Source organism: Cetobacterium sp. 2G large, assembly GCF_014250655.1.
Lineage (GTDB): Bacteria > Fusobacteriota > Fusobacteriia > Fusobacteriales > Fusobacteriaceae > Cetobacterium_A > Cetobacterium_A somerae.
This window is the reverse complement of the sequence record NZ_JACHTH010000003.1, coordinates 173014-217500: the sequence shown is the minus strand read 5'-3', so window position 1 is coordinate 217500 and position 44487 is coordinate 173014. Positions and strand designations below refer to the sequence as shown.

The following is a 44487-nucleotide window of genomic DNA, read 5'->3' as shown; positions in this document are numbered from 1 at the left end:
GTAACGGGGCTAAGTTATAAACCGAAGCTGTGGAGTTGCGTAAGCGACTGGTAGGAGAGCGTTCTGTAGGCCGTTGAAGGAGAATCGATAAGAGACTCTGGAGGTATCAGAAGTGAGAATGCAGGAATAAGTAGCGAGAATGGGGGCGAGAATCCCCCACGCCGGAAGACCAAGGGTTCCAGGGTAAAGTTTGTCTCCCCTGGGTAAGCCGGGTCCTAAGCCGAGGCTAGATTGCGTAGGCGAATGGAAAACAGATTAATATTTCTGTGCCACTGATATCAAGTGATGGAGGGACGCAGGAGGTTATGCACGCTGGCGAACGGAAGTGCCAGTTCAAGCATGTAGCGTGGTCTAGTAGGAAAATCCGCTAGACTAAACGTGAGGTGTGATGAGGAGTCGTAAGATGGAAGGTGCAAATACCACACTGCCGAGAAAAGCTTCTAAGCGTTATAAAGATATTAGTGCCCGTACCCCAAACCGACACAGGTGGTCAGGATGAGAAATCTAAGGCGGACAGGCTAACTCTCGTTAAGGAACTCTGCAAAATAGCCCCGTAACTTCGGGAGAAGGGGTGCCTTTTATGGTGAGCGTACACGCGACGCAAAGCTATGAGAGGCCGCAGTGAAGAGTCTCAGGCGACTGTTTAACAAAAACACAGGTCTATGCTAAGCTGTAAGGCGACGTATATGGGCTGACACCTGCCCAGTGCCGGAAGGTTAAGAGGAGGAGTGAGAGCTCCGAATTGAAGCCCCGGTGAACGGCGGCCGTAACTATAACGGTCCTAAGGTAGCGAAATTCCTTGTCGGGTAAGTTCCGACCTGCACGAATGGTGTAACGATCTGAGAGCTGTCTTGACGGGAGGCCTGGTGAAATTGTATTACCGGTGAAGATACCGGTTACCTGCAGTAGGACGGAAAGACCCCATGGAGCTTTACTGTAGCTTGGTATTGGGTTTTGGCATCGTATGTATAGGATAGTTGGGAGACTATGATGCGTGGTCGCTAGATTACGCGGAGTCACTGGTGGAATACCAACCATACTATGTCGGAATTCTAATTTGAGGTTTGTACCCTCGAAGACAGTGCTAGGTGGGCAGTTTGACTGGGGCGGTCGCCTCCGAAAGAGTAACGGAGGCGTTCAAAGGTTCTCTCAGGTTGGATGGAAATCAACCGCAGAGTGCAATGGCATAAGAGAGCTTAACTGCGAGACTGACGGGTCGAGCAGGTGCGAAAGCAGGACATAGTGATCCGGCGATTCCGAATGGAAGGGTCGTCGCTCAACGGATAAAAGCTACCCTGGGGATAACAGGCTGATTCTACCCGAGAGTCCATATCGACGGTAGAGTTTGGCACCTCGATGTCGGCTCATCGCATCCTGGGGCTGGAGAAGGTCCCAAGGGTTGGGCTGTTCGCCCATTAAAGCGGTACGTGAGCTGGGTTCAGAACGTCGTGAGACAGTTCGGTCCCTATCCACTGTAGGCGTTAGAGTATTGAGAAGATCTGTCCTTAGTACGAGAGGACCGGGATGGACAAACCTCTGATGTACCAGTTGTCACGCCAGTGGCACAGCTGGGTAGTCACGTTTGGAACAGATAACCGCTGAAAGCATCTAAGCGGGAAACTGACTTCAAGATAAGTACTCTTTAAGATACCTTCGAGACTAGGAGGTTGATAGGTTGGGGGTGTAAGAGTTGTGAGACTTTTAGCTGACCAATACTAATATATCGAAGTTTTAACCTTAATATACTACTATATAGTTTCAAGTGTTCAAGAACACAAATAAATATTGATTGGCAACGATAGCTATGGAGGTACACCCAGTAACATTTCGAACCTGGAAGTTAAGCCCATAAACGCTGAAAGTACTTGGGGGGCAGCCCCCTGGGAGGATAGGAAGTTGCCAATCTTTTTTATTTTTTGTAAAATTTACTAAAAAAAATGCTTATAGCAGCATTTTTATTGCAACTATAAGCCCTAATAAAACAACAACAGTATTGAATATTTTTTGATTCATTATTTTCAATAGCTTTTTTGCTAGAAATACACCTAAAAATATAGTAGGAATAGCTACTGATCCTCTAGTTATAGTAAAGATATTAATATTTTTAAAAATAAATATATACATAAAAAGCTTTATTATGTTTATAACAGTAAAAAATACAGCTCTTGTACCTATAAAATCTTCTTCTTTTTGTTTATAACTAAGTAAATATACGTTAAAAATAGGTCCTGAAACATTTGCTAAATATGATGAAGCACCACCAAAGACTCCAAATAACCAGGAAAGTTTTGTTAATTTATGTTCATATTTTTTTAAGAAGAATAAAATGCTAGAAAAAATAATGATAGTTGCAATAATTTTTCTAAAAATATCTTCTGAAATAGAGTTTGCAAAAATAGATGCGATAACCATTCCAATAACTGAAAAAGGTATAAGTTTTAAAACAATTTTTTTATCATAATTATTTCGATATAAATAGGAAACATATAAATCTGCTATTAAAAATGGAACAAACATTATTCCATTCCCTAATTTTGAACCATATATTGAAACTAATATTGGTGAAAAAAGAATAGCAGTTGACATTCCCATTAAACTAAAACCCATTCCAACTCCAACAATAAGCATAAATAAAATTTCTGAAATATCCATGTTGCCTCCTAAAGTGATATGTGAATAATAATAAATATAAATATGATGCCACCTAAAATTTTATGACTTTTAAGTACATTTTTTTTATATTTTATTGGAACTTTTTTTACAATAAAAGGAAGTGTTCCTAAAATCCAAAATAAGCTTAAAAGAAAAATACCACTAATACCAGTATATTTTTTTAAAACTGAAGGATATGCAAAAGCCATACCTAAACCATGTATAGTTCCTAAGATTATTGTTGTTATACCCAAAATTTTATGCAACTGAAGATGGCTTAATTTTCCTTTAAGAATTTTATTTAAAAATTCTTTATATTTATAATTAAGAATGAATACAGTTACTGTTAAAATTGCTGAAGTAAAAGCTAAAGAACCTATAAACTGAATAATATCTTTTAAATCCATAAAAATCCCTCCCAACTCTTTAATATAAATTATATTCTGAATAAACTAAAAAATCCTTTATAAGAGTGATATAATATATAAAAAAGAAAAGGAGAGACTATGAAAAAAGTTATATTTTTAGATAGAGATGGAACAATAAATGTAGAAAAATCATATCTTCATAAATGGGAAGATTTTGAATTTGAAAAAAATGCAATAGAGGGATTAAAAGAATTAAAAAATTTAGGTTATGAATTTATAGTTGTCACAAACCAATCAGGTATTGGAAGAGGTTATTATACTGAAGAGGATTTAGTAACACTAAATAATCAAATGACTGAAAAACTAAAAGAGTTTGGAATAGAGATTTTAGAGTGTTTTTATTGTCCTCACCATCCAGAAAAAGGTATTGGAAAATACAAAGTTGATTGTAATTGTAGAAAACCCAATCCAGGAATGTTATTAGAAGGAATAAATAAATATAATGTAGATATAGAAAATTCTTTTATGATTGGAGATAAAAAAGGAGATTTAGAGGCTGGAAAAAAAGCAGGTTTAAAATCAGTTTTAGTTTTAACTGGTTATGGAAAAAAAATAGAAGAAGATGTAAAAAATCAATATTTAATTGCAAAAGATTTATTAGATGTTGCAGCTATATTAAAAAAATAAAAACTGGATTATATCCAGTTTTTATTTATATAAAAATCTTTATTAAAATAATTGCTATAATAATTTGACTTAATCCAACTAATAGTCCATAAAGAGATGCTTTAGGACCTTGCTTTATTAGCTCACTAATATTTACTCTCATACCAATACCAGCAAGAGCAACTATTTCGAATTTAGATGAAATCATTTTAAAGGTTTTAGATACTTCACCAGGAATTAATCCAAAACTAAATAATATACAAAGAATAAAAAATCCTATAATGTACCAAGGTACAGATATTTTATTTTTCTTTTTACTATATGCTTCCTCTTCTAAAGCAAACTCAGTATCCATTTCTAACTCTTTATTATTAAATTCTCTTGATAACCATAGAACAACAATAACTAAAAATACAATTCTTACAATTTTAAAAATAGTCGCCATTTCAAGAACATTATGATTAACCATACTTCCTGCTGCGATAACTTGTCCAACTGATTGCAAAATACCACCAAGAAGAGCTGAAGTTTGTAAAGTTTCAAAATTATAAAAATAACCAGCTATAGGAATTAAAGCAAACATAAGCATAGTTCCTGTTAAATTAACAATTGTAATAGATATCCCTTTATCATTGTCTTCAGCATTAATTACTGGTGAACTAGCTCCAATTGCTGAAGACCCACAAACGGCATTTCCACTTGCCATAAGAGCTCTGAAATGTTTTGAAAATCCAAGTTTTTTACCGATGAACATAGTTAAAGCAATTGTTAAAGTCATTTGTAAAAGAATAAAAGCGATACCAGAAACACCAAGTTGTAAAATAGTGTTAATACTTAAAGTACCTCCTAATAAAACAATTGAATATGAAAGTAAATCACTTTCCGAAAATTTAGAACCAGGAGCAAAAATAGTTGATTTAGCAAAAGTGTTTCCAGCTATAAGTCCTAAGAAAATAGCAAGGGGAGCTCCACCGATGCTTGGGACAAATTTCCCAAGAAAAACTCCAAGCTGTGCAATCAAAATACAAAGTAGTAGGCCAGGAATTATCTTCTTAGCAGAATTGAATATACTCAAAATAAAAAACCTCCTAAAATATATTGTTACTTTAATTACAATATAACATAAATTTGTATAAATTAATAGCTTTTTTTGAATCACGGGTCAAATTTTCTAGATGTGGGCTATAAATTGACTAATAAATCTAATTATGGTAATATATTGAGTAACAAATAAGCACAATAAAGCTAGGAAGGACGTAAGGATGTTTGGAGATTTATTAAAGAAGATTTTCGGTACAAGAAATGACAGAGAGATTAAAAGAATCAAGAAATTAGTAACAATGATAAACTCGTTAGAACCTGAAATAGAGAAACTTTCAGATGATGAGTTAAAGGGGAAAACTTACGAATTTAGACAAAGATTAGAGAAAGGTGAAACATTAGATGATGTTTTAGTTGAAGCTTTTGCAGTTGTAAGAGAAGCATCAAAAAGAGTTCATGGAATGAGACACTATGATGTACAATTAATTGGTGGAATTGTACTTCACGAAGGAAAAATAACAGAGATGAAAACAGGAGAAGGAAAAACATTAGTTGCAACAGCTCCGGTTTATTTAAATGCTTTAAGTGGAAAAGGAGTTCACGTTATAACTGTTAATGACTATCTAGCTCAAAGAGATAGAGAGTTAATGGGAAGAGTTTATGAATTTTTAGGATTAACTTCAGGGGTAATTGTAAATGGAATGGAAAATGCAGCAAGAAAAGCTGCTTATGAAGCTGATATTACATATGGTACAAACTCTGAATTTGGATTTGACTATTTAAGAGATAATATGGTTAACAAAGTTGAAGATAAGGTTCAAAGACCTTTAAATTTCTGTATAGTGGATGAGGTTGACTCGATACTAATCGATGAGGCTAGAACGCCGTTAATCATATCAGGAGCAGCTTCAGAAACAACAAAGTGGTACTCTATATTCTGTCAGGTAGCTTTCAGATTAGATAGAAGTTTTGAAACAGAAAAAATAAAAGATGCTAAAACAAAAAAAGAGATGAATATTCCTGACGAGCAATGGGGAGACTATGAAGTAGATGAAAAAGCTAGAAACATAGTTTTAACAGATAAGGGAATTAAAAAAGTTGAACAATTATTAAATATAGACAACTTATACTCACCAGAGCATGTTGAGTTAACTCACTATTTAAATCAAGCCTTAAAAGCAAAGGAACTATTTATAAAAGATAGAGACTATTTAATTAGAGAGGGAGAAGTAGTTATAATTGATGAATTTACTGGAAGAGCTATGGAAGGTAGAAGATACTCTGATGGTCTTCATCAAGCTATTGAAGCAAAAGAAGGAGTAAATGTTGCTGGAGAAAATCAAACACTTGCATCAATAACACTTCAAAACTATTTTAGAATGTATGATAAATTAGCTGGTATGACAGGAACAGCTGAAACAGAAGCAGCAGAATTTATGCATACTTATGGTTTAGAGGTAATTGTAATACCAACAAATAAACCTGTACAAAGAGTTGATTTTCCTGATTTAGTTTATAAAACAAAAAAAGAGAAAACAGATGCTATTATAAGAAGAATAGAAGAACTTTATGCAAAGGGACAACCAGTTTTAGTTGGTACTGTATCAATAAAAAGTTCAGAAGAACTTTCAGAGTTATTAAAAGAAAAAGGTATACCTCACAATGTTCTTAATGCTAAATTACATGCTAAAGAGGCTGAGATTGTAGCTCAAGCTGGAAGATATCAGGCTGTAACAATAGCTACTAATATGGCAGGTAGAGGAACTGACATCATGCTAGGAGGAAATCCAGAGTTCAGAGCTATTGCAGAGATTGGAAGTAGAGACGCTGGAAATTATCCAGTAATTTTAGATAAATATAAAGTTGAATGTGAAGAGGAGAAGCAAAAAGTAATTTCAGCTGGTGGATTATTTATTTTAGGTACAGAGAGACATGAGTCTAGAAGAATAGATAATCAGCTAAGAGGTAGAGCAGGAAGACAGGGAGACCCAGGAGCATCTGAATTCTATCTATGTTTAGAGGACGACCTTATGAGATTGTTTGGATCTGAAAGAATTCAAGGAGTTATGGAAAAGCTTGGACTACCTGAAGGAGAATCAATTCAACATAGAATGATAAATAAAGCTATCGAAAATGCTCAGAAGAAAGTTGAATCAAGAAACTTCGGAATTAGAAAAAATCTTCTTGAATTTGATGATGTAATGAATAAGCAAAGAGAAGCTATCTATGCAAGTAGAAATGAAGCTTTAGAGAAAGAAGACTTAAAAGAAACAATTTTAGGAATGTTAAAATCAAGTATTTCTGATATAGTTGTAGAAAGATTTGTAGGAGAATTTAAAGATGAGTGGGATATTGTTGGAGTTAAAGATGCTCTTCTTGAGAAGTACGGATATGAAATAACAGATATGGAAGAATATAAAGCTTTAACAGTTGAAGAGTATGCTGATAAAATATATAGAAATATAGAGAAAGATTATGAGAAAAAAGAGGAAGAAATAACTCCTGAAATCATGAGAAAAGTAGAGAAATATGTTTTATTTGAAGTTGTAGATGCTAGATGGAGAGAACACTTAAAAGCTTTAGATGCTTTAAGAGAGGGAATCTATTTAAGATCTTATGGACAAAAAGATCCATTAGTAGAATATAAAATTATATCTGGAGATATGTACTCTAGAATGTTATCAACAATAAAAACAGAGGCAACATCATATATGTTTAAAGTTGTTGTTAAAAATCCTGAAGAGGAAGTTGTAGAGCCAGGGGTAGAAGAGGAATTAGATTTTGATTCAGCTTGTAAGTGTGGAAGTGGAAAAATATACGGAAAATGTTGTGGAAGAGTGTAGGGAGGAAAAATGAAAAAAACTATAGTTCTAGTTGCAATGTTAGCTGCATTAACAGCATGTAGCTCACTAAATAAAAACAATGTTAATTTACAAGAAAAGTATAAGGTTGATACAGTGGCTATGAAAAACTGGGAAGAAACATTCAGTACAGTAATAATAGGAGAATCTGAATTAGAAGATTGGTATGGAGCAGATCAACCAATAAGTTATTTAGCAAGAAATCAAAAACTAGATCAAAAACAAGTAAAGTTTTTAGATTCTTTAAAGACAAAGGGAGAGATAACAGAAGCAGATCAAGAGCAATTTAACTCTATATTAGAAAAAACTGTAAAAAAACTTCCAAGAGAATACTATTTAAAAGATGAAAACTTTAAAGACCCTGCAGGATTAGCTAAATATATGGTAACTCAATCATATGTTAGAATGGCAAACCCATCTAATCATATAGCTAATGAAGTTGCTACAAAAGAGGAATGGGCTGAAATAGTTGAATTCTCTAAAAAGAGCGACTTATCAGAAAAAGAGATCAAAAGATTTAGAAAACTTCTAAATAAATTTATAAAAAGAGGAGAATTCTTTGATTCAAAATCATGGTATTTTGTAGAAGTATCTCCTAGAGTTGTACAAGTAAATGATATTTACAAGAAAAAAGAGAAGACAAAGTTAGAGAAGAATAATATAAATGCAAAGGCTTTATACCTTGCTTATTCAGAGTATTTTTCAAAATTAGAAAAGTGGGATGACTAAAAAACTGTGGCGCCTTTAGAGATAAAGGTGCCATTTTTACTTAAGGGAGGAGTCTTATGAAGGATTTAAGTGAAAGGTATGATTTACATACTCATACAACATATTCAGATGGAACATTTACTGTGGAAGAGCTTTTAAAAAGAGCTAAATATATTGGTTTAAAAGGAATAGCAATAACAGACCATGATACAATGGAAGGTATTTCTGAGGGGAAAGAGATAGCCCATGAACTAGATTTAAAATTTATACCTGGAATAGAGTTTTCATGCTCTTATCAAGGATATGAAATTCATATTTTAGGATATTTTTTAAACGACAAATCAGAAAAATTAGCGTCAAAACTAATAGAACTAAAAAAAGCCAGAAAAGAAAGAAATGAAAAAATTATTAAAAAACTAAATAATTTAGGCCTTAAAATAACAATGGAAGAGATAGAAAAAGAAGCTACAGGAACTATCGTGAGCAGAGCTCATATATGTAATGTTATGATGAACAAAGGATTTGTTTATTCAAAAGGTGAAGCTTTCAAGCAGTACTTAGGAAGAAATGGTGTAGCTTATGTAGAGAAAGGTAGCTCAGATCCTATTGAGATTATAAAACTTATAAAGGAATGCAAGGGAATCTCAGCTCTAGCTCATCCTAGTTTAATTTGTGATTCAAGAGAAAGAACAGAAAAGATAATAGATATTCTTTTAGAGGCTGGATTAGATGGATTAGAGGTAGAGTATAGTTCATATACACCTAAAGAGATTAAATATTATAGAAAGTTGGCCACAGAAAAAGGTTTGTTGAAAGTTGGAGGATCAGATTTTCATGGTGGAAATAGAGTGGGAGTAGATATTGCTCATGCTTCTATTACTGAAGAGGATATAAAAGATTTATTAGAAAGAGAAAGCAAGGAGGAAGTAAAATGATTATAGTAACAGGAGCAGCTGGATTTATAGGAAGTGCTTATATTTGGAAATTAAATGAGATGGGAATAAATGATATATTAGCTGTTGATAAATTAAGAACTGAGGAAAAATGGTTAAATTTAAGAAAGAGAGATTATGCTGACTGGTGTGATAGAGATGAGCTTTTTGCATGGCTTGAAAATGAAGAAAATGCAAGTAAAGTAACAGCAGTTTTACACATGGGAGCTATATCAGCAACAACTGAGAAAGATGGAGATCTTTTAATGAAGAATAACTATGAGTATTCAAAAAAATTATGGGATTTCTGTGCTGATAGAAATATTGTGTATGTATATGCCTCTTCAGCAGCAACTTATGGAGGAGGAGAGCAAGGATATAGTGATGAGGGGACTCCAGAAGAATTAAAAAAATTAATGCCATTAAACAAATATGGATATTCTAAAAAATTCTTTGATGATTGGGCATTTAAGCAGGAAAAAGCTCCAAAACAATGGATAGGAGCTAAATTCTTTAATGTTTATGGACCACAAGAGTATCATAAAGGAAGAATGGCTTCAATGGTATTCCACACATTTAACCAATTTAACGAAAATGGTGGAGTAAAACTATTTAAATCTCATAAAGAGGGATACAGAGATGGAGAGCAATTAAGAGACTTTATCTATATTAAAGATGTTGTTGATATGTTATATTTCTGTATGTTTAATGAAGTTCCATCAGGGGTTTATAATATAGGAACAGGAGAAGCAAGAAGCTTCCATGACTTATCAATGGAAACTATGAAAAATGCTAGTGAAAACTTTGAATTAAAAACAGAAGAAGTAATAGAGTTTGTTCCAATGCCAGAGGATTTAAGAGGAAGATATCAATACTTTACACAAGCTTCTATGAGAAAATTAAGAGAAGCAGGTTATACTAAAGAGTTCTGTTCTTTAGAGGACGGAGTAGCTGACTATGTAAAATATCTTAAAAAAGAGGATAGCTACCTATAGGAGGAGATGAAATGAATCCATTTTTACTAGTTATTATACTGGGAATTGTAGAAGGGATGACAGAGTTTGTTCCTGTAAGTAGTACGGGTCATATGATATTAGTGGAGAGATTTATAAACTCTCCTCTTGTGTCTAAAAGTTTTATGGATAACTTTTTAGTAATCATTCAGTTTGGAGCTATTTTATCAGTTGTAGCTTACTTTTGGAAAGATTTAACTCCTTTTGTAAAAACAAAAGAGGAGTTTAAAGAGAAGTTTTCTTTGTGGACAAAGATAATTGTAGGGGTTTTACCTGCAGGAGTTATTGGGTTATTAGCAGATGATTATATATCTGAATTCTTTATGGATAACACAACAGTAGTTGCAAGTATGCTTATACTTTATGGTATTATTTTTATTTTAGTTGAAAGAAAAAACTTAAAGGGTAAAGTAACTTCAATAAAGCAGATGTCATATAGATTGGCTTTTACAATTGGATTTTTCCAATGTTTAGCTATGATTCCAGGAACATCGCGTTCAGGAGCAACAATAGTAGGATCTTTACTTTTAGGTGTGTCTAGAGCAGCAGCAGCAGAGTATTCATTTTTCTTAGCTATTCCAACAATGGCAGGGGCAACTCTACTGAAGCTCCTAAAAAATGGACTTAATTTTACAACGTTAGAATGGCAGCTTTTAATAGTAGGATCTGTAGTTTCTTTTGTTGTAGCATATGTTGTTATTAATTGGTTTATGGGATATATAAAAAAGAGAACTTTTGTGGCTTTTGGAGTATATAGAATCATAATTGGAATTTTAGTTTTATTATTAATGAAATAGGAAGTGGTGTATTTAAGTGTCAATAGTTACTAACTTTCCTTTAAGTGAAAAAAGTTTAGAGGAGTTTGTAAGAATTATGTTACCTAAAGAAGTAGGTAAAGATATAAAAGGTGAAGTAAGTTATAAAGGGAATAAGATAATTGTAAAAGCTGAAATAGATGGAAAAGAAGCTATAATGGAAGAGGAGAATTTAGAGCATATAATTGAAGATCAAAATTTAATAATGTTAAAAGGTGGTTTATTAAAAGCTCTTAATAAAAATTATCCATGGGGAAGTTTAATTGGTGTAAGACCTACTAAAATGACTAGAAGACTTATGCAAATGGGATTTTCAAAAGAAAGAGTTAAGAATCTTTTAAATAATATGTACCTTGCTAATTTTGATAAAATAGATCTTTTAATGAGAGTAATTGAAACAGAGGAAAGATTATTAAATAAAGATGCAATGAATATGTATATAGGAATTCCTTTTTGTCCATCAAAATGTAGATACTGCTCTTTTGCATCTTACGAAATAAATAGCAGTTTAGGGCGTTTTTATCCAAAATTTGTAGAAACACTTTTAGAAGAGATTGAGCTTGTAGGAGAACTTTCAAAAGATAAAGGTTATAAATATGAATCATTGTATATAGGTGGTGGAACACCAAGTATTTTAACAGAAGAGGATACTGAAAAAGTTTTAAAAGCAGTTCATAAAAATATAGATCTTTCAAACTTAAAAGAGTTTACTTTTGAAGCTGGAAGAGAGGATGCTATAACAAAAAGAAAATTAGAAATTCTTAAAGAATACGGAGTAGATAGAGTAAGTTTAAATCCTCAAACATTTAAAGAGCAAACTTTAAAAGATTTAAATAGAACTTTTAATAGACAACATTTTGATGAAGTCTATAGAGATATAAAAGAGATTGGATTTATCTTGAATATGGATTTAATATTAGGGTTACCTGGTGAAAGTGTTGAAGATATATTGAGTACTTTAAATGAGCTTGAGAAATATGACATAGAAAACTTAACAGTTCACGCTCTAGCTAAAAAGAAAGGTTCACCTCTATATCATGAAGATTTTGAGGAGTCTGAAGTTGAAAGAATGTTAGTTGAAAATGCAATAGGTGAACTTGTAAAAAGAAAAGGAATGGAACCTTACTATATGTATCGTCAAAAAAATAGTTTAGATTGGGGAGAAAATGTAGGATACTCTATTCCTGGAGCTGAATCTAGATTTAATATAGAGATGATAGAAGAAAATCAACAAACTATGGGTCTTGGTGGTGGAGCTATAAGTAAAGCCATTCATAAAGAAACAGAATATATTGATCAAATAGAAAGATTAGTTAATCCTAAAGATCCAGCATTATATATTGCAGAGATGAGGATGAGACACAATAAGAAAATAGAACTTTTTTCTAAGGAGATATAGTATGAAAAAGTTAATTTTTTCAATTTTAATTTTATTAATATCAACTTTCTCTTATGGAATAATAGAAAGTGAGTTTAAAGTTATTGAGAGTAAAAATACACTAGATGCTCAAAATTTACTTTTAGATATTAATAAAGCAAGCAAAAGTGATATGTTAAAAAATGGAATATCTCAAAGTTATGTTGATAAGATAATAGAGTATAGAGATATAACTGGTGGATATAAAAAATTAAACGAAATGACTAGAATATCTGGAATTGGAAAAAAGACTTATGAAAAGCTAAAAGTAAAGTTTAAAGAGCCACAAAATATTAAACTAAATAGATTTAATATCAATAAGGCAGATGATAAAACTTTAATATATTATGGATTTAGTAAAAAAGAGATACAAAGTATTAGAAAATACCATGAAAATAGTATTATTAGGAATAATTTAGAATTAAAAAAAATTATTTCCAGTAAAAAATATGAAGATTTAAAAGATTATATTGATTATTAGAGGTGAAAAAAATGAGTAGATTAATTAGAGGTGTAAGTAAAAATGCAAGATTTGTTCTTGTAGATACAAAAGATATTGTACAGGAAGCTTTAGATATTCATAAGTGTAGTCCAACTGCTATATCAGCTTTTGGAAGACTTCTTTCAGCAGGAGTAATGATGGGAGCAACCTTAAAAGGAAATGATATACTAACACTTAGAACAATGACAGATGGACCTTTATCAAGTATGGTAGTAACAGTTGATAAGGATGGTGTAAAAGGTTATGTTTCAAATCCAGAAGCAGATCTCCCAGCAAAAGAAAATGGACAACCAGATGTACAAGCTTTAGTAGGAAGAGGAACTTTAAATGTTATTAAAGATTTAGGATTAAAGGATCCTTATGTTGGAGTATCAACAATAGAAAGTGGAGAGATTGCATATGATATTGCATATTATTATGTAACTTCAGAACAAACGCCTACAGTAATTGCTTTAGGTGTAGATTTAGAAAATGAAACAACAGTTAGATCAGCTGGTGGATACATGATTCAGCTTTTACCAGATGCAGAAGAAGGTTTTATAGTAGAGTTAGAGAAGAAAATAGGAGCTATTAGAAGCGTAACAGAACTATTTAAAGGTGGAATGGATATTGAAAGAATTTTACACCTTTTATATGAAGATATGAATGATGAAACTCATGAAAAATTAGTAGAGCCATATGAAATTTTAGACTCAAAAGAGATAAAATATAATTGTAATTGTGATAAAGAGAAATTCTATAAAGGAATTATAACTTTAGGAAAAGAGCAGTTAGAAGAGATATTAGCTGAAAGAGGAGAGGTAGAAGCTGAGTGTCATTTCTGTGGAAAAAGATACTCGTTTAAAAGAGAGGATTTAGGTGAGATACTGTGATTAAATTAATAGGGGTATTAATTATTCTAATTGGATTTATAATCAAATTAGATACTATAGCTGTTGTTTTAATAGCTGGAATAGCAACAGGACTTGTTGCAGGAATTGACTTTGTTGAGGTTTTAAATATTTTAGGAACAGCTTTTGTTCAAACTAGATATATGACACTTTTATTATTAACGCTTTCTGTAGTTGGAATACTAGAAAGAAATGGTTTGAGAGAAAGAGCATCAATTTGTATATCAAAGTTGAAAGGTGCAACAGCTGGAAAAGTTTTATCAATATATGTAACTGTAAGAATGTTAGCAGCAGTTTTATCTATGAGATTGGGTGGACATGTTCAGTTTATTAGACCATTAATTTATCCTATGGCAAAAGGTGCTATTGAGAAGGATGGAGTAGTATCAGAAGAGTTAGATGAAGATTTAAAAGGAATAACTAATGCTTCAGAAAACTACGCTAACTTCTTTGGACAAAATGTTTTCGTAGCATCTTCTGGAGTTCTTTTAATTGTTGGAACTTTACAAGAGTTAGGTGTAAAGGTAGAAGCATATGATGTAGCTAAAGCTTCTATACCAGTGGCATTAATAACTTTAGTATTAGCATATTTCCAATACTATCGTTTAGATAGAAAAATTAAAAAGTTAAGAGCAAAGTAGGAGGCAAAATTAATGGATGTAAAGATGTTATTAGAATTTATGTATATACTTTGCGGAATTATTTTATTGATAAGCGGTGTATATTCATTTTTAGATAAGAAGAATCCTAAGAGAATAGGATCAGCAGCATTTTGGATTATATTTGGATTCTTATTTATAGGTGGACCTCATGTAAATCCATCAATAGTAGGAGGATTACTTTTAGTAATGGGAGTTTTAAGTGCTACAAAATCTGTTTCACTTGCTTCATTTACAACAAGTACAGAGGAGTTTAGAGAGAAACAAGCTCATAAAATTGGAAATATGTTATTTGTTCCAGCTGGATTAATAGGAGTTGTAGCATTTTCAATAGCTCAATTTACAAAATTAGGTGGATTAATAGGACTAGGAATTGGGGCAATAGTTGCACTAGTTGTTACTATGATAGTAACAAAAGAAAAGTTTGATAAAATTCCTTATGATTCAAGTAGAATTTTACAACAAATGGGTCCAACAGTTATTTTACCACAACTTTTAGGATCTTTAGGTTCTGTATTTGCTAAAGCTGGAGTTGGAACTGTAATTGCCGGAATAATGGGAAGTGTAGTTCCAGAAGGAAATATTTTAGCTGGAGTAACTGTTTATTGCTTAGCAATGGCTATATTCACGATGATTATGGGAAATGGATTTGCAGCTTTTGCAGTTATAACAGCAGGTATAGGATATCCATTTGTTATAGCTCAAGGTGGTAATCCAGCAGTAGTTGGAGCTCTTGGATTAACAGCAGGATTCTGTGGAACGTTATTAACACCAATGGGAGCTAACTTTAATATAGTTCCAGCATCTATATTAGAGATGAAAAACAAAAATGGTGTAATATTAAAGCAAGTAGGTGTAGCAGTACCTCTTCTTGCAATACATGTTGTATTAATGTATTTCTTAGCATTTTAATTTTTAGGAGGTAGTGTAATGAAAGTTTTAATTACAGGTTTTGACCCATTTGGAGGAGAAAGTATAAATCCAGCATGGGAAGCAGTAAAAGCGATGAAAGACAATGTAGATGGTATAGAAGTAATAAAATTACAGATACCAACAGTTTTTAAAAAATCAGCTGAGAAACTATTTGCAGGAATAGATGAGCACAAACCAGATGTTGTTATATGTATTGGACAAGCTGGAGGAAGATATGATATGTCAGTTGAAAGAGTAGCTATTAATATGGACGATGGAAGAATTCCAGATAATGAAGGATATCAACCAATAGATACTCCAGTTTATGAAGATGGAGAAAATGCTTATTTTGCAACACTTCCTATTAAAGGTATTGTTGAAGAGATTAAATCAGCAAAAATACCAGCTTCAGTTTCAAACACGGCTGGAACATATGTATGTAATCATATAATGTACTCATTACTTTATTATATTTCAAAGAATAACTTAGATATAAAAGGTGGATTTATCCATGTTCCTTATATAACAGAGCAAGTTGTTGATAAGAAAAATATGCCTTATATGGAAGTTGCAACTATAACAAAAGCTTTAGAGTGTGCAGTTCAAGCATTAAATAAATATGAAGTAGATGTTAAAGTTTCAGGTGGTAAAGAGTTTTAATAGAAAAAGCCCGTCATAAAGATGGGCTTTTCTTTTACTCCTCAATAATACCGAAAATCTCTTCTAAATTTAATAAAATTTGTTCTTTAGAAGAATCATTAATTTTAACTCCAGATTTTTTAGAAAAAATAACTTTATCATTAATACTAAATAAAGAGTTTACTTCAGAATCAGAACTTAAAGAGATTATTTCTCCAATTCTATAATTTTTTTCATCGTTATTTTGGATTAATATAATTCCAGTAGAGGTTTTTTCTTCTAAATTTATAGTTTTAACAAGAACTCTTTTACCAATGGGTTTAATTTTCATTTTTACCTCCTAAAATATTTTAAGATAATAAAATTGTAACAAAAAAAAATAAAAAAGCAATAAAAATAAAAGAAGAGATGACGGGAACATCTCTTCTTAAAACGGGTTTCTAACCAATCAACTGGAGGGTTGCTGGCTATTTATATAATAAGTTTAGCACCTTATTATTGATTTATGATATAATTAAATAAAGATATACTATTTTTATTTAATTTGGTAAAAAAAATATCTCTAAAAAACGACGTGTGTTTTACAAGGTAAAATATACATTAAAAAAAAGGGTTTGTCAATAAAAAAATAAAGGAGTCGGGGATGGATTTTAAAAGTCAAAATAAAAACATTACAAATTTATTAAAATTTATTAATCAATGTGGTGGGTCTAATAAGTTAGAGATTGCTGAAAATATAATGGTTTCACCAGCTGCTTTAACAAAAATTTCTAAAAAATTACTTGGGGATAATATACTTGTTGAAAAAAAATATATAGATGAAAATAATAGAAAAAAAAATCTATTAGTTATAAATTATGAAAGATTCTACTCTATGGGTGTACTAATAGAAGAGAACTTAACAAAAGTTATATTAACAAATTTAAAAAATGATATTTTAGGAGAGTTGAAATTTAAAAATAACTATAATGGTGATTTTGATGAATATTTAAAAGCTTTACTTGAATTTATTGAAAAACTTGCAAAAGAAAATAAAGTTTTACCTGAGAAAATATTAGGTGTTGGTGTTGTAGTAACTAATGAGTTTATTGTAAAAAAATCACTAGATTTATTTAAAGAGGATAGATTTTTAACATTAAAAAAATCTATTATGGATAAATTTTCAGGATATGTATTTGTAGAGACTGAAATTAGAGCAGAAGCTTTATATGAAGCTTTTTTAGCTCCAGAATATAAAGATTTTTTCTTAGTAAAATATGGAGAAAAAAGAGGAAGTGCTATTATAATAGATAATAAGCTTGTAAATCCAGCTATTTCTCACTATAGATCAATGGGAACTAGACATTTTATAGTAGAACCTAACTCAGATGTATATTGTGAAATTTGTAAGAAAAAAGGGTGTTTTGATACCATGGTTTCTCCTAAAAATATATTTGAAGAAATTTTGAAGGAAAATAATTATTCAACTCGTATAGTAGAGATGTATAAAAATATGAGTTTTGAAGAATTTATAAAAAGAGCAGAAAGTGGAGAGATAACAGAGTGTAAAGCACTGAGAAAAGTAGCAAGATATATTGCAATTCTTATGATTAATCATAATAATTTATTACCTTTAGATACTTTTTTACTTTCTGGAAGAGTATTTAAAAGTTCACTTTTTTTAAGTTATCTAAAGATGTATTTACAAGAGTTTCAACTAGGAGAAGTTCATGAAAAACTTATAGTTTTAGATAAACATGTCTTTAGAGAAGAGTTAGTAGCTTCATTTTTACCGATAAATTATATTTTTTATAATTATCACTTTCAAGATAATTTAGAAGAGTAAATTTTAAGAGATAGAAATCTATCTCTTTTTTTAATGGATAAATTTCATATAGTAAAATAAAAATAAAAATATAAAAGTGAACTATTCTTTTAAAAATAAGGGGTTATAGCTAAAAAGTAAACAAAAAAATAATTTACTTAGAAAAATTATATTTACAAATTTAAAAAAATATTGTATAAAGAATACAGTGGAAAAGAAATATTTTTTTACTATAAAAAATTATTTCTCAAAATAACACAATTAAAAATCGGAGGGGATTTTATGAAAAAATTAGCACTTTTTTTAGGATCTTTACTTGTTGTAGGAACTGCAGTTCAAGCTAAAGAGGTTGTTGTAGCTCCAGTTGAAGTATCGAAAGAGATTATAGTTGTAGCTGAGCCTGTAGTTGAAGAGGTTGTAGCACCTGTATTTAAACCAACAGGATATGTAGGAGTACAATATAGAGCTTATGGTGAAACAGAAGGTCATGGAGATGACATAAGATGGAATACAGCTACAAATGCTGCAGATGATAACCAAGATACATGGAATAGAGGAGCTAATAAATACTCTAGACTTGAAACAACTTTTGGTGTTCAAGCAACTGAAAACTTCAAATTAGAGGGAAGAATTAGAGATTATAATAATTTAGAAAGCAATGGAGATAGAAGCAAAAACTCTAAAAGCGGGACAGAGACAAGATTAAGAGCTTACTATCAACACAATGATTGGTTTACTTCAAGAGTTCAATATAGAGATGAAGAGGATGATTCTCAAAACTTAGAATACCAAGCAAGATTTACAGTATATAAAAATGAAGGAGCATTATTAAGTAAGTTATTACTTGCTCCAAAAGTTTACCATTCATTCCCAGAAGATGGTGGATCTAACTACATGAATACTATCGGTATGGATATCGAGTATGCAGGTAACTTACCATTAGGATTTACTTGGGATGGTACAATCTATTTAAATCAAAACTTCTATGGACAAGACTTCCATACAAATGCTGATTTAACAGATAACAAAGACAAAGATTTCGTAGCAGAGTGGGAAATCTACTTATACAGAACTGTTGCATTATATTCAACAGATAATTATGCAATTGATTTCAACTTTGAAGGTGGATATGATCCATATAAGTTTGGACAATATGATAAATATACTAAAAATGAAACTACAGGAAAAGTTTCTAAATCAGCTAAAACAACTTATAGCTTATACACACTATTAACATTAGATGCAGAGTATAAAGTAACTGAAAACTTTGCAGTAAACGCTGGAGTTGGAGCAGAGTACAGAAACTGGGATATAACAGCTCAGGATGCTGCTTCTCACTGGAGATGGCAACCACTTGCATACGTAGGAATGAAAGCTACATTCTAATAGATATGCAATTAAAAACCCTTGGATTAATCCAAGGGTTTTCTTTTTTATAATAAAATTTTTTTAATATCCACCATAATTATCAGCAGCTAAAATAGCAGCTAAAACTTTTTCAGGAGTAACTTTAAAAGGCATATTATGAATTGTTTCTCCTGGTGCACAAGCAAGCTTAGCTACTTCTAAAAGTTTTTCTCTTTCAATAGAGTTAACTCCTAAATCTTCTAGAGATGTTGGTAGTCCAATATTTTTACAGAAGAATAAAACTTCATCAATCTCTTCCATTGGTGCATTTTCAAGGAACAATTGAACTAAAGTTCCGAAAGCCACTTTCTCTCCATGATATAAATCATGACACTCTTCAAGAGCTGTTAATCCATTATGAATAGCATGAGCAGCAGCAAGTCCACCACTTTCAAAACCAATACCACTCAAATATGTATTAGCTTCAATTATATTTTCAACTGCTTTTGTACAAACACATTTTTGTGCAGCAAACATAGCTTTTTCTCCATCTGCGATAAGTGTGTCAAAACATAGCTTAGCAAGAGCCATAGCAGCTTTAGTAGGAAGTCCACCACCCATATTTAAAGCTCCTGATTGTTCACAAGCTCTAGCTTCAAAATATGTAGCTAAGGCATCACCCATTCCACTAGCTAAAAGTCTAGCAGGAGCTTTAGCAATAATCTCTGTATCTATTAAAACTATATTTGGATTACTTGGTAAAATAAGATATTCATCAAAAACACCTTCATCTGTATAAAGAACTGATAAAGCACTACAAGGAGCATCTGTTGATGCAATAGTAGGAACTATTATAACAGGAAGATTTGAGTAGTAGGCAAGGGCTTTAGCTGTATCTAAAGTTTTACCGCCACCAACTCCAATTACAATTTCAGATTTTTTTTCTTTTAAAATCTCTTTTAATCTATTAACCTCATTTTTTGAGCACTCTCCATTAAAAAGTTCAAAAGTAGCAGTTAAATTTTCTTTTTTAAAACTTTCTCTTATAATATCTTCAGTTATACTCATAACAAAGTTATCAGCAATAATAAAAGCGTTTTTTTTAGCATATTTAGCAAGATTGCTTAAAGAGTTAGCTCCCTGAATATACTTACTTGGTGATAAAATGATGTTTTCCATTTAATACCTCCATAACCTTTAATAAAAAAGAACTTTGATATCTATTTATTACCACTAAACTCTTAATTTGTAAATAGAAAAGTGGTATAATTTAATAAAAAAGGATGGTGGACTATGCTAAAACTTTTTGATTTAGTTAAAGAGAGTGAACCGAAAAAAAGAATAGATGAATTAAGAAAAGAGATAGAGCGATATAATTATTATTATTATACTAAAAATGAATCTATAATCTCAGATTTTGAATTTGATAAACTTTTAAAAGAGTTAGAAAAATTAGAAAAAGATTATCCAGAGTTCAAAGAAGAAGTATCTCCAACAAAACATGTAGGAGCAATTGATTTAAAAGAATCAAAGTTTAAAAAAGTTATTCATAAAAAGCCTATGTTGAGCTTAAGTAACTCATATAATATTGAGGATGTAGTTGCTTTTACAGAGAGAATAGAAAAAAATCTTGAGTATAAGCATGAAAAATTAGAGTATGTTCTTGAATTAAAGTTAGATGGAGCTAGTATAAGTATAACTTATGAAAAAGGTCAACTTGTAAGAGCAGTAACAAGAGGAGATGGAATAGAGGGAGAGGATGTTACAGAAAATATTTTAGCTATTAATACAATTCCTAATTATTTAAAAGAGGATGTTGATTTAGAGGTTAGAGGAGAGATTGTGCTTCCTTTAAGCCAATTTGAAAAATTAAATGAGGAAAGATTAAAAAATGGTGAAGAGATATTTGCCAATCCAAGAAATGCAGCTAGTGGTACTTTAAGACAGTTAGATTCAGAAATAGTTAAAGAAAGAGGATTAGATGCTTACTTTTACTATGTAGTAGAACCTTTAAAATATGGTTTTAAAACGCATAGAGAGAGTTTAGACTATTTAGATAAAGTAGGAATAAAAACAACTGGAGTAGCTGAAGTAATAGATGATTTAGTTGTTATGGAAAAAAGAATAGCTTATTGGGAGATTGAAAGAGAAAAATTAGACTTTGAAACAGATGGATTAGTAATAAAATTGGATAATATTGATCTTTGGGATGAAGTGGGATATACAACAAAAAGTCCAAGATGGGCAATAGCTTATAAATTTCCAGCAAAACAAGTTACAACTAAACTCTTAGATATAACTTGGCAAGTTGGAAGAACTGGAAAAGTTACTCCTGTAGCAGAATTGGAAGAGGTTGAACTATCTGGAAGTAAAGTTAAAAGAGCTAGTTTACACAATATGGATGAAATTCTAAGAAAAGATATTAGAATTGGAGATAGAGTATTTATAGAAAAAGCAGCAGAGATTATTCCTCAAGTTGTAAGTTCTATAAAAGAGGTTAGATCAGGAGAGGAAAAAGAAGTTATTTCTCCAACAAACTGCCCAGTGTGTGGATCACTTTTAGAAAAAGAGGATGGATTAGTTGATTTAAAATGTGTAAATCCTAACTGCCCAGCAATTATTCGAGGAGGGATAGAATATTTTGTATCTCGTGATGGAATGAATATAAGTGGATTTGGAAGTAAAATTGTAGAAAGAATGCTAGAGCTTAATTATATAAAAGATATTACTGATATATATAATTTGGGTGAACATAAAGAAGAACTTATGCAATTAGATAAGATGGGAGAAAAAAGTGTAGAAAAACTTTTAACTTCAATAGAAAAAAGTAAAGAGAGACCATACTCTAAAACATTGTATGCTTTGGGAATACCTTTTGTTGGAAAATTCTTAGGAAATGTTTTAGCAAAAAAAAGTAAAAACATAGACAGATTATCTCAAATGTCTAAAGAAGAACTTTTAGAAATAGATGGTGTTGGTGATAAAGTTGCTGAATCAGTTTATAACTTCTTTAGGGATGAAAAGTCAATGACAATAGTTAAAAAACTAAAAGATTATGGAGTAAACTTTGGAAAATCAGATGAAGAGGTTGAAGAGAAGATAGTTGAAAATGGTAAGTTTTCAGGAAAAACATTCCTTTTTACAGGAAAATTACAGAGATTTAAAAGAGAGGAAATAAAGGATTTAATAGAATCTTTAGGTGGAACAAATCTATCATCGGTAAGTAAAAAGCTTAATTATTTAATTGTTGGAGAGGATGCTGGAAGTAAGTTAACAAAGGCAAAAGAGATTGGAACAATAGATATTTTAACAGAGGATGAGTTTATAGAATTAACGAAATAATAAAAAGCTCCCTAGGAATAATCCTAGGGAGCTTTTTATATATTATATTAGCACTTTATTTAAAGATTATTTATTAAGCAGCTTCAGTTTCGTTTAAAGACTTCTCATATACTCTTAAGAAAGGAATATATAGGAAGAATGAAACAGCAACTAATCCACAACTTAGGATAAATGCAGTAATACTGAAGTTAGTAGCAAGTAACGCTCCGATTGGTCCTGGAGTTGTCCAAGGAACAAGAGTTATAATCTTTCCTACTAAGTCAAACTTTGTAGCAAACCATGCTATACAAGCATTTAATACTGGGATTCCAACGAATGGAATGAATAGTAGTGGGTTCATTACAATAGGTGCTCCAAACATTATTGGTTCATTGATATTGAATACTGCTGGAATAACTGAAAGTTTTCCAATTGATTTAATATGTGCATTTTTACTTACAGACATAGCAAGTGCAAGTCCTAAAGTAGCTCCAGCTCCTCCGATATAAACATAAGCATCAAGGAATCCTCCTGCAAATATCTTAGGTAAAGCTTCACCAGCTTGAAGAGCAGCTTGGTTAGCAGCAAGGTTAGATAGTGTTATAGAGTTAATAATAGCTATAACAATGTTTGTTCCGTGTAATCCAGCAAACCATAAAAGGTGAGTGATTATGATAATAAAGATTACAGAAATTAGTGAATCAGACATATTTAATAATGGTGCAAAAGCTTTTAAGATAATCTCAGGAACCATGATGTTTAAGCTCTTCATTGCAAATATATTCATTGCATGGAAGATGATTGTAACAAATACGATTGGGATTAATAACTCAAATGATTTAGCAATTGCAGGCGGTACAGAATCAGGAAGTTTAATAACGAACTTCTTTTGTACTAATAATCTGAATATTTCAATAGCTATTATTGCTCCTAGGATAGCTGTAAATAGTCCTTTAGCATCAAGGTATCTAGCGTCCATAATTGGCATCCATCCACCATCAGGGATAAGGAATAAAGCTCCAGCTCCCTCAGCTTGACCAACAGGTAACCAATCTAGTTTCGCTGAAACTAGTAAAAATGCATACATTGATAAGAATCCACCAGTTGTACCATTAAGACCATAACTATTAGATAAAGACATTCCAATTCCATAAGAAACGAATAAAGACATAATTCCCATACTTACATAGAAAGGTTGTACTAAATCTCCTTTAAAAGCCCCCATTAAATTAGCGTACCACTCCATGTAAAGTACGTTATTAGGATCAGTAAATGGTAGGTTTACCATTAAAAGGATAAATGAACCAATAATTAAGAACGGCATTGTATAAACGAAACCGTCTTTGATTGCATTTAAATATCTGTTTTGTCCAACTTTGGCAGCAACAGGCATAAGTTTTTCTTCAATAAGATTCATAAAGTTACTCATAAATTTTTCCTCCGTTTTTTAGTTTTATTATATCAAATTTTATAGAAAGGGGTGGAGGAAAAAACTTCCCCTCCCCATAATTTTTATAATACTTTTATATAGTTGATATTAGTTAAACTTGTAGTTTAAACCAATATATGTCCACCACATATCAAGATCTTTTTTACCATCTCCACTAGGTGATTTGAAAACATCTGAATTTTTGTAATCTCTAGTATTATCATCATATGCAACTCCTAAGAAAGTTGAGAATTGCTCATTGATTACATAGTTAGCCATTAATTCATATCTAACTCTTGATCCAGCTTTATTCTCATAATCTCTAACATAGTCACCATTAACTTTACCATCTTGAGTTCTCTCTAAAGTGAATCTGATTCTAGGCATGATAGTTAATTTTTCAGTAGCTTGATATGGCATCATAACTCTTAATTGAGTTTCAACCATTTCATAAGAGTCGTACATCTCTCCAGTTGTATAGATAGTAGGGTTTAATGATAACTTTTCAGTTAGCTTAAATGAAGGTCCAAAATCTCCTTCCCAGTACCATCCGTTATCTCTAGAAGAAGTACCATCTTCATTACTTGACTTATCTTTATCATATCCAGCAACTAACCATCCAGCTAATAAACCATTGAAGTGATTGAAGTCAGTTCCTAACTCATATCTATCTCTAGTCCAGTTAGATTGATAAGCGTTTCTAGAATAATCTCTAGTTCTCTCTTCATTTCTATATTTTAAATGGAATCCTTGGTTAGCAAATAATTGATATCTAACTTTCCAATCTACTCTTGTAGCTTCCCACTCAGCATCAGGTCTGTTGAATCCTAAATCTCCACCAAATCTCTTTTCAACATTTAAATCTAAAGTTAACTTTCCTTTTGAAGCAGATACTCCAGTTCCCCAGAAAGTTCCATCCTCATCGTCACCAATGTTTTCTCCAGGTCCTTGCCATCTTAAAGATGAACCATTATCAAAATCCTCTGTCTCTAAGTACATTCTACCAGCAAAAGTCCATTTATCCTCTGGAACTTCAACCATAGACATAACTTGAGTCTCGTCATTTACATTCTCTTCTCTAATTTCCCCAGCAACAGGTGCAACTGTTTCAGTAGTAGTTGTAGGTCCAGCTACAACCTCTTTAGCAAAAACGTTTGTACCTAATAATGATAAAGCAGCTAATAAATAAAGTGATTTTTTCATTTGTTACCCTCCCGTTTTTTAAATAAAAGTGTTATTATTATTTTATTTTTATATTTAATTATTTAGCTAAGCTTAAAGCAAAGTCTAAAATTTTCTTACCATTTAAAGTTCCGTATGCCATAGTATCAATTACATCTAAAGGTTTTCCAGCTTCAGCAGCGATAGCAGCTAATTCCGCTTTCTTAAATCTAACTTGTGGACCTAAAAGGAATACATCATATTTAGGTAATAACTCATGGAATTGCTCTAAACCTACAGCATCAATTTTAACTTCTATATTTTCAGCAGCAGCAGCAGCTTCCATTTTTTTAACAACCATACTTGTTGACATTCCTGCAGAACAAAGTAATAATATTTTTTTCATAATTATTTCTCCTTTTAATTTACATATTTGAATTTTTAATTTAAAATTTTTAATTTGTATTGAGTGAACCTTTCACCTGACACTAGAATTATAAAATATGTTTTAAAAAAAGTCAAATTTCACAAAAATCAGACTTTTTTCGTCAAATAACAATATGTATAATAAAAAAAAACTTGAAAATAAGAGAGAAATATTGTATTCTTTAATAGGAACGAAAAAAAAAATAAAAAAAATCGTCTAATTTTGATGGGAAAGTGTTAAAAAAAAACAAAAAAATTTAAAAAAAATTAATAATTAAACAAAAAAGGTGGTGGAAGTATGAGAAAAATGGCTTTTGATTTTTCTAAAAATGATATTTTTATAGATACAGATAAGAAGTTAAACAAAAAAGAAAGAGATTTTTTAGAGGTAATCAGAGAAAGATACAAAGGAAAAAATGAAAAATATATAGTTTTTACAGAGAAAGAGTTAAAATCAATTGTAAAAGATAGAGGGTTAATAGAAGATTTTTTAGATAAATTTTCTAAAAGAAGGATTCATTTGAAGTTAATTGAAAAAGATGAAGAGATATTTTTCTCGTCATTTCCAATATTTGATTTTTATATGAGAAATAGAGAGGAATATAGACTTTATATATCAAGATCATTAAAATCACTAAAAGAGAGTGGAATTTTTGATGATATAGATTTACTTTTAATTCTTTTATTTAAAGATAAAAAAAGTTTTCAACTGTATTTGGCTATGATAAAAAATAGAAATCAAGGTGGATTCTTAATAAGTAGAGATCAATTAAAGGAACTTTTAGGAGTAGGACAAGAAAACTATGAAAGATTTTATGATTTCGAAAAAACAATTTTGAAACCAGCCTTAGAAGATATAAACCAATTGACAAAATATAATATAGATTATAAAAAAATAAAAAATAGTGATGGTTTTACAAGTAAAATAATGGAGATAGAGTTTGTGTTTAGTCATAAATTATCTCTAATATTAGCTGAAGAGATTGATAGACTTTTACTTCCACTTAGAGATAGAGTAGATTCTATATCAACAGTAAGTAAAGTAATAGAGGAAGCACTATTAAAAGAAGGTGTAGAATTTGTTAGAAATAATCTTTATCACTTAGACAAAGGTATCTCTGGTTCTCTAGATGAAGCTATATGTTTAGCTTTAAAGGAAAATCAAAATATGGATCATCAAGAGAAATATATTTTAGTTAGTAAAACAGTGGATATATTTTCAAATAGATTTATCTTTGAATCAAGACTTTATAAAGAACTTTTAAAATGTAAGTTTTACTATAACTATAATTTTTTAAAAGCTTTAAGAAATATGAAAGTTGGAGAAACTTTAGAGTATAAAGATGAGAGACATAAAATAAATATTCTTTACTTAGATAAAGGTAGAGAGAGCACTATAGAGATTTATAAAACAGTAGAAGACGCTACTGGAGAAAAAAAATAAATTTACCCGTTAATATGTGAAAAAAAGTGAAAAGTAGTTGAAATTGTTGTAGATATTAGACGAAAAAAAAGAGTATATTTTTCTTGAAGTTTTAACTCTTGACTTATGTAAAAAAATCTAGTAAAACCTAAGTAAAATAAAGGTTTTCAGGAGGGAGTAGAGAATGAAACAATTAGGAATATCTATATATCCATTTCATGCTACATTGGAAGAAAATAAAAAATATATTGAGTTAGCAGCAAAATATGGATATAAAAGAGTTTTCACTTGCTTATTATCAGTTGATGGGGATAAAGAGGTTATACTAAAAGAGTTTAAAGATACAATAGAGCACGCAAATAGCTTTGGAATGGAAGTTATGGTAGATGTGGCTCCATCTATATTTAGTAAATTAAATATAAGTTACGAAGATCTTTCTTTCTTTAAAGAGATTGGGGCTTGTGGAGTAAGACTGGATTTAGGTTTTTCTGGAAACGAAGAGAGTATAATGACATTTAATGAGCACGGATTATTAGTTGAGATAAATATGAGTCAGGATACAAACTATGTAAATACAATAATGGATTTTATGCCAAATAAAGAGAAATTAGTTGGATGTCATAATTTCTATCCACATAGATATACAGGGCTTTCAAGAGAGCATTTTAGAAGTTGTAATAAGAGATTTAAAGGTTTTGCTTTAACAACAGCAGCATTTGTAACATCACAAACAGGAACTTTTGGACCATGGCCAGTAAATGATGGACTTTGTACATTAGAAGAGCATAGAGATTTACCAATTGAAGTTCAAGGTAGAGAGTTATTTAATGAAGGAATAGATGTTGTAATTATATCAAACTGTTTTCCAACAGAAGAGGAACTTAAGAGACTAGCAGATGTAAATAAAGAGATGCTAGAGCTTGAGTGTGAAGTTTATGATGGTGTAGGGTCAGTTGAAAAAGATATAATTGAAAAAGAACTACATTACCAAAGAGGGGATGTAGGAGAGTATGTTGTTAGATCGACACAGTCAAGAGTAAAATATAAAGGAACTCATTTTGAGTTATTTAACCCAGTTGATATTAAAAAAGGAGATGTATTAATCGAATCATCACTTTATGGTCAATATGCTGGAGAGTTACATATTGCAAGAAAAGATATGAAAAATTCAGGAAAAACAAGTGTAGTTGGGAAAATAGATCCAAACTACATGGGATTATTAGATAGTATTAAACCTTGGCAAAAATTCAAGATTAAAATAAAAAAGTAATAAAAATCGGTTTAGGAGGATATAAAATGGTAGATTTTACAGAAGAGGAATTAGAAGAGATAATATTTTCAATAGTAGCATATGCAGGAGAAGCTAAAGGATGTGCACATCAAGCACTAGCATTTGCTGAAGAGGGGAAATTTGAAGAAGCTGAAGAGTGTATGAAAGAGTGTGACGCAGCAGTTTTAAAAGCTCACCACGTACAAACAGATATGATTCAAAAAGAAGCGGGAGGACAAAAAATACCTTTATCAATAGTTTTCGTTCACGCTCAAGATCACTTAATGACAGCTTTATCAGAGAGAGAGTTAATTAAGAAAATGATTAAATTAAACAAAAGATTATTTGCTTTAGAAAGTAAGTAATAAAAAGTGAAACAAAAAACCCCTTGAAATTTCAAGGGGTTTTAATTTTATACTTATGCTAACCAAGCACCAAACATCCAGATATGTTTTTGATATAAAGCAGCTATATCAGTAACTAGAGTAAGAGTTTCTTGATCATCCTCTTTTTCAGCGATTCCCATAATAATGTTAGCTTCAGCTAAAAGAAGTTTGAAATCTTCTAACATTAATTTAACAGCTTCTTTAGCTGGATATGCTTTAGTTTCAGCTTCAGCTAAAACAGTATGTTTTAAATAGATTTCTAAAGATCCAAAAGGTCTGTGTCCGATCATTAAAATTCTCTCAGCAACAGAATCGATTTGTGCATCAATTTCACCCATTATACCATCAAGCATAGGATGTATAACGAAGAAGTGCTCTCCAGTTAAATTCCAGTGGAAGTTATGTACTTTAGTTTTAAATACATGTAAGTCTCCTACAAATTTGTTCATTTGAAATACTAGATCTTTATTTTCCATAAAAAATCCTCCTCTTGTTTAAAAAACCTTTAGTTTTTATTTTCTGACTTCACTTTCATTATTCGAGGATTTTATAAATTTCCTTTTAAGAAAATAAAAAAAAATTAAAAAGACATATTAATAAGAGTTGTACTTATCTTTTCAGAGATATCTTTCATAGCGATTATGATTTCATTTATATGAGATTCATTAGTATTGTTGCTAAAAAAAGGACAACTTAAAGCAGCTATAATTTTATTATTTTTATCATAAATAGGAATGGCTACGGCACTAATTGTATTTGAATGCTCCATGTTGTCAAATGCAATTTTTTTTATATTAACTTTAAAAAGTTCTTTTTTTAGAATATCTCTACTAGTTATTGTATTTTCAGTATATTTTGGCAAAGTTTCAGGAAGTAAAGAGTTCAATTTTTTTTCTGTTAGTTGACAGATTAAAATTTTACTTGCTGCACCTGCATGTAGAGGAAAGATTGCATTTTCTGGAACTGTAATTTTATAATAATCATTACTTTCAACAGAAGCAATGACTCTAATTTTGTTTTTATCAAAAACACTAACTTTAAATGTTTCCTTAAATTTTAAAGATAGTTCTTCTAAATATGGATATGAAACATTTTTTATTAAGTTATAATTTTTATTTTTATTTGAAAAGTAATCAAACTTATTTCCTAAAGTATAATCTTTTCCATTTTGATAGATATATCCCATTGTGACTAAAGTATAGATTAATCTATTTGTAGTAGCTTTAGGTATATTTAAATCTTTAGAGATTTCAGCTTGAGAAGCTTTCTCTTTTAAATAAAGATAGTTGAAAATTTTATCAATTTTTTCCATAGCTGGAACTAATTTTTTCATATTCTAATTCACCATTGTTGTAGTTTTTTGTACTTTTCCAAATCCTTTTTGATAAGTAGTTCTTTCTGTTGTTCCACTAGGATATCTTTTTTCTACAGTAACTTCAGGTCCAGATTCAGCATCTATAAATTCAACTATTTCATATATATTTTCGCCAGATTTCCAAGTTTTTCCAACTGTAAATGGTGCCTTTAAAACAACTTCACCTTTAGTTAAATTTAGATCATCTATATTTACATGAGTATCCTCACCAACATAGATTAGAGAGATTGAATCTCTATTAACTAGGTATACTCTTTCAACTCTTGTAGCTGTATCAGTAGTTTCCTCAATAATAAATCTTAAGCCATTTTTTCGAACTGTTTTACTAGTAGTTTTCGAACCAGCATTTTCAAATCCACCTTTATAAGTAAAATCTCCTGCTACAAAAAAATCAGAGACAACATATTCTTCTGTGTTGCTACATCCCATTAAAAAAAGTAAAAAACCAAAAACAAATAGATATTTTTTCATAAAATCTCCTCCTATAAAAAGAATATTTTCATTAGTATAAACTGATTATACCTTAAATATAAAAAATCTACTAGAAAAAAAGTTGAGTCTGTAACATATGTTACAGAAAAAAAATAACTATACTGATATAATCCACTTATGAATTAAAAAAGAGGGAGAGATATTAATGGAAAAAATACCGATGTTTTGTTTTCAATGTCAAGAAACAGCAGGAAATAAAGGCTGCTCAGTAGTGGGAGTTTGTGGAAAGAAACCAACTACATCAAATCTTCAAGATTTACTTATTTATACAGCAAAAGGTATATCTATTTTGAGAGAGAATTTATCTTTAGAAAGTAGATTAGAAAATAAAGAGTTGAATTCAGAGATTGACTATTATATAACAAACTCTTTATTTATAACGATAACAAATGCAAATTTTGATGATGAAATGATATCTAAGGAGATTTTAAAAGGATTAGAAATTAGAGATAAAGTAAAAACTCAATTGGATAATTTTGGATTAGATATAAAAAGATTAAAAAATCATGATGCAACAACATTTACAGTAAAAACAATAGAGGATATGAATAAAAAAGCTTTAACTATTGGGGTACTTTCAACTGAAAATGAAGATGTAAGATCTTTAAGAGAGGTTATAACTTATGGTTTAAAAGGTATGGCAGCATATTATGAGCACTCTGTAAATTTAGGATATGAGAAATCAGAAATAGTTATGTTTATAGAAAAAGCTTTAGTTTCAACTTTAGATGATTCAATCGAGTTAGGAGATTTAGTAGGATTAACTTTAGAAACAGGAAAATTTGGAGTAGATGTAATGGCGTTGCTAGATTCTGCTAATACAGGAAAATTTGGAAATCCAGAGATAACAGAGGTAAATATTGGAGTTAGAAATAATCCTGGAATTTTAATATCAGGTCATGACTTGAATGATATAGTTCAACTTTTAGAGCAAACAGAAGGAACAGGAGTAGATGTATATACTCACTCAGAGATGTTACCAGCTCACTATTATCCAGAGTTAAAAAAATATAAACATTTAGCTGGAAACTATGGAAATGCATGGTGGAAACAAAAAGAGGAGTTTGAAACATTTAATGGTCCTGTTGTATTTACAACAAACTGTATAGTACCTCCAAAAGCTGGGGCTTCATATGAAGGAAAAGTATTTACAACAAATGCAACTGGATTCCCAGGATGGAAAAGAGTTGAAGAAAAAGATGGAAAAAAAGATTTCTCAGAAGTTATAGCATTAGCTAAAACATGTAAAGCACCAACAGAGATTGAAACAGGAAAAATTATAGGTGGTTTTGCACATAATCAAGTATTTGCACTAGCTGATAAAGTTGTAGATGCAGTAAAATCAGGAGCTATTAGAAGATTCTATGTAATGGCAGGATGCGACGGAAGAATGAAATCAAGAGATTATTATACAGAGTTTGCAGCTAATTTACCAAAAGATACAGTTATTTTAACAGCAGGTTGTGCAAAATATAAATACAATAAATTAAATTTAGGGGATATTGGTGGAATTCCAAGAGTTTTAGATGCAGGACAATGTAATGATTCATACTCATTAGCATTAATAGCTTTAAAATTGAAAGAGGTATTCCAGTTAAATGATATAAATGAGTTACCAATTGCTTATAATATAGCTTGGTATGAGCAAAAAGCTGTAATAGTTTTACTAGCATTATTACACTTAGGAGTTAAAAATATCCATTTAGGACCAACAATTCCAGCATTTTTATCAGGAAATGTTTTAAAAGTTTTAATAGATAACTTTAATATTGGAACTATTTCAACAGTAGAAGAGGATTTAAAGAATTTCTAAAAAATGAAAATAAAAATGGTAAGAGATGAGTTTCTTACCATTTTTTTATATATTATCTTGAAACAGTTGAAATACCATTATTGATGATGTTATAAATTTCATCTTTTGAAACTAAGTTTGCATCACCTCTTACAGTGTGCTTATAAACAGATGCTGCAGTTGCAAAATCTACAATATCTTTAGGTGAATGGTTATTATAGATTCCAAAAAGAGCTCCAGCAGCGAAAGCATCTCCTCCACCAACTCTATCAACAATTTGGAAAGTATATCTAGGTGAAGCTATAAGTTCCCCCTCTTTAAAGATGAAACCAGTTAAAGAGTTTTCATTAACTGAGTGAGTTTCACGTTTTGTAGAAAGTAGATATTTTATATTTGGATATTTTTTTGTAATCTCTTTATAATATTCATTTAAATCAGAATGATCTCCTAACTTCATAATGTTTTTAGCATCTAGAATACCAGCAAAACAGATATCTATATATGGAAGATAACTTGTTAAAACAGGAGAAGCTTCATCTAAAGTCCAAAGTTTTCCTCTGTAGTTAAAATCAAAACTAATTAAAACTCCCATCTCTTTGGCTTTTTCCATAATTTTAATAGTAAGCTCTTTACAATTTTCAGAAAGAGCAGGTGTAATTCCAGAAAGGTGTAGTATTTTACAATCTTTTAGAATAGATTCTATTTGTAATTCGTTATAGTTTAAAGTAGAAAATGATGAGTATTTTCTATCATAAATAACTGATGATGCTCTAACACTTGTTCCAACTTCTAGGTAGTAAGTTCCAAGTCTTTCTCCACCAAGAACTATATTTTTTGTTTCAACTCCGTTAGCTTTTAAGTATCTAAAGATAGAATCGGAAAGTGGATTGTTAGGTAGTTTAGTAACATATTCAGATCCTATTCCAAAGTTTGCAAGAGAAACAGCTACGTTAGCTTCTCCACCACCATAGTCAGCTCTAAATGTATTACTTTGAATAAATCTATTATTATTTTCAGTGGAAAGACGTAACATAATCTCTCCAAGAGTTACGATTTTACTCATAATTAGATCTCCTCTCTAACCTTTTTAACTTTAGCTATGAAAGCTTTTGCAGTAGCAGTAATCTCTTCGCTAGGTCCAGTAGCTAACTTTCCACCAACACCGACAGCTACAACTCCGTTTTTAATCCATTGATCAACATTTTCTAAAGAAACTCCACCTGTAGGCATGATGTTAGCTTGAGGTAAAGGTGCTTTAACAGCTTTAATAAAGTCAGGTCCAAAAGCGCTTCCTGGGAAAAGTTTAATGATGTCACAACCTAATTCCATAGCTTTAATCATTTCAGTAATAGTCATACATCCTGGCATATATGGAATAGCATATCTGTTACAAAGTTTAGCAGTTTCAGCATCAAATCCAGGAGAAACGATATATTTTGCTCCAGCTAAAATAGCAAGTCTAGCAGTTTCTGTATCTAAAACAGTTCCTGCACCAATTATAAAATCATCTCCAGGGAACTCCTTAGAAAGTTCTCTAATAACCTCAGTTGCTCCAGGTACAGTATAAGTTACTTCAATTGCATTAACTCCACCAGCGATACAAGCATTAGAAACACGCTTAGCTTCCTCTAAATTCTCAGCTCTAACAACTGCAACAACACCAGTATTTATAATTCTATCTATAATTTCATGTTTTTTTAACATTTGTAAACCCCCTATATTTCTTTTATTAGTTGACTTAATTTTATAAAAATAGTGGTTTATAAACAATGTCAATTTCATAAAAAAATTCCATATATGAAACTAAAGGAAATAAGCCACTAAAAAGGTAGAAATATTTTGTGAAATATAGTAAAATGTAGGTAATACTCTATATAGGTTTTAAGGAGGAGAAATGCAAAATTATAATGAATTATTAGAAGCAAATTTAGAATGGGTTGAAAAAAGATTGGATTTAGACAAAGATTATTTTAAAAATCTTTCGAAGGGACAAAATCCACCATTTCTATATATAGGATGCTCAGATAGTAGAATGCCTATTGACACATTTACTCAAAGTGAACCTGGAAGTTTTTTTATTCATAGAAATATAGCTAATCAAGTATTTTCTAATGATATGAATTTTTTAGCAACTTTGGAGTATGCAGTTGAACAGTTAGAAGTGGAGCATATAATAGTTTCTGGTCACTACGAGTGCGGAGGAATTAAAACAGCTCATGATAAGTGCAGACACTCTTCAATAATATCAAGTTGGTTAATGCCAATAAAAAAGATAGAGGTAGAGCATAAAGAGGAGTTAGAAAATCTAGCAACTGAACAGGAGAGGTTAGATAGATTAACAGAGTTAAACGTATTAGAGCAACTTAAACATATATTTGAATTATCAGTTATAAGAAATAGAATTGAAAATGGAAAATATCCAAGAGTTCATGGATGGGTTTTAGATATTAGAAGTGGAAAGATAGTTGAAATAGAGATTCCAATAGAAGATTGGAAATCAAAAGGAATAATACCTAAAGAGTATCAAGTTTAATAAATAATCCTTTGTCTTTTAAAAATTTAAAAGATAGAGGATTTTATTATGTAGTAATAAATAAAATTTGTTTCATCTGTAGAATTTATTTAGTTTAAAAAATTTAAAAGATATAATATTTAGGAGGAAAAAAGTGGAAGTTAAGTCACAAAGTTTTGTGGAAGAAGTTTTAAATCACTTAGTTGACAAAAATATTTTTGTCAATTTTACAGTGGAGTTTTTATTTTTTATAATAAAGTTGATTATTTGTGTGACACTGTATTCTTTTGCTTTAAAATTGGTAAAAAAAATAGTTCCAATTTTTAAGAATAGTAAAAAAGAGAATGCAATAGATCAATCTCTTAGAAGTTTTATTAGATCAATTTTATATGTGGGATTACACGCTACGTTAATAACGATTTGCCTTTTGATTATGGGAGTAAAAGAGAGTAGTTTACTTGCATTCTTTGGAACATTGGGAATAGGTGTTGGTTTAGCATTAAAGGATAACCTATCAAACTTTGCAGGTGGAATAATTGTTTTGATATTTAAAACATATAAAGTTGGAGATGAAGTAAATATAGCTGGAGAGATGGGATATGTATACGATATTGATATTTTCTCTACTACAGTTAGAACTCATAATAATGATTTAGTAATAGTTCCAAATGGTTCTATTGTCTCAAATAAAGTAATAAACTATACAAAAACACCAATTAGAAGATTAAAATTTATAATAGGAGTATCTTACGATGCAGATTTAGATGTAGCTAGAGAGGCTTTAGAAAAACTTTTAAGAAGTAATCCTTTAGTTTTAACAGATCCTCCTGTATATAGCCATGTAGATGCCTATGCAGACAGTTCTATAAATATAGCTTTAAAAGGTTGGACGACAAATGAGCACTACTGGACAGTTTATAAGGAAACATTAAACGGAATTAAAGGTGCTTTAGATAGAGAGAATATAAGTATACCATTCCCACAAATGGATGTTCATTTAAATAATGTTGATAAATAAAAAAAGCTGAAGAGATTCAGCTTTTTTTTAAAATCTATATCCTAAAGAGAGAGTTACACTCTTTCTCTTTCCAAAACCAACTTCAGTTGTAAATTCAACTGATTTATTTATTTCACTTCTAAAACCAATAACATTGTTCCAAGGAGATGAAGTACTCTCTTTTACTTCAAATTTTCCATTTTTAACATTGATTCCAGGTGGAAGAATTCCAAGTGTATTGATATCTCCTTTTAAAGTTTGGGTAATATTTTGATACATAGTTCCAATCCAAATAGAGTTTTTAGTGTTATAAAAGTCAAAGTTATAACCAACTTTTGGAGAAACAACAAAAGCCGAGATATCTCCCTCAATAATATTTAAAGTAGTGTTAGTATAGTTGAAATCAACAAGAGAGAAGAAATTTTTATACCCTCCAGCTAAAACAGTTCCAACTCCATAAGTAGTTCCTTCATATCTTAAAGTAAAATCAACATCTTTAATAGGTATAGGAATAGGTTTTCCAGTTGGAAAGATAGATGGTAAAAAGAAAGTTCCATTAACATTAGCTGTAGAATGTCCTTTTGTTTTTCCTAAAATTCCATAAACATTTAAAAAAGGGAAAACCCAAATGTCAGCTTTAACCAGTTTATTTGTATTAACTGTTTTAGCTTTATCTGCATTAAGATTTAAACTTTTTCCAATATCTAATTTTCCAATGGTTCCTGTTAAGTTAATCTCTTTAATATCAACATCTTGTTTCATATCTACATATATAACATTTATTCCATAAGGATTTGGAAGTTCATACCCCATTTTACGAGCTTCGTCTCCAAGTAAAGGAAACATAGATTTATTATGTAAAGAATTATCAGAAGAGATAAGTAAAATACTATTAAAAATAAAAGTGATTAGCAATACTAAAGTTTTTTTCAAAAGAACCTCCTAAAATATATTTTAACGGAAAATTATATCATAAAAAGATAGATAAAGCTATTAGAAAAATAATAGAAAAGAAAAGCGTAAAGTATTTCTAATATTACTATATGTAACTATAAGTTATAATATTAAGTTATTAAAAATAAAAGGAGTTTGTGAAAATGAGAATTATAATACTTTTTATGATTGTAGGAAATATGTTATTTGCTAATTCAATTTTAGGATATTGGATGACTCAAGAGGGAAAAAATGGAAAGGAAGCCATTGTTTTAATAGAAAAGGAAAAAAATACATATATAGGAAAAATAAAGTATATAGCGACAGTTGATAAAAATTTTAATATAATAAGTTATACAAATAAAGATGAGATAATAGATTTTGAGTTAGTAAAAGATTTTCAAAAAGTTGATGATGTAACATACAAAAAGGGGCGAATAATAGATCCAAAAAGTTCAAGAGAATATTATGCCTCTGTAAAACTTGAAGGTAATAAATTTATATTAAAAGGTTCACTTGATCCTCATGGAATATTGGGAGCTAAGAGAGTTTGGAAAAAAATAGATAAAGAGTACATAAAAAAATATGGTGATGAAAAATTATGATGAATAAAAGAAAGTTATCTCCTAATGAGAGAATGTATCTAGCATTTGAAAAAAACTATAACTCTTTTGTAATAAATAGGATTGTAGAGGGAAGAGGGGATATAAAAATAGATGTTTTTCAAAAAGCAGTTAATAAAGTTAGTGAGATATATCCTGAAAGTAGATTTAAATTAAAAAATGGATTTTGGGTAGATTCAAAACTCTGTCCAAAAGTTATCAAGATTCAAAGAAAAGATGTGGGAAAAGATTTTAAAGAGTTAATGAAAAGAAAGATCGATTTAACTAAAGATGTAGCCTGTGAAATATACTATCTTAATGAATTTGATAAAATAACAATTATATTTCGAACTCACCATGGAGTGATGGATGGAAAAGGACAAGGAATTTGGATTGAAGCAATTTTTAAAGAGCTTAATAATTTAGAGGTTGAAAAGTTTTCTTCTAAAGTGAGAGACATAGATTTACTAAAAGATAGTGGAATTAAGAAAAATAGCGACATAGTAACAGTTGGAAAATATTCACCACTAAAAGATAGAGTATCTTATAAAATTACAGATCCAATCTCTAAAAAAATTGAGCTTGATGAAAAAATAAATAGTATAACAGCTAAATTAATAGGTGGTATTCAGAGTTTAAGTGAAGATTCTAAAAGTAGATTTATAATAACAAGAGATATAAGAGAAAAGTTTCCAGAAGAAAAATTAAATACTGGAAATCTATCACTACCCATGTATTTAGAAACTACAAGTGAAAATTGGCAAGAGATAAATAAAGATTTAATAAATACAATATTAAAAAATGAAGATATAGAATATTCACCAAAGGAGTATTTTATATTTGAGAATATTCCAATGGATATTTTAAGATTGGGATTAAAATATACAATTTTTAATTATAATAGGCAAGAAAAAACTGCAACAACAGCGGTAATATCAAATTTAGGTAGAATTGATTTACAAAATTATAAAACAAAATATTTTATACCAGAAAAAGTTTATGCACTACCAGTAATAACACCACTAGTTCCATTATCTTTTGTAATAACTGAGTTAGAGAATAAAACTATAATAACAGTTGGGTATTATGAAGATAACTATGAAGAGGAGAAATTAGAGGAGTATTTAGAAAAGTTAAAAGATACTCTTTTAAATAGAGTGAAAGTTGAGATTAAAGGTAATAAAGAGGTAAAAAAAGTTGATGTATTTAAAGATATTTTTAAAAAATCTGATCAAGAAGATATTTTAACTTTAGAGAATAATAAAGAAATAAGTTATAGAGATATATTTATTGGTGCTTCAAAAGTAGCTAATTATTTGAAAAAAATAGGAGTTAACAAGGGAGACAGAGTTTCTATATCAACAAAAAGAGACTCAAGTTATTTAATCTCTATATTAGCATGTATAAAAGTAGGAGCTGTATTTATACCAATAGATCCAGAGTACCCAAAAGAAAGAGTAGATTATATAAAGGAGAGCTCAGCAAGTAAGATATTGTTAGAATCTTTAGAGTTTATTTTAGAAGAAGATACTCTAAATAATCTAAATTTTAAAGAGTTTACAGAATATAAAAATGAAGATGTTATTTATACTATTTACACTTCAGGAAGCACAGGAAAGCCTAAAGGTGTAGAAATAACATATGGTACACTTTGTAACTATATATCTAACTGCATTGAAAAATATGGGATAACAGAGAAAAGTATATTTGGTTTTTTCACATCAATATCCTTTGATTTATCTATAACAGCGATTTTTACAACATTACTAGCAGGTGGGAAAATAGAGTTTTTCAATGAGAAAATTACACCAATAACTTTAAAAAATATTTTTGAAAATAGTAAAATGAATAGTGTAAAAATGACACCAACTCACTTGGAAATTATTTCAAAATATAATATAAAAAAAGATAGGTTTAAGTTAGTAATTGTAGGTGGAGAACAGTTAAAGGTAAGTACAGCTAAAAAAGCTCAAGATATTTTAGGTGATAGCTGTAAAATAGTTAATGAATATGGACCAACAGAAGCTACAGTGGGGTGTATATACCATATTTTTGATAAAAATAAAACTTATATAGGAGAGGGATTGCCAATAGGAAAACCTTTAGATAATATTGATCTGTATTTAGAGATTGATACCAATGAAAATATGGGAGAACTATTTATAGGTGGAGACTGTTTAGCAAAAGGATATTATAATAACTTAAAAGAGACTACAGATAAATTTATATACTTAGAAAATAAAAGATTTTATAAATCAGGAGATCTATGTAGAATAAATAAAGATAATGATTTGGAGTTTTTAGAAAGAAAAGATTTCCAAGTTAAAATTAGAGGTTATCGTATAGAGTTAGAAGAGATTGAAAAAAAGATAGAGGAATATCCATCAGTAGTAGGGTGTAGAGTTGTTCCTAACTCATCTAAAAATGCTTTGTTAGCATATTATATTGGAAAAATAGATCAAAAAGAACTTTTAAAAAATCTTAAAGAAAAGTTACCAGAATATATGATACCATATGCTTTCTTTGAAATTGATGAGTTTCCACTAAATTCTAATGGGAAATTAGATTTAAAAAAACTTAAAGAGTTAGGACAAAAAGATTTTAAAGATAATATAGATGAGGTGTCATTATCAAGTTTTGAAAAAAAGATTATCAAAATTTGGGAAGAGATATTAGAGATAAAAATAGATAAAAATAAAGTGAATTGGAATTTTTATGAATTAGGTGCAGACTCTTTGAGTATAGTTAGATTTATAAATGAGATAGAACCTTTTATAAATAAAGAGGGAGTAGAAAAAATTCTATTAAATCCAAACTTAGAAACAATAAGTAAGTATAAAAAATAAAATCCCCCTAGCTAGGGGGATTTTTATATGTATTTACATATATTTTTTCAAAAGAGCTTCATAAGTTCCATCTTTTTTCAATTCATCTAAAGCTGTGTTGATTTTATTTAAAAGCTCACTATTTTTTTTAGAGATAGCAATAGCATATTCTTCAGGTTCTCCAGATGTTTCTGCTAATTTTAAACCTTTGTTATTTTTCACATAGTTTAAAGCAGTTTCAGAATCTAAAACAACAGCATCGATTTTATTGTTTTGCAGTTCCATGATAGCAGCGTAAGAAGCATTATATTTTTTTGACTTAACATCCTTCATCTCACTAACTACAACATCCCCAGTAAATCCTAGCATAACTCCAACAAGTTTTCCTTTTAAATCATCGAATGTTTTAATATCACTATTATTATCATTTAAAATTATAACTTGGTTAGCTGTGTAATATGGATTTGAAAAATTAACAGCCATTTTTCTCTCATCACTAGCTGTCATTCCAGCTATAACAATATCTATTTTATTAGTTTCAAGAGCTGGAATTAGCCCATCAAAAGCCATATCTTTAATAACTATTTCCATACCTAATTTTTCCCCAATAGCTTTAACTAAATCTATATCAAATCCAACTACCTCCCCTTTATCAAGGTATTCGAAAGGTGGAAATTCAGCATTAGTACCAACATAAAGTTTTCCTTTTGCAAAAGTTAAAGTACTCATAATTAACATTAAAAATAAAACCAAATTTTTAAAAATCTTTTTCATAATATCCTCCTCAATGTTTTTAAAATATTTTATATTAATGATTTAAAACCTTTTCAATGAAATCTTTTGCTCTAGAGTGGTTAGACCCGTCAAAAAGTTCGTCAGGTGTTGTATCTTCTAAAATAGATCCTTGATCCATAAATAAAACTCTATCTGCAACTTTTCTAGCAAATCCCATTTCATGTGTAACTACAACCATAGTCATTCCCTCTTTAGCAAGATCTCTCATAACATCTAAAACTTCACGTATCATTTCAGGGTCTAGAGCAGATGTAGGTTCATCAAAGAGTATAACTTCAGGGTCCATACAAAGAGCTCTAGCAATAGCTATTCTTTGTTTTTGACCTCCAGATAGTTGATCTGGATACGCTAAAGCTTTATCTTTTAAACCAACTTTTTTTAATAAAATAAGAGCTTTTTCTTCAACATCCTCCTTTTTCATACTTTTAACTTTCATAGGAGCTAAAGTAAGATTTTCAAGAACTGTTTTATGGGGAAAAAGGTTGAAGTGTTGAAAAACCATTCCAACTTTAGCTCTCATATGATTTATATCTGTTTTAGGACTCATAATATCTTCTCCACTGATATAGATATGCCCAAGAGTAGGTTCTTCTAAACGATTTATACATCTTAAAAATGTGGATTTTCCACTTCCAGAAGGTCCAATTACTGCAACAACTTCTCCTTTCATTATATGAGTAGAAACCCCTTTTAAAACTTCAAGTTCCCCATAATTTTTAAATAAATTATCAACTTTTATCATTTATTACTCAACCCCTTTTCAACGCCTCTCATGATTTTTGTAAAGATTCCAACTAAAACTAGGTATATTAAACCAACTAAAAGTAGTGGCTCAACTCCTCTATAAGTTTGAGATGTAATTATGTTTGCAGATCTTAAAAGGTCTACTCCACCGATAAATCCAACTATAGATGTCTCTTTTAAAAGAGTAATAAATTCACTAACTAATGCTGGAAGTATTTTTCTAATAGCTTGTGGAATTATAACCTCTTTCATAGCCATTGGATAACTCATTCCAAGAGCTCTAGAAGCTTCCATTTGTCCTTTATCTAACCCTTCAATACCAGCTCTGATAATCTCAGCAACATAAGCACTAGAGTTTATTCCAAAGGCAATACCAGCAACTAAAAATATAGGCATGTCACGGAATCCAGCAAAAATAATATTAGCTAGAACTAGAAGTTGAACAACTGCTGGAGTCCCTCTAATAAGATCAATATAGCAAATAGCTATCCATTTGAATCTAGGTGAAAGTCTTAAAAGTGCGATAAAAATACCAAAAATAACACCAAAGATAGCTGAAAAAGCTGTAACACCAACTGAAAAAGCTAAACCTTGAAGAACGTATTGATATCTGTAACCATCAATAAAAATTGTTTTTAGTGTACTTAAGTAATCTCCCATAAAAATCTCCTTTATATTAGTATTTGGTATAAAAAAAGAAGGTCTAAGAGTATAGACTTATACTCTTAGACCTTCCAAAATTAAAAGGGTAAATAATTTTGCGAAAGTAATCCATAGTTATAAAAATAAAAATGGATGGCCAGCATCAAAAATTACTAAGAATATAATAGAATATAGAGTTTTTATTATTTTGTACCCTATTCCTATCATTTCTAAATAACATGACCTGACCTCCTTTAAAAAATTCTTAAACTACTAAAGTTTGATTGATTATAAACTATGAAAATAAAATTGTCAAATACTTTTTTATAAAAATTTTTTTCCTAAAAGTGCTTATGAGAAAACACTCACAAGTACCCTTAGGAAAAAAGCTGAGCAGGGGGGAGTGCTCAGCTTTTCTTAGACACTTTTACTACTAAATAAAAGGGTCTTTAGTGGGGGGATTTTTATTGGGAAATTAGTAGATGAATCTATTGGAATGATTAGGGGGTCATTCCAACGATATATGTCAGTCGCTATATTATTACTAAATTGCCCTAGAAATTCCTTCAAATTAATTTTAAAAATTTTTGATTTATTTGGATTTCTATTTGTAAGAACTCCTATAAAGTCTCTCTCATTGGGGAAGAATCTAATGTAAGTAAACACGTCAGGATGTGGTGAAAAAAATTTAATTTCACCTTTTTTTAACACTTTAGAACTAGATCTTAAAAAAGAAATTTTTTTATACCAACTTAAAAGATCTTGGTCCTCTTTTCCCCAAGGATATGTTCTTCGGTTATCTGGATCTTTGCCTCCCTCTACTCCTACTTCATCTCCATAATAGATAACAGGAACTCCAGGAAGAGTAAATTGAATTAAACTCAAAGATTTTAGAATTCTAGTTGTAGCAGGCTCTAAATATTGAGGTTCAAGATTATAATCTTTTACGATATCTTTAACAGAGGTTTTTATTCTCTTTACATCATGACTTCCTAAAAGATTAAAGGATGCAAAATAATTTTCTTTAGGATAGTTTTCTTTTAAAGAGTTCATATATTTACAAAGAGTTTCACTATCGATAGAACCATTGTAGAAGTTTAAAAGATATGTTCTAAGAGGGTAGTTCATAGCCGAATCTAATTGCTTACCATTAAAATACTCTCTTCTTTGACCATAGCTTATCTTATTGCTAGCATCTTCCCAAACTTCTCCAATAATAACTGATTCAGAGTCAATATTTTTACATTTATATTTTAAGCTCTCAATAAAGAAGCTTGGAAGTTCATCAGCTACATCAAGTCTCCAACCTTTAATACCAGTTTTCATCCAATGATTAATAACACTATTTTCCCCTTCAACAATATATTTAAAAAAGCTAGGTTCTAGTTCATTTACACAAGGTAAATCTTTAATTCCCCACCAACAATCGTAGTCATAGGGATAGTTTTGGAATCTATACCATGGATAAAATGGTGAGGATGTAGATGTAGATGCTTCTTTAAAATATATACTGTCTTTTCCTGTATGATTAAAAACACCATCTAAAATTGTATATATTCCTCTTTTTTTACACTCTTTAACCATATCTTTAAAATCTTTATATGTTCCTAAAACAGGATCAATATTATGATAGTTATTAGTATCATAACGATGGTTACTAGTCGCTTCAAAAATAGGATTTAAATATAGGGTTCCAACATTTAAACCTTTAAGATAGTTGATTTTTTCAGTAATCCCTTTTAAGTTACCTCCAAAAAAATCCCAACGAGCTATTTCATTTTTATTATTTTTTATATACATTGGAATATCAGACCATCTTCCATATAAAAAACTATTAGCTTTAGGTTCATTAACCTTACCATCTTTATTTCCATTTTTAAATCTATCTGGAAAGATTTGATAGGCAATACTCTCTTTAAACCAGTTAGGAGTAGGATTATTTTTGTAGTATAGGGTAATTTGATAGTCAATTGGAAAATTTTCATAGATATCTCCTCTCCCACCAAGAGCTAGAGAGTTATTTCCATAGTAAAAAATAGTATTTTCATTTCCAATGGATATTTTAAAGTGATAAAAAATAGTTTTAGCTAAAGATGGAGTTGTAAAATTAAGAGACCAGACAATATAGTCATGGTC

The 44487-nt window shown here is 30.2% G+C and carries 40 protein-coding genes, 2 rRNA genes and 1 pseudogene (2 of these 43 cut by a window edge); 25 read left to right on the top strand and 18 right to left on the bottom strand.

Annotated features, from left to right (window positions below; all coding sequences use genetic code 11):
- Together H5J23_RS02240 and rrf are read left to right on the top strand one after the other, a co-directional pair.
- Window positions 1-1739 (top strand): 23S ribosomal RNA (locus H5J23_RS02240); it begins 1178 nt to the left of the window's first position.
- A 49-nt stretch (window positions 1740-1788) separates the two neighbouring features.
- A 5S ribosomal RNA gene (gene rrf, locus H5J23_RS02235) occupies window positions 1789-1905 on the top strand.
- Window positions 1906-1941: 36 nt separating this feature from the next.
- Here rrf and H5J23_RS02230 read toward each other — a convergent pair.
- Window positions 1942-2652, bottom strand: coding sequence for a sulfite exporter TauE/SafE family protein (locus tag H5J23_RS02230; protein ID WP_185890832.1), 711 nt, complete (start codon window positions 2650-2652; stop codon window positions 1942-1944).
- A gap of 8 nt (window positions 2653-2660) precedes the next feature.
- Window positions 2661-3059, bottom strand: coding sequence for a hypothetical protein (locus H5J23_RS02225; protein ID WP_023052137.1), 399 nt, complete (start codon window positions 3057-3059; stop codon window positions 2661-2663).
- Between the two features lie 99 nt (window positions 3060-3158).
- Between H5J23_RS02225 and gmhB the strand changes: the two are divergent.
- Window positions 3159-3704: pseudogene (gene gmhB / locus H5J23_RS02220) on the top strand (D-glycero-beta-D-manno-heptose 1,7-bisphosphate 7-phosphatase); the annotation flags it as partial.
- Window positions 3705-3732: 28 nt separating this feature from the next.
- Here gmhB and H5J23_RS02215 read toward each other — a convergent pair.
- Window positions 3733-4761 (bottom strand): YeiH family protein, encoded by a 1029-nt coding sequence (locus H5J23_RS02215; RefSeq protein ID WP_211231161.1) that lies wholly within the window; start codon window positions 4759-4761, stop codon window positions 3733-3735.
- A gap of 187 nt (window positions 4762-4948) precedes the next feature.
- Between H5J23_RS02215 and secA the strand changes: the two genes are divergently transcribed.
- From secA to pcp, 11 genes are read left to right on the top strand one after another with little or no spacing between them, the layout of a single operon-like run.
- Window positions 4949-7570 carry a preprotein translocase subunit SecA gene (secA, locus tag H5J23_RS02210; protein WP_185890829.1) on the top strand — a complete coding sequence of 874 codons (2622 nt, stop codon included), beginning with the start codon at window positions 4949-4951 and terminating at the stop codon, window positions 7568-7570.
- A 9-nt stretch (window positions 7571-7579) separates the two neighbouring features.
- Complete coding sequence (locus H5J23_RS02205) at window positions 7580-8317, top strand: hypothetical protein (RefSeq protein WP_023052132.1); 738 nt, start codon at window positions 7580-7582, stop codon at window positions 8315-8317.
- A 56-nt stretch (window positions 8318-8373) separates the two neighbouring features.
- Window positions 8374-9231 (top strand): PHP domain-containing protein, encoded by an 858-nt coding sequence (locus tag H5J23_RS02200; RefSeq protein WP_023052131.1) that lies wholly within the window; start codon window positions 8374-8376, stop codon window positions 9229-9231.
- The gene (rfaD, locus tag H5J23_RS02195) at window positions 9228-10223 is read left to right on the top strand and encodes an ADP-glyceromanno-heptose 6-epimerase (RefSeq protein WP_023052130.1); all 996 of its coding nucleotides are present in this window, start codon (window positions 9228-9230) and stop codon (window positions 10221-10223) included. Before H5J23_RS02200 ends, rfaD begins: the two co-directional genes overlap by 4 nt.
- 11 nt (window positions 10224-10234) lie before the next feature.
- Window positions 10235-11038, top strand: coding sequence for an undecaprenyl-diphosphate phosphatase (locus H5J23_RS02190; RefSeq protein ID WP_185890827.1), 804 nt, complete (start codon window positions 10235-10237; stop codon window positions 11036-11038).
- A gap of 16 nt (window positions 11039-11054) precedes the next feature.
- Window positions 11055-12455 (top strand): coproporphyrinogen III oxidase, encoded by a 1401-nt coding sequence (locus H5J23_RS02185; protein ID WP_185890825.1) that lies wholly within the window; start codon window positions 11055-11057, stop codon window positions 12453-12455.
- Between the two features lies 1 nt (window position 12456).
- Entirely contained in the window at window positions 12457-12954 is a 498-nt protein-coding gene (locus H5J23_RS02180) for a ComEA family DNA-binding protein (protein WP_185890823.1), read from the top strand.
- 11 nt (window positions 12955-12965) lie between these two features.
- The gene (hslO, locus tag H5J23_RS02175) at window positions 12966-13847 is read left to right on the top strand and encodes an Hsp33 family molecular chaperone HslO (protein ID WP_040406370.1); all 882 of its coding nucleotides are present in this window, start codon (window positions 12966-12968) and stop codon (window positions 13845-13847) included.
- Window positions 13844-14506: a DUF969 domain-containing protein gene (locus H5J23_RS02170; protein WP_023052125.1), complete on the top strand. Its 663-nt coding sequence runs from the start codon at window positions 13844-13846 to the stop codon at window positions 14504-14506. Before hslO ends, H5J23_RS02170 begins: the two co-directional genes overlap by 4 nt.
- A gap of 12 nt (window positions 14507-14518) precedes the next feature.
- The gene (locus H5J23_RS02165; RefSeq protein ID WP_023052124.1) at window positions 14519-15436 is read left to right on the top strand and encodes a DUF979 domain-containing protein; all 918 of its coding nucleotides are present in this window, start codon (window positions 14519-14521) and stop codon (window positions 15434-15436) included.
- 18 nt (window positions 15437-15454) lie between these two features.
- A complete protein-coding gene (gene pcp, locus H5J23_RS02160) occupies window positions 15455-16096 on the top strand; it encodes a pyroglutamyl-peptidase I (RefSeq protein WP_185890821.1) in 642 nt (213 codons plus the stop codon).
- 34 nt (window positions 16097-16130) lie between these two features.
- Here pcp and H5J23_RS02155 read toward each other — a convergent pair whose 3' ends face one another.
- Complete coding sequence (locus H5J23_RS02155) at window positions 16131-16406, bottom strand: co-chaperone GroES (RefSeq protein WP_185890819.1); 276 nt, start codon at window positions 16404-16406, stop codon at window positions 16131-16133.
- Between the two features lie 312 nt (window positions 16407-16718).
- Between H5J23_RS02155 and H5J23_RS02150 the strand changes: the two genes are divergently transcribed.
- Entirely contained in the window at window positions 16719-17900 is a 1182-nt protein-coding gene (locus H5J23_RS02150; RefSeq protein WP_185890818.1) for an ROK family protein, read from the top strand.
- 261 nt (window positions 17901-18161) lie between these two features.
- Window positions 18162-19265: a hypothetical protein gene (locus H5J23_RS02145; protein WP_185890816.1), complete on the top strand. Its 1104-nt coding sequence runs from the start codon at window positions 18162-18164 to the stop codon at window positions 19263-19265.
- Between the two features lie 63 nt (window positions 19266-19328).
- Here the strand turns inward: H5J23_RS02145 and H5J23_RS02140 are convergent, their stop codons facing one another.
- Window positions 19329-20405: a glycerol dehydrogenase gene (locus H5J23_RS02140; protein WP_185890814.1), complete on the bottom strand. Its 1077-nt coding sequence runs from the start codon at window positions 20403-20405 to the stop codon at window positions 19329-19331.
- Between the two features lie 114 nt (window positions 20406-20519).
- Between H5J23_RS02140 and ligA the strand changes: the two genes are divergently transcribed.
- A complete protein-coding gene (ligA, locus tag H5J23_RS02135; RefSeq protein ID WP_185890813.1) occupies window positions 20520-22568 on the top strand; it encodes an NAD-dependent DNA ligase LigA in 2049 nt (682 codons plus the stop codon).
- 73 nt (window positions 22569-22641) lie between these two features.
- Here ligA and celB read toward each other — a convergent pair whose 3' ends face one another.
- From celB to H5J23_RS02120, 3 genes are all read right to left on the bottom strand, one after another.
- Window positions 22642-23976 (bottom strand): PTS cellobiose transporter subunit IIC, encoded by a 1335-nt coding sequence (gene celB / locus H5J23_RS02130; protein WP_185890811.1) that lies wholly within the window; start codon window positions 23974-23976, stop codon window positions 22642-22644.
- Between the two features lie 108 nt (window positions 23977-24084).
- Complete coding sequence (locus tag H5J23_RS02125) at window positions 24085-25179, bottom strand: hypothetical protein (protein WP_185890809.1); 1095 nt, start codon at window positions 25177-25179, stop codon at window positions 24085-24087.
- Window positions 25180-25237: 58 nt separating this feature from the next.
- On the bottom strand, window positions 25238-25543 hold the full coding sequence (locus H5J23_RS02120) for a PTS sugar transporter subunit IIB (protein ID WP_023052115.1): 306 nt from the start codon (window positions 25541-25543) through the stop codon (window positions 25238-25240).
- A gap of 318 nt (window positions 25544-25861) precedes the next feature.
- Here H5J23_RS02120 and H5J23_RS02115 point away from each other — a divergent pair, with 318 nt between their 5' ends.
- From H5J23_RS02115 to H5J23_RS02105, 3 genes are all read left to right on the top strand, one after another.
- Window positions 25862-27007 carry a replication initiation protein gene (locus H5J23_RS02115; RefSeq protein ID WP_185890808.1) on the top strand — a complete coding sequence of 382 codons (1146 nt, stop codon included), beginning with the start codon at window positions 25862-25864 and terminating at the stop codon, window positions 27005-27007.
- A gap of 163 nt (window positions 27008-27170) precedes the next feature.
- Window positions 27171-28256 (top strand): DUF871 domain-containing protein, encoded by a 1086-nt coding sequence (locus H5J23_RS02110; protein WP_185890806.1) that lies wholly within the window; start codon window positions 27171-27173, stop codon window positions 28254-28256.
- 26 nt (window positions 28257-28282) lie between these two features.
- Entirely contained in the window at window positions 28283-28621 is a 339-nt protein-coding gene (locus H5J23_RS02105) for a PTS lactose/cellobiose transporter subunit IIA (protein ID WP_023052112.1), read from the top strand.
- A gap of 53 nt (window positions 28622-28674) precedes the next feature.
- On the opposite strand, the gene H5J23_RS02100 is transcribed toward H5J23_RS02105, so the two are convergent.
- The 3 genes from H5J23_RS02100 to H5J23_RS02090 form a co-directional block, all read right to left on the bottom strand.
- On the bottom strand, window positions 28675-29118 hold the full coding sequence (locus H5J23_RS02100; protein ID WP_023052111.1) for a DNA starvation/stationary phase protection protein: 444 nt from the start codon (window positions 29116-29118) through the stop codon (window positions 28675-28677).
- 104 nt (window positions 29119-29222) lie between these two features.
- Entirely contained in the window at window positions 29223-29975 is a 753-nt protein-coding gene (locus tag H5J23_RS02095) for an IclR family transcriptional regulator (protein ID WP_185890805.1), read from the bottom strand.
- 3 nt (window positions 29976-29978) lie between these two features.
- A complete protein-coding gene (locus tag H5J23_RS02090; protein ID WP_023052109.1) occupies window positions 29979-30488 on the bottom strand; it encodes a hypothetical protein in 510 nt (169 codons plus the stop codon).
- Window positions 30489-30654: 166 nt separating this feature from the next.
- Between H5J23_RS02090 and hcp the strand changes: the two genes are divergently transcribed.
- A complete protein-coding gene (gene hcp, locus H5J23_RS02085; RefSeq protein WP_221892778.1) occupies window positions 30655-32322 on the top strand; it encodes a hydroxylamine reductase in 1668 nt (555 codons plus the stop codon).
- Window positions 32323-32374: 52 nt separating this feature from the next.
- On the opposite strand, the gene H5J23_RS02080 is transcribed toward hcp, so the two are convergent.
- Together H5J23_RS02080 and H5J23_RS02075 are read right to left on the bottom strand one after the other, a co-directional pair.
- Window positions 32375-33364, bottom strand: a complete 990-nt coding sequence (locus H5J23_RS02080; RefSeq protein WP_185890803.1) for a sugar kinase — start codon at window positions 33362-33364, stop codon at window positions 32375-32377.
- Between the two features lie 2 nt (window positions 33365-33366).
- Window positions 33367-34005: a bifunctional 2-keto-4-hydroxyglutarate aldolase/2-keto-3-deoxy-6-phosphogluconate aldolase gene (locus H5J23_RS02075; RefSeq protein ID WP_185890801.1), complete on the bottom strand. Its 639-nt coding sequence runs from the start codon at window positions 34003-34005 to the stop codon at window positions 33367-33369.
- 190 nt (window positions 34006-34195) lie between these two features.
- Between H5J23_RS02075 and H5J23_RS02070 the strand changes: the two genes are divergently transcribed.
- Together H5J23_RS02070 and H5J23_RS02065 are read left to right on the top strand one after the other, a co-directional pair.
- Window positions 34196-34834, top strand: coding sequence for a carbonic anhydrase (locus tag H5J23_RS02070; protein ID WP_023052105.1), 639 nt, complete (start codon window positions 34196-34198; stop codon window positions 34832-34834).
- A 133-nt stretch (window positions 34835-34967) separates the two neighbouring features.
- Window positions 34968-35831, top strand: coding sequence for a mechanosensitive ion channel family protein (locus H5J23_RS02065; protein WP_185890800.1), 864 nt, complete (start codon window positions 34968-34970; stop codon window positions 35829-35831).
- Window positions 35832-35858: 27 nt separating this feature from the next.
- On the opposite strand, the gene H5J23_RS02060 is transcribed toward H5J23_RS02065, so the two are convergent.
- Window positions 35859-36743, bottom strand: a complete 885-nt coding sequence (locus H5J23_RS02060) for a hypothetical protein (protein ID WP_051364127.1) — start codon at window positions 36741-36743, stop codon at window positions 35859-35861.
- Between the two features lie 164 nt (window positions 36744-36907).
- Here H5J23_RS02060 and H5J23_RS02055 point away from each other — a divergent pair, with 164 nt between their 5' ends.
- Together H5J23_RS02055 and H5J23_RS02050 are read left to right on the top strand one after the other, a co-directional pair.
- On the top strand, window positions 36908-37348 hold the full coding sequence (locus tag H5J23_RS02055) for a DUF2147 domain-containing protein (RefSeq protein ID WP_023052102.1): 441 nt from the start codon (window positions 36908-36910) through the stop codon (window positions 37346-37348).
- Entirely contained in the window at window positions 37345-40191 is a 2847-nt protein-coding gene (locus tag H5J23_RS02050; RefSeq protein ID WP_023052101.1) for a non-ribosomal peptide synthetase, read from the top strand. Before H5J23_RS02055 ends, H5J23_RS02050 begins: the two co-directional genes overlap by 4 nt.
- Window positions 40192-40224: 33 nt before the next feature.
- Here the strand turns inward: H5J23_RS02050 and H5J23_RS02045 are convergent, their stop codons facing one another.
- From H5J23_RS02045 to H5J23_RS02030, 4 genes are all read right to left on the bottom strand, one after another.
- Window positions 40225-40944, bottom strand: coding sequence for a basic amino acid ABC transporter substrate-binding protein (locus tag H5J23_RS02045; protein WP_023052100.1), 720 nt, complete (start codon window positions 40942-40944; stop codon window positions 40225-40227).
- A 34-nt stretch (window positions 40945-40978) separates the two neighbouring features.
- Window positions 40979-41707 carry an amino acid ABC transporter ATP-binding protein gene (locus H5J23_RS02040; protein WP_185890798.1) on the bottom strand — a complete coding sequence of 243 codons (729 nt, stop codon included), beginning with the start codon at window positions 41705-41707 and terminating at the stop codon, window positions 40979-40981.
- Entirely contained in the window at window positions 41704-42369 is a 666-nt protein-coding gene (locus tag H5J23_RS02035) for an amino acid ABC transporter permease (RefSeq protein WP_023052098.1), read from the bottom strand. Before H5J23_RS02035 ends, H5J23_RS02040 begins: the two co-directional genes overlap by 4 nt.
- A 399-nt stretch (window positions 42370-42768) precedes the next feature.
- Window positions 42769-44487, bottom strand: partial view of a glycoside hydrolase family 13 protein gene (locus H5J23_RS02030; protein ID WP_185890797.1) — the 3' portion only. Its footprint extends 219 nt past the window's final position; only the last 1719 of its 1938 coding nucleotides appear in the window; its start codon lies beyond the right edge, outside the window; the stop codon is at window positions 42769-42771.

Excerpts from the sequence above, each read along its gene's own strand:
- H5J23_RS02230 (WP_185890832.1), bottom strand. The coding sequence starts at position 2,652 with ATGGATATTTCAGAAATTTTATTTATGCTTATTGTTGGAGTTGGAATG.
- H5J23_RS02225 (WP_023052137.1), bottom strand. The coding sequence starts at position 3,059 with ATGGATTTAAAAGATATTATTCAGTTTATAGGTTCTTTAGCTTTTACT.
- secA (WP_185890829.1), top strand. The coding sequence starts at position 4,949 with ATGTTTGGAGATTTATTAAAGAAGATTTTCGGTACAAGAAATGACAGA.
- H5J23_RS02205 (WP_023052132.1), top strand. The coding sequence starts at position 7,580 with ATGAAAAAAACTATAGTTCTAGTTGCAATGTTAGCTGCATTAACAGCA.
- H5J23_RS02200 (WP_023052131.1), top strand. The coding sequence starts at position 8,374 with ATGAAGGATTTAAGTGAAAGGTATGATTTACATACTCATACAACATAT.
- rfaD (WP_023052130.1), top strand. The coding sequence starts at position 9,228 with ATGATTATAGTAACAGGAGCAGCTGGATTTATAGGAAGTGCTTATATT.
- H5J23_RS02190 (WP_185890827.1), top strand. The coding sequence starts at position 10,235 with ATGAATCCATTTTTACTAGTTATTATACTGGGAATTGTAGAAGGGATG.
- H5J23_RS02180 (WP_185890823.1), top strand. The coding sequence starts at position 12,457 with ATGAAAAAGTTAATTTTTTCAATTTTAATTTTATTAATATCAACTTTC.
- hslO (WP_040406370.1), top strand. The coding sequence starts at position 12,966 with ATGAGTAGATTAATTAGAGGTGTAAGTAAAAATGCAAGATTTGTTCTT.
- H5J23_RS02165 (WP_023052124.1), top strand. The coding sequence starts at position 14,519 with ATGGATGTAAAGATGTTATTAGAATTTATGTATATACTTTGCGGAATT.
- pcp (WP_185890821.1), top strand. The coding sequence starts at position 15,455 with ATGAAAGTTTTAATTACAGGTTTTGACCCATTTGGAGGAGAAAGTATA.
- H5J23_RS02155 (WP_185890819.1), bottom strand. The coding sequence starts at position 16,406 with ATGAAAATTAAACCCATTGGTAAAAGAGTTCTTGTTAAAACTATAAAT.
- H5J23_RS02150 (WP_185890818.1), top strand. The coding sequence starts at position 16,719 with ATGGATTTTAAAAGTCAAAATAAAAACATTACAAATTTATTAAAATTT.
- H5J23_RS02145 (WP_185890816.1), top strand. The coding sequence starts at position 18,162 with ATGAAAAAATTAGCACTTTTTTTAGGATCTTTACTTGTTGTAGGAACT.
- H5J23_RS02140 (WP_185890814.1), bottom strand. The coding sequence starts at position 20,405 with ATGGAAAACATCATTTTATCACCAAGTAAGTATATTCAGGGAGCTAAC.
- ligA (WP_185890813.1), top strand. The coding sequence starts at position 20,520 with ATGCTAAAACTTTTTGATTTAGTTAAAGAGAGTGAACCGAAAAAAAGA.
- celB (WP_185890811.1), bottom strand. The coding sequence starts at position 23,976 with ATGAGTAACTTTATGAATCTTATTGAAGAAAAACTTATGCCTGTTGCT.
- H5J23_RS02125 (WP_185890809.1), bottom strand. The coding sequence starts at position 25,179 with ATGAAAAAATCACTTTATTTATTAGCTGCTTTATCATTATTAGGTACA.
- H5J23_RS02120 (WP_023052115.1), bottom strand. The coding sequence starts at position 25,543 with ATGAAAAAAATATTATTACTTTGTTCTGCAGGAATGTCAACAAGTATG.
- H5J23_RS02115 (WP_185890808.1), top strand. The coding sequence starts at position 25,862 with ATGAGAAAAATGGCTTTTGATTTTTCTAAAAATGATATTTTTATAGAT.
- H5J23_RS02110 (WP_185890806.1), top strand. The coding sequence starts at position 27,171 with ATGAAACAATTAGGAATATCTATATATCCATTTCATGCTACATTGGAA.
- H5J23_RS02105 (WP_023052112.1), top strand. The coding sequence starts at position 28,283 with ATGGTAGATTTTACAGAAGAGGAATTAGAAGAGATAATATTTTCAATA.
- H5J23_RS02100 (WP_023052111.1), bottom strand. The coding sequence starts at position 29,118 with ATGGAAAATAAAGATCTAGTATTTCAAATGAACAAATTTGTAGGAGAC.
- H5J23_RS02095 (WP_185890805.1), bottom strand. The coding sequence starts at position 29,975 with ATGAAAAAATTAGTTCCAGCTATGGAAAAAATTGATAAAATTTTCAAC.
- H5J23_RS02090 (WP_023052109.1), bottom strand. The coding sequence starts at position 30,488 with ATGAAAAAATATCTATTTGTTTTTGGTTTTTTACTTTTTTTAATGGGA.
- hcp (WP_221892778.1), top strand. The coding sequence starts at position 30,655 with ATGGAAAAAATACCGATGTTTTGTTTTCAATGTCAAGAAACAGCAGGA.
- H5J23_RS02080 (WP_185890803.1), bottom strand. The coding sequence starts at position 33,364 with ATGAGTAAAATCGTAACTCTTGGAGAGATTATGTTACGTCTTTCCACT.
- H5J23_RS02075 (WP_185890801.1), bottom strand. The coding sequence starts at position 34,005 with ATGTTAAAAAAACATGAAATTATAGATAGAATTATAAATACTGGTGTT.
- H5J23_RS02070 (WP_023052105.1), top strand. The coding sequence starts at position 34,196 with ATGCAAAATTATAATGAATTATTAGAAGCAAATTTAGAATGGGTTGAA.
- H5J23_RS02055 (WP_023052102.1), top strand. The coding sequence starts at position 36,908 with ATGAGAATTATAATACTTTTTATGATTGTAGGAAATATGTTATTTGCT.
- H5J23_RS02050 (WP_023052101.1), top strand. The coding sequence starts at position 37,345 with ATGATGAATAAAAGAAAGTTATCTCCTAATGAGAGAATGTATCTAGCA.
- H5J23_RS02045 (WP_023052100.1), bottom strand. The coding sequence starts at position 40,944 with ATGAAAAAGATTTTTAAAAATTTGGTTTTATTTTTAATGTTAATTATG.
- H5J23_RS02040 (WP_185890798.1), bottom strand. The coding sequence starts at position 41,707 with ATGATAAAAGTTGATAATTTATTTAAAAATTATGGGGAACTTGAAGTT.
- H5J23_RS02035 (WP_023052098.1), bottom strand. The coding sequence starts at position 42,369 with ATGGGAGATTACTTAAGTACACTAAAAACAATTTTTATTGATGGTTAC.